A 57,671-nucleotide genomic window follows, 5' to 3' on the forward strand; every position below is an offset into this window, starting at 1 on the left:
ATAGGGTTGCTCAGCATATGATTCACTAATATAAATTATTAACTACAACGACTCCATGTAAATCTGAAACCAAGGCGATACCAAATCGAGGTTCAGCACAAATATCCATAGCTCTATCAAGATACTCAATACAGCCAAATACACTTTCCTTGAAGACTAGATTTGTATTCTTATCTTTGTAATAGTAGAACTGACCTTGCGTGCTACAGAGGTCATCTTCCTGCCAATAGGTAAATAACTTTTCACAGGTATCCAACAATATGTTTCCAAAGGTTGTTCTACTAGAATCATATTTATTCCATGATTTTTGAGTGTCAACGACTGCATGCCTTGTCATTGGAATTTCTGAATAATCGGTACTTTGTAGCTCATCAATCCAAAAATTGAAATTATTTGTCTCCAATAAAGAAGATACGTTTTTGAGAATAATAATAAACTCACCAATCAATATTGATTTGTCACTACTGAGAGCGCTAATAACAGCCAATTTATTTCTTTCTAAATGTGTATTGAAATTCATAAGACTATAGACTCATTGTTAATTATTTGAATCGCGACAGTTTAGGAAAGCTCGTTATCTATAGCTGCTGTGCTAAGTTAGGCTCACTCTCTTTTATGATGCATAAGCATTAGCCATACGGCACCAATTTTTCCATACCAACATTCTACTAATATTTCTTGATGAGATTTCATGATGTTACTCAGAATAATGATGCTCTAGTCTAGGTAATACTATGCTCATAAGTAATTTGAGCCTATAAATATTCTAAAACAATCATACTAAACTAGAAATATGTTTAATCAATCAATTATACTTAAGGATTAATAGAGACATAAAGGATCGTCATGACCATCACCACCATCCAGCTATTTACTTTCATCATTGCTGTATTCATATTTATCATGACGCCGGGTCCTGGTGTATTTGCCACGATTGCCAAAGCCATGACACAAGGCTCTTGGGCGGCGCTGCCCTTAATTATTGGCCTTGCCGCAGGGGATACTATTTATATGGTATTCTCAGCTTATGGACTGAGCGCATTGGCAAGCAATTTCAATACCTTGTTTACTATCGTTAAGTTTGTAGGGGCAGGTTATTTATTTTACTTGGCGTACAAGATGTGGACGACGGTACCAAGTGAAATTATCACTGGAAATATCACGTTAAAGAATAAGAATGAAGGATTAAAAAGTGTGATGTCAGGCTTTTTGGTGTCCATTAGCAATCCAAAGGTTATTTTATTCTACATCAGCTTGTTACCGAGCTTTTTTCCAGTAACTAGCCTGACAGGGGTAGATATTACGATTCTATGTCTGGTGATTTTTGGCTGCGCCATTATTGCCATGATGATGTATGCGTTTATGGCGAGTTACGCGCAAAAACGTCTAAAAAGCCCTAAAGCCCGTCAGAAATTTAACCGAGTAGGGTCTTCATTTATGGGATTGGCTGGTACATGGTTGATAGCGAAGGGTTAAGTTTATAATACAAGGGTGGATAAATAGCTCATTAGCCAGTCGTTTGCCCAAATTGATAAAAGCTGCTAAAACTCGTGAGCAAGTTTTGAAAGCAATTGCGGTTTTGAAAGTTAGTTACAGTGAGGTGTAGAGTGGTGTTGAGGTGCGATACTTAGTGAGATAATCGTACATAATATTGAATTATTGGATTTTCTTTATCATCCTAGCCTGCGGCCTAAAATTGATAAACTTATCTCCTCGTTAATTGAGAGAGTTGACCATGCCTCTTATCTTTTTTGAGTTTGGACTCGAAATGGTAATACCAGTTCCACATAAATTTGGGTAAAAATCCGCTTTCATCTCTAACCTTATTCATCATAATAAATATTCTAACTTTGGCTTCATCACAAATATACAGCGGTGATCTGGTTCTTATAGCAACTAAGTCTCTTAAAATGACTGTGTAATCGGTTCCAAATGATTGAAAGTAAAATGATAATATCTCATTATCTTGATCAGACAAATGTCCTTTATAAAAAGTATACTTTCCAGCGTAAAGGAGGTCTTCGTTTGCAACATATAAACCCGCAAGCTTCTCACAGATGAAAGGATGACCGTAATATAGTCCCATATATCCTTGAAGCCTATTAATGGCTGTATCAATATTATTGTCACAAATAATTTTGCTAATACGATCTCTCATTGCGATTTCATTCATCCCGTGTGTCCTTTACCGTAAGATATTTAGATTTCTTACTTCTACCAAGCTAATTTTTAAGCACATATAGGAGCTAGAATAGCACTATGAGCGAAAAAAGATTTAAGGAAAACGAAGAAAATAGGCTGTCTATTAGTACGCCTACCAATGGTGATTCCACACTGGTGTATTGTCCGAAATGTCGATCTAAAGCTGTTATTACCTTACACAATGATGAGGCTCGGTTGAGTTGCAGTGTAGTCAAATCTATATTGTTAATTTTGATTAACAAAATTTTTTACTAAAATATAGAAATGGTTATAAGAATTATTAAAGGCAATGGATGTATTTAGTTGTTACTATGCGAGATGTACTCTACATTTACATATTATTTGATGTGAATAAGTCAAAGATTCCGGAGGTTGTCGGTATCATTCAGCCATATTTTTATGGGGGCTACTAAATGAGATGAGCTTTCCTCTATACTTTCTTGTAATATTTCTACTACCAATTGCCTTATTTCATCTTTTCTCTCAGCAAGTAGTGGGTGAGATATAATAGATTTGATGAAAGGTTTACGATACCTATGATTATTATCGATATTTAACCAAATAACTTTTTCTAATATGGATTTATCAATTGATAGTAGAGTTGTTTTATCATCATCATTCCAACCGCCACGTTCATAATGTCGTAAAAATATTTCAGCAATAGTATCAAAGCTAACATTATTAGTACGATGATTGTTTATGGCTTCGGCAGTAAAATCATAAAAGCGATCGTAAGGCTCTTTACCAAATGAATACCAGTCATCAATAGATAGCTGTGATTTAGAAGCACTTATTTTGCCCTGAATAAATAGTTTAATATGGCTTTCCAGTCGATCAGATAGATCAGATTTATTAGAAGCTTTAAGTACATCACAGTAGAAACTCAAATTGTTTAAATCTTCTACTTCAAATCTACTACAAGCCATGTAATAAAGCTCCTCTGGGAATTTAGGGTTTATTCTAAAGTCGGGATAATCATCCATTAACTGCTTATGTAGTGTATTAATTTTTGAATTATTATTTTCAATATCATCTTTTTTTGCAACTTTTGCAGTGAGCTCTGAATTAAACTCTAGGTCTCTTAATAATGAAGTTATGATCCTCTCTCTTTCTGAAATAATGAAGTTATTATAGAAAGGCTTCAGCGTTTCTTTAATTGATTGAGACTTTCTTGCTTGATTTAAAGATAATTGGTCAATACTATCTGACAAATCCTCATGCGACATTTCTGCAACAGCGAACTCATCAGAATGAATAATATTATTTTCATCAAAAATTTTGACAAAAATGTCAAAGCTTGTATAACCATTCTTATCCAAGAAATAGGGCATATCATGTGCAAGCATAATAATAAGAAGTGACTCAAGCACCTTTTCTTTGGTTGCAAAGGATAAATTATGTTCTGGTCTAGTAGTAATAATTAAGAACATTTTTTGAACACGTTTATAGAATCGTATGTTTTTAACTTGTAGTTCTTGATAAAACTTCTTATATATTGGGAAAAGCTGCTCATCATCAATGAGTTTTTGAATGATATTCAAAGACTCATTTAAAATTAATACTTCATCAAAAACTTTTTCTTTGTGTTTGTCAAAATAATTTCTATCTTCTGATTCTTCATCATGTAATATTACCACAACTTGGCACTTACGCTCATTTTTAAGGTAATTTACTAAGCCCATAACTTCTGACATAGGTAAGCTGTCAGATTTTCTCTCAATATCATCTAAGCAAACCAAAGTATTTTTAAGATGAGACATTATTATGTTAGTAACAAGCTTATTACTAATATTCATTCCAAAACGCATATCGCCATTGGAACCACTCGTACTGCCCCCACCTATGAAACCAAGAAATTTTTTAGCATATTTTGAAACGTCGACATTTAGAGCTGAGTTATCAATAGCAGATGTTTGTACTTCCATAGCTATCGCTAACTTCAAACTGTCCAAAGAGTCTAGACCAAATAACGATATATAAGCATATCTCTTAGCGATAAAATCTTCTTCAATATTTTCGAAATTTTTTTTCTTCTGATTTATAAAATTATTTTTATTGTCTTCGTAAAATTCTTCCCAAAGACGTGTTTTACCAACTCCCCATTCACCAGATAATACTAGTGCAAGAGGGATATTATTTCTAATTGTCTCTAAAAGCTTTTCTTTAATATTTGCTACATTTGCCATCGTTCATCGCCTTACAGATGTTCTTAGAGTAAAAATTATATTAACACTAAAATCAAACCCCTAAATAACAAAAAAAGGCCACTCCCGAAAGAGTAGCCTTTTATCAATTACTAACCAACTTGTCTTAGCTGACGTCCTTCAACCCTTGCTCCAGCATTGGCTTTAAGAACTCACCCGTATATGAGCCTTTCACTTCTGCCACTTCCTCAGGTGTGCCTTCAGCGATGATGAGTCCGCCACCTTTACCGCCTTCAGGGCCAAGATCAATCACCCAATCTGCCGTTTTGATGACATCGAGGTTATGCTCGATGACCACGATGGTATTGCCCTTATCGCGTAGGGTATGCAGGATATGCAGCAGCTTATAGATATCATGGAAGTGCAAGCCGGTGGTTGGCTCATCTAAGATATAGAGCGTCTGTCCCGTATCGCGCTTGGCAAGCTCACGTGCCAGTTTGACCCGCTGCGCTTCACCGCCAGAGAGCGTGGGTGCTGACTGACCCAAACGAATATAACCAAGACCGACATCCATCAACGCCTGCAGACGACGATAGATCGCAGGTATCGCTGAGAAGAACTCGACCGCATCTTCCACGGTCATCTCTAACACTTCTGCGATGCTTTTGCCCTTATAGTGGATCTCAAGCGTCTCACGGTTATAGCGTTTGCCTTCACAGGTATCGCATGGCACATACATATCTGGTAAGAAATGCATTTCAACCTTGATCAGACCATCACCTTGGCACATCTCACAGCGACCGCCTTTGACATTGAAGCTAAAGCGACCGGGCTTGTAGCCACGAGCGCGCGCTTCTTGCGTCTGGGCAAACATCTCACGCACAGGGGTAAATACGCCTGTATACGTCGCTGGGTTTGAGCGCGGCGTACGACCGATGGGGCTTTGATCGATATCGACCATTTTGTCCAAATGCTCAAGACCGCTGATGCTTTCATGCTTGTCTGCGATAAGCGTCGACGCATTGTTTAACTGCGTCGCTGCCAATGGCATAAGCGTACGGTTAATCAGGGTCGATTTACCTGAACCGGAGACACCCGTCACACAAGTCATGACACCAACGGGGATGGTCAAATCGACATCATGCAAGTTATTGCCTGATGCGCCTTTTAGCTCGATGGTCATTGGTATTTTTTTGGCTTTGGCCTTACCTTTGACTTCGACGTCCATCGTTTTGGCTTTATGACGAACAGCTGGAATCTCGATGCGCTTTTTGCCAGACATGTATTGTCCAGTGAGCGATTCTTTATTTGCCATGATGTCATCGACCGTACCTTGAGCGATCACATGACCACCGTGTACGCCTGCGCCGATACCGATGTCGATCACGTGATCGGCTTGGCGAATAGCATCTTCGTCATGCTCAACAACCAGTACGGTATTGCCCAGATCACGTAAGCGTGTGAGGGTCTTTAGCAGGCGATCATTGTCACGTTGATGTAGACCGATGGATGGTTCATCAAGTACATACATGACACCCATGAGACCTGCACCGATTTGGCTCGCAAGTCTAATACGCTGTGCTTCACCGCCCGATAGCGTTTCGGCAGAGCGTGCTAAGGTGAGATAATCCAGACCAACGCTCACGAGGAAGTTTAAACGCTCGTTAATCTCTTTAAAGATTTTTTCTGCGACTTCGCCTTTGTGACCACCAATTTTTAGCGTTTTATAATAGTCCGCAGAGTCGCCAATAGAGAGCTTAACGATATCAGCGATGGTTTGGTCATCGACACGCACATTGCGTGAAATCTCGTTTAAACGCGCACCATCACAGACATTACAGGTGGTATCAGCCAGATACTTGGCCAGTTCATCACGCACAAGGTTACTTTGCGTTTTAGCATAACGACGCTCTAGATAAGGAAGCACGCCTTCGAACGGCACGGTCTTATTCGTCTTACGACCGCGCTCATCGGTAAAGTTAAAGGTCAGCTTTTCTTTGCCAGAGCCATGCATGATGATGTCTTGATGCTTTTTGCTGAGGTCTTGCCATGGCATATCCATATCGATTTTGAAATGCTGACAGACCGTGCTCAGCAAACCAAAATAATAGGCATGACGCTTGTCCCAACCATTGATTGCACCTTGGTTAAGTGACTTTTCATGGTGAGTGATGAGCTTTTCAGCCGCGAAGTATTGACGTTTACCAAGACCATCACAGCTTGGACACGCACCGTATGGGTTGTTAAAACTGAACATACGTGGTTCAAGCTCAGGTACCGCACGATCACAGATAGGGCATGAATGCTTGGCTGACATGACTTGATTGTCGTCACCGCCTTCTTTTGGATTACCATCCATAAAGTGTAGCGTGACCAGTCCTTGACCCAAACGCAGCGCCGTCTCTAAGCTCTCCGCGACACGGTTGCCCAAGTCATCACGGACTTTAAAGCGATCGACCACCACTTCGATGGTGTGTTTTTTCTTTTTATCAAGGGTCGGTAGCTCATCGGTGTCATAGACATCACCATCGACGCGCACACGCACAAAGCCTTGTCCAATCAGCTGTTCAAGTAACACGGTATGCTCACCTTTACGCTCGCGAATCACGGGTGCCAAGATCATAATCTTGGTGTCATCTGGTAGCGCCATGACTTGATCGACCATCTCGGTGACCGACTGCGCGACCATCGGCTCGCCGTGCTCAGGGCAGTAGGGCGTACCAATACGGGCGTATAGTAGACGCAGATAGTCGTAAATCTCGGTAATTGTACCGACGGTCGAGCGTGGGTTATGGTTGGTCGATTTTTGCTCAATAGCGATTGCAGGAGATAACCCTTCGATACTATCGACCTCAGGCTTTTCCATTTGCGAGAGGAATTGGCGCGCATAAGCGGACAAACTCTCGACATAACGACGTTGCCCTTCAGCATAAAGCGTATCAAATGCTAGTGAAGATTTGCCTGAACCAGATAGGCCAGTGATTACTACAAATTTGTCGCGAGGAATGTCTAAGTCGATATTTTTTAGATTGTGGGTGCGTGCACCACGTATTGCGATATGGTCATGTGCCATCGTTTATAGGTTTCCTATTTGCTAAAATGGTATGTAAAAAGCTGTCGAAAATATAAAAGGGTCAATGAAGATACATTCATTGATGAATCAAAAGCATGAATGGTTGTTTTTATTTTAATTTTACTAAGCGAATTTAAATCAAATACGGGTTAAGTAACAGGAGGTGTTTGTTATAGATTTAAACAAACATTGTCATTTTATCGGGGTATTTGTCATGGGCAGTATTTGGCAATAATGCTTACGACGCCTTACTTTATGGTCATGATGGGTGCATTATTCAAGGTGTGATGACGCACCAAAGGTACTTGGTAACAAAATTATTCTGTTACGTTTATGGTTTGGCATAAGGCTAACCGCGGGGGTGGCATTGTGCATGGTACAAAGACAAAAGTCTCGGCAACATGACGTTGAATACCTTATACTAGGGAGCTTGATTTTTAGGGTAATGCCTTGATAAAGCAGCAGTGCCAGTGTTAAACCAGCAATGTTAAGCCCGCAGTGTTAAACCAGCAATGATCAATCAGTGAGGCAAGTATGAATAGCGTAGAAAAGCGAGCAATCCTCGGGGTCGGCGGTATTTTTGCCTTGCGGATGATTGGCTTGTTTATGATTGTGCCCGTGTTTTCTGTTTATGGTAATAATTATGCGCACGCCACACCGTTTTTGATTGGCTTAGCAGTTGGTATTTATGGTCTAGGACAAGCGATTTTTCAGATACCAATGAGTCTGGCCGCTGACAAATTTCCGCGTAAACCTATTATATTTTTGGGATTAATCTTGTTCGCTGTCGGCGGCATGATTGCGGCAAACGCGACGGATATCTATGAAGTGATTATCGGTCGAGCGCTGGCAGGTAGTGGCGCGGTCTCTGCTGTGTTAATGGCGCTATTGGCAGATGTGACACGTGAAGAGATGCGTACCAAAGCAATGGCGACAATGGGTTTGACCATTGGAACGTCCATCATGCTTGCTTTTGCTTTTGGCCCTTTATTGGTCGGTACGCTTGGTATCTCAGGATTGTTTTGGCTGACGGCAGGTTTTGCTGTTTTAGCTATGCTGCTATTGCTGATGGTGCCCACACCTTTACGTGTACTCAAGCATAATCTGGACAACAAATCGATTCGCGAGCAGTTAGCGACCGTCCTGAAAGTAGGGGATTTGAATCGCTTACACATTGGTGTCTTTGCACTACATCTAACGATGACCGCCATATTCGTCATACTACCGCACCAGCTCAAAGATGTTATGGGTTTGTCGGTGAGTCAGCAAGGCATGGTTTATTTGCCGCTCTTGTTTGTTGGTTTTGCAGTTGCGATTCCCTTTATCATCATTGCCGAAAAGAAACGTAAAATGCGCCAAGTCTTTTTGAGCGCCATTGCCGTAATGACCGCCGCCTTGGCATTTCTTGCCTTTGGTAGTCAGGTTGGTGTTGGTATTATTTTTGGATTGCTACTGTATTTTATGGGGTTTAATCTGCTTGAGGCCACGATTCCTTCGTGGATCTCTAAGCGTGCACCAGTCGCCAATAAAGCCACCGCGATGGGGCTTAACTCATCGAGTCAGTTTTTAGGTGCGTTCGTTGGCGGTGCGATGGGCGGGCTGCTATTGAATCAGTCTAATTTGCTGGCATGGGGGCTGTTGGCACTTGTCATGGGCATCGCATTGCTGCTGATTATACCCATTGCTCAGCCACCTTATTTATCAAGTACGACAGTCACAATTCCCAAAAATATCAATATCCAAGATTGGTCACGTCAAATGCTGGCAGTAGAGGGCGTGGATGAGCTGGTCGTGATGGCAAAAGAACAGGTCGCTTATCTAAAGTTAGATAAGACCCAAATAACAGATGAGTCACGACAGGCGCTATCGCATTTGGCACAAAGTCCGCTAGATATTTAATATGCTATATAGGCAATTTATCTTATGGGCAATACATTACATTGGGACTATATATTAAATCTGCCAGTAATAAAGATGTCATGCTCAATCGCTCAGTCATGAAAAAATTTGGCATAGAGTTGGCAGTGTGACTCTAAGTATGCATCGCAAGAATCCTGACACAAAATAACGTAGCCATTGAGATTCTACTTAAAAATGATAAAGGTTGATGGTGTTCATTAATCGCTTAAAATGGCAAAATAGTGACACTCCTATTTTTTAGCCTTTAAATATAATGATACTTGTGTCTAAGCGACATAGAATGTCGTCTTCAGCTGACAGACTGTAGATATTTGAACAAAAATTGGTTAAAGTAATGTCATATCATTAATAGGGTTTGCGGATTCTATTAAATAATATTTGAGTAAATTATTCATAAATAAAAGGACGGTATCATGCGCGGAGTTAATAAAGTTATCATCATCGGTAACCTTGGAGCAGATCCTGAGGCACGTCAATTTAATAATGGCGGTAGCGTGACCAATATCTCGGTTGCAACGTCAGAGCAATGGACAGACAAACAAAGTGGCGAAAAAAGAGAAGCGACAGAATGGCATCGCATCTCACTGTTTAATCGTTTAGGCGAAATCGCCGCACAGTATTTGCGTAAAGGCAGTAAAGTCTATATCGAAGGCAGTTTGCGTACCCGTAAATACCAAGATCAAAACGGCCAAGATCGTTATATTACCGAAATTCGTGCTGAGCAAATGCAGATGTTAGACGGTCAAAGTGGCGGTCAAGACAATAGCAATTTCGGTGGTCAGAGCTCAAATGGCTATGGAAACCAAGGCGGTCAAAGCAACCAAAACAGCTTTGGTCAACAAGCCAATAATCAGCAAGGCGGCTACAATCAAGCGGTTGGTATGGGTCAAGGTGGACAAAATAACTTTAATAACCAAAATGCGCCAGCTCAGCAAAACCAGTTTAACCAACCAGCTCAGCAGCGTCCTGCACAGTCGAAGCCTACAGCGATGCCAGATGGTCCTGTAGATGACGATATTCCGTTCTGATGATGATAAGAGATAGAATGTAAAATATATGTTCTAGAAAACCCGCCACTAGCGGGTTTTCTTTTATCTATTTAGAGAGAATAAGACTCTGCTATTGCAGAGTTTTTTAATGCCTAATAATAAACAATACAAAAAGACTTATCTTTAAAAGAACATTAAAAGAAGTAAATTTATGTATTTATTAAAGCGACTAATTTTTAAGACATTTGTTTAATTTAATATGATTGACTATCGTTTACATAATATACGTAATTAATATTCATAAAATGTATGACAGTATCAAAAGATAGAAAAGTATTTTATATTATAAAAATGATAAATATTGCATCATTATTTTTAATAAATTTTGTCTTGAAATTTGTTAAAGATACCTTTCATACGCTATATCAACCGTCTATTCCATTGGTTTTGATTAATACTAGTAGTTTATTAAAAGTGGTTGTTATAATCCTTATAAATGAAGATATTAGAAAACATACAGACAGTTATTTTTCTAAAAATATTTTTTAGGATTAATTAGAATACACGGCTTTACTGTTTACTGCTAGAAACGTAAAAATTATTGGGCGAGAGGTTTACGATAAAGCGATACTCTCTTTATCGTTATAGGTAGGGATGAGGTATGAATAGTCATGATGTGTTTGTGAAGACGGACTTGGGAAGAGATGAAATAAAATCTCAAGGTATGGGAACAGTACCGCGAGAAGCAAGAACATTACTCATTATGATTGATGGTAAACGAGATTATCAAAGCTACCTCGATGCACTTGATCAACGCAAGATGTTTGCAGACTTTGGAGGTATAACTTCGTTACTTGAGCTGCTATTAACGCTTGAATATATTGAGATAGTCAGTGCCAATAGCATATCAATAACTACTCAAGCTCAATCAACAAACCTATCTTCTGATATGAAAACCGAGTCTGCCATTGACCGTACTTTCAACCATAAACCTCCCAAACGAATGAAAGCCATTGGCAGTATTTTTAAAACCAAATTATCTGCCGCCAGATATGAAAACATAAAATCAGATTTGGCGGTTTATATAGAAAAAAATGCTTCTGCAGCAGAGGCTTGGGGCTATCTACTCTTGCTAGAGCAATGTGTCAATAACTCGCAACTGCTGATTTTAGCACGAGAAATACAACGTAAAAACCATGGCGATCTATCGCTTGGCATGACCGATTTTATAGAGCGTATTGAGCAATGATATAAGATTTGTTTCAATCTCAGCGCCACAGTATATTTAGCAAATTTCATGATAACCATAAGCGGCCAAAAGGCACTTTATAATCAAAAATGAGAGTTGCTATCCTTGGTTTAATTAAGGTTTTTTTTACAGATTTATGTTTATTTATAAGAAAATATTATTTATACGTAGAGAAATATTTTGATTACCAACTATCATTTATAAAGTATATTTAATTGACTTATGTTCGCTTTTTTTTATTTTTTATAATATGACAATGATAGCTGTCTATTGATTTATCATAATATTTTGTTTATATTGACGAGCATTATAAAAATGATAACTAATAATTTTTTTATATATTTAATATTGTAGTGGTTTATTCATTCTTTTATAAATGAGTGAATAATTATTTTTCAGCGCTTAATGGGTATTAATATATCTATTAAGTTGATCTTTATTTTATCTTACAATTGGATTTATTATGAGCAAGAATAACGTAATCGATTTAGACAACCTAAACGTAGATGAACTACGCGCCATCACTGAAAACGCTCAGCAACTTATTGCTAAGAAGCAACACCAGCGTTTGTATGATGCTTATATGCAGTTCGAGAAAATTTCAGAAGACAGTAATGCGACTATCGAAGAGATTTTGAAAGCTGGCGAAAAACTAGAGAAAAAACGCAGTATCAAATATCGTAACGCAGATAATAACGAAGAAACGTGGACAGGACGTGGCCGTAAGCCAACTTGGTTGGTTGAAGCGTTAACAGCAGGTCGTGACCTTGAAGATTTTGCAGTGTAATAGACAGTATTTATGTTATCCCTTAGATGACCATCTGTTTAATCCTAAATAAAAAATGTATAGCAATGATAGTGTACTGCCAACCATATATGTTCGTAGGCTCTGTCTGTTAGTGCACGGCAAGCTAGAAAATATGATGTCGGCAGCCCTGTATTGCTTTTATATTGGATTAACTATAGATGACGCTCTTTATGAAATTGATTGACTCAATATATGAGTGACCAATAAACGTTATAGTACTAAGTGATAGTGTTTATAGCAGACGAAGCCAGTATTTTTATTGCCAGTATTTTGGCAAAAAAGATACTGGCTTTTTTTCTGTCATCTGTATGCCATTGTTTGTTATGATAATGACGTTTTCGTCTCATAGAAGAGTTATGCCACTGTGCCCCAAGTTTCTGCATCGTCTCATAAGCGTCCTCGCAAGCTATGGTGGCTGGTTGGGTTTATACTGTTTGCGCTGTTTGCCATATTGCAGATGCCAGCATCGTGGCTACTAGAAAAGTATGCGCCTGATACGCCTTATGTACAGCACGTATCTGGTAACTTATGGCAAGGCTCAGCCATTTGGCAAATACCTGTGTCAGCGATACCGCTCACAGGGACGGCAGAGTGGTCATGGCAGCCATGGTATCTATTATTAGGTAAGCTTGGGGCTGATGTTGATATTCAAGCAGACCAAACCCGCTTAAACGGACAAGTAAAAATAGGGCTCAACTCGTGGCAAGTTGACAATATGAGCGGTAAAATCGCACCTGAAACACTAGCCAGTGTAGTGGATTGGCAGCTGCCTAATACACCCATTCAGGTCAATAACGTATCATTGCAACGTCAGTCTGGCTCAAGTGCAGCAGACAATGAGTCTAATAAGACACAAGCTGGATTTACTCAAGCAGATGGTCAGCTAACATGGGTTGGCGGTGAAGTTGGCTATCCGAGCGGTGGTAAGGTTTTTTATATTACCATGCCAGTGATGCGAGCTGAGCTGAGTGCAGAGCAAAAAAACAATCAAAACCTGCTGCATATCAATTTGCTCAACAATCAAGATAAGCGTTTGGGTGACTTGTATATTGATGGCGATATGATGTTAGATGTGAGTTTGACCCAGCGTCTGTTAGAAAACATGCCTGAATATAAAGGGCAAGCACCGCAAGATGCATCAGTCGTTAGCGTACGCCAGCCATTGTCGGCTGGATTGGGGATGCCCTAAATGATGAATGTGTCTGCGAACCTCAAACCTATTATTAAAACCCTCAATCGCTTCTCAGGTTGGCTGCTATTATTGACCATCATCTGGTTGTGCTGGACAGCAGCGCGATTATTGTGGTTGTTATTAGCGCCGCCATTGGCGCCCGCACTGCCGTTAGCGACCTTACAAAACACATCTAGCGCCAACACCGATTCTGGTAGCGTATTTGCTATTTTTGCTGAGCCTGATCCCATTGCTGCTGCCGTACAACCACCACCCAATATCGGTTTGAAAGGGGTATTGCTGGCCATACCAGAGAGTTTGTCTTCAGCGATGCTGGATGTCAATGGTGAAGTAAAGAACTATCGCATTGGTGATCGCTTAAAAGACAGTGACTATACCTTGATTGCAGTTGACTGGAATGAGATTGTCATTGCCGATGCTAATGAAAAACAAACCGTCATTCAGATGCCAGAAGCCATGCCATTAGACCAAAGCGATATGATAGCAGGCGGTATTAGCAATCAGCGTTTGCCAAATAACATGTTGCCTACCACGCCTCAGCCTACAGAAACTATGCCGCCGCAAACTCCCGAAACAGGTGAGACAACCAGTCCGCAATCTGCGATAGAAGAAGCTGTTACGGCATTACAGGATAATCCTGCCAGTTATCTGAGCAGAATGGGTGTCATGGCCTCGGGTGAAAGCTATCAAGTGACGGCAGCGATGCCTGCTAAATTGCGTAATCGCCTAGGGCTTGAGCCGGGCGATCAGGTATTAACGGTCAATGGTCAAAACGTGGGCAACAATCCTACGCAGGATGCTGGTGTGCTCCAACAGATACAGCAATCGGGTGAGGCGCAGATAGAAGTGCGACGGGGCGAGCAAGTAATTACGATTCGTCAGCAGTTTTAGAAAAATGCAATGAGATTAAGTGTCCTATTTAAAAGAAACAAGACGTTGATTAATGCTATTGTAAGCCACCTGCCAATGGATTATTTTTAGTACACAATAAGGTTAGTAACTCCTAAGCGACATCATTTTAGGTAAACATAAATATGGTAAGTTCTCGTAATTTTTCAGTCACGCCTTTGCACCATATCTTACAGCGTTTGATGCGCCTGTGTCGTCCACTTTGCATCGCAGTGCCACTCTGGGCTGCTGGTACTGGCCTTGCAAGTGCTGAAAGCTGGAAGGTCAACTTACAAGATGCCGATATCAAAGCTTTTATCAATGAAGTTGCGACCATCACCGACCAGAACTTTGTGCTTGATCCACGTATCAATGGTAATGTGACAGTGATCTCTAACAAAGCCTTATCACGTGATGAGATTTATCAGCTGTTTTTGAGTGTGATGCAAGTAAATGGAGTGGCCGCAATTGATTCGGGTACGACCATCAAGCTGGTACCAGACAATGTCGCCAAACAATCTGGCGTGGCTGTGGATTTGCGTGGCAATAGTGTGGGTGAGACGCTAGCAACACGCGTTATTTATTTGACCAACACACAAGCAGCAGAAGTGCTGGGTGTTATTCGACCATTAATGCCACAGTCTGCCCATGCAGCTGCCGTACCTGGCGTCAATGCTTTGGTCTTGTCCGATCGTGCTGACAGTCTCAACCAATTGACAGCGCTTATTCGCGATTTAGACAGCAACGTCAATGACAGTTTGCGCGTGATACCACTGCGCCATGTCGATGCCGAGCGCATGATGGACTTAATCAGCTCGCTGGTGATGACGACGGGTGGTGGACAAGCACAGGGCGGTAGCAACCAGCTTAAAGTCATTGCTGATGCGTCAAGTGACCGACTGTTGGTTAAAGGCAGTCCTGAGATGATTGCTAAAGTACAAGAAATGGTCAATCAGTTGGATACCACACCCTCAAGGCGCTTGAGTGGTTTACGAGTTTTCCGATTAAAGTACGCCAGTGCGTCTCATATTGCAGACATGCTACGCGGGTTACTTGCTAACCAATCCATCAATAGTGCTGGTGCAACTTCTTCATTAGAATCAGCATCCTTGAATGATACGCCTAGCACAGGCGCTGCATTAGCTGGCGAGACGAGTGGTATCAATACCAGTGCGGCCGCCTCAATCGCTGCTAGTCCAAGCTCAAGTGGCGGCAGTGGGTCAGATGTGGGTGGTCGCCCCTTTAGCATCATCGCGGATGAAACTCAAAACGCGGTCATCGTTAATGCAGCACCTGAGCTGATGTTTGAAATTGAAGACGCTGTCAACCAGCTAGACAATCGCCGTGCCCAAGTGTTGATTCAAGCTGCTATCGTAGAAGTGTCTGGTGATGATGCGACTCAGCTTGGAGTACAGTGGGCGCTTGGCAACGCTAATAGTGGTTATGGTGTGGTTAACTTCAACAATGTGGGCGCAAGTGCTGCTTCACTAGCTGCTGCAGCCTTAGGTGGCAGTACAGCGGGTATTAGTGCAGCCGCAAGCTCTATAGCGGGTGCTTTGATTGGGATTGGCGATAGCAGAAAAGACAGCAGTGGCAATACCCAATTTTATGGGGCTATCTTACAAGCGCTGGATTCCTCAACCAGTGCTAACCTGTTGTCTATGCCCTCAATTTTGACATTGGACAATGAAAAGGCGAGTATCTTAGTTGGTCAAAACGTGCCGTTTGTAACAGGTTCTTTTACTACCAGCGGCAATAACTCAAACAATCCTTTCCAGACCATTGATCGCCAAGACATTGGTATCAACCTCAACGTTATTCCACACATTGGTGACAATGGTACGGTACGCTTGGAAGTCTCTCAAGAGGTTTCGTCAGTGGTACCAGGCAGCACAGGCAACGCCAGTGGTTTGATTACCAACAAGAGCCTCATCAATACAACCATCTTAGCCGATGATCAACAGACCATTGCGCTGGGAGGACTGATGCGTGATAACACCACCACACGTCAGCAAAAAGTACCAGGCTTGGGTAATGTACCAGTCATCGGTCGATTGTTTCGATCAGACAATGATTCCACCCAAAAGAGCAATTTGATCATATTTTTACAGCCAACCATTCTTCGTGATGGCGGTGCGGTCGCTAGCGTTACCGAACGTAAGTTCAATCAGATGCGCGTCTTACAACTAGTCATTGATAAGAACGGTACCATCAAGCAATTACCGTTGAGCGGTACGGAAGGATGGAATGGTGATGTCAGTGCAGATTATGAGTTAATGCCACTGAATCCGCTTATTCCCAAGCGAGACCAAACACCGCGAGCAGCGCCTCAAGGGTTCACTAAGGTAGATGCGCCAAGCACGGGCATAACGACCTATCCTCTAAATAGATAAACATGCACCATACGGTTTTTCATGACACGTATATAAAATAACAATGTCTTCATTTTATCTCTCAAATGTACGGCTTATTTGACCCATGTCATTCCGTACATTAGCTTGCGTATTCATAACATAGAAAAACATAGTGAATCTTATATCTTAGTATACTAAATATTATTTAAATACTTAGTATAAATAGCTATGGATAAAGTTTATGGCTTATGATAAATATATAAAGGCTTAGATAATGAAGAATAGAAAGGTAAAAAAGTGGGTGTTGCTAATGAGTACTGCGGCAGCGTTATTGTTTATCCCAAGACGCAGTAGTCAGAAGGCTAGTACAAAGCCTTATAGTAAAACTACTGAAAGGAAAAACGATAAAAAAATTGCCGAACATGATTAAATACTTACGATATACTAATAAAAATGAGTGATTGCTCATTTTTAACTGTACAAATATATTGTTTTTATAATTAAGTAGATGGTTGTATGTAATTCTTTTGTTTGATGTTTTAAAAAATAAATAATTAGATGTTGGATTAAAAAATAAAAATTTGGAGTCTATGAATGACGTCTGTAGATTTTTCTACTATGTCTAAAGTGAACCAATCTAGTATCTATCCATTAATCGATACGCATACACACTTTGATGCGCCAGTATTTGATGACGATAGGGCGGTACTCATACAAAAAGCTTATGAAAATGGCGTCCAGCATTTGGTATTAGTTGGTTACTTGCATCGGCATTTTGGACGTATGTACAAGATTAGACAACGCTATAGTAAGCAGTCGAACAATAAAGCGCATTTCAAAGTGCCATCACTGCCTTCTGTGGAGCAAGACGTTAATCAAGAAGAAGCAAATACCAATATTTATGTTGCTTTGGGCTTGCATCCTTTTTATATTGAGCAGCATAGCGATGCCCACCTTGAAGATATGGCAAAAATAATTGCCAACAATCGCCCAATCGCGATTGGAGAAATTGGGCTAGACACATTTACCGCTGCCATGAAAGTACCAGAAGTGTTTGCTAAACAAGAACGGTTTTTTAAGACGCAATTAGACATTGCAGTAGTACATCAGTTACCAGTCATGCTGCATATTCGTAAGGCCCACGCAGAAGCATTGGCGATATTGAAGGCGCATGATTATGACGCGCACAAGCTTGGCGGCATTGCTCACAGTTTTAGTGGCGGTGTACAAGAGGCAATAGCATTTGTAAAGCTTGGCTTTAAGCTTGGTGTGACAGGTCAGATTACCAACCCCAATGCTAAAAAACTGCGCTTAGCGATTCAAGCCGCCGTTAAAGAATATGGCATTGAGTGTCTGGTGATTGAGACAGATTGTCCAGATATGATACCAGTTATGTGCCGGACGACGCCAGAAGACTCATCAGTGCTTGGGCAAGATATAGAGCAAAAAGACAGTATGGCACCTGTACATAATAGAAATGTACCAAGCAATCTACCATGGGTATTAAACAGCCTGAGCGAGTTGTTGGAAGTTTCCTCTGATGTACTCGCTGAGCAGTTATGGTATAACAGTTGCGCGGCTTTACAAACCACATGGAATTATCCAAAATGAGTAGTAGTCCCATTGGTGGTTGTCATCAATTGTTAAAGTAATTGTAAAGAACAGCTACGCTAATATAAGAGAGTATATAATTGGTATGAATGAAACACGACAATTTGAGCCATCACTGACAGAGTCTGTCGTTAGTGAAAATACTATTATAGAAGAAGTTGGTGAAGCCAATCATGATCAATATGATCGTCGTTTTCAGGGAACAAAAACGCTTTATGGACAGTCATCAGTTGATGTCTTTGCCGCCTCCCACGTTTATATTATTGGTGTAGGTGGCGTTGGTACTTGGGCGGCAGAAGCCTTGGCGCGAACGGCAGTGGGTACGATTACTCTCATTGATTTGGATGTATTGGTCGCCTCAAACGTTAATCGACAGCTGCCAGCCTTGGACAGTACTTTTGGTCAAAGTAAAATTGCAGCAATGGCGTCGCGTATGCGTGAGATCAATCCTAAAGTCACGTTGAATTTAATAGATGATTTTTTGACAGCAGATAATGTAGAGGCGTTATTGCCAAGCCGTCAAGATGCAAAATTAGCTGCTGCTCAGGGTAAGCCTATTGTGGTACTGGACTGTGTAGACGATATGAATGCTAAGCTTGCTATCGCTCTTCATTGCCGTTTTAATAAGCTCAAACTGGTTTGTGCAGGCGGGGCAGGTGGCAAGATTGACCCTAGTCAAATCAGAGTTAGCGATTTGCGTGAGAGTTACCAAGATCCATTACTGGCCAAACTACGCAATAAGCTCCGTCACGAAAAAGGTATCAATAGTACGCTCAAAGAAAAATTCGGTATCAAATGTGTTTATTCCACAGAGCCTCCTCGTGTGGATAAAAGCTGTCAAACAGGTGGGCTGCACTGCGGTGGTTACGGTTCAGCCGTCGTTGTGACATCGGTGGTGGCCATGATAATGGTAAGCGAAGCATTACAGTTGCTGATAACGCAGGCAAACATAAAAATGGGTGTCTGATATTACTTAAGGGAGTCTATCTTGTCTATAATTAACTCACCTAAATACAGTTACCCAGTGGCGGTAGATGAGGCAGAGCGTATCAACAAGCTGAAAAAATACCAAGTGCTCAATGACAATGATGAGCCGGCATTTAGGCGCCTTATTGATCTTGCAGGGCTGTTTTTTGATATGCCCATCATTACTATCGCCTTTATGGATGAGGAAACGCAGTATCTAAAATCAGCTAAAGGGCTTGGGAATCTTTGCCGAACACCGCGTGAATTATCTATTTGTAACTATACGGTGTTGTCTGATGAGGTTTTTATTGTGCCAGACTTGGCTGAAGACAGTCGTTTTACCCAAAACCCATTGGTGACAGAACCGCCTTATTTACGGTTTTATGCTGGCGCACCCATTATTTTGCATGAAGATGATATTATCTATCGTTTGGGCTCTTTATGTGTGATGGATACGAAGCCTAATTATAGCTTTAACGAACAACAGGCAAAGATATTGGCTCAATTTGCAATGATAGCTGCAGATGCCTTGCAACTACAGGACAAGCAACGTGATGCCAAACGTGCCAATGAGATGAAATCAGATTTCTTGGCCAATATGAGCCATGAAATCCGTACACCGATGAACGGTATTATCGGTATGGTAGAAATGCTAGGGGACACGGATCTTAGCAGTGAACAGCAGGAATATATCAATAATATCAAAGTGTCTAATGAACACTTGATGTCCATTATTAACGGCATCCTAGACTTATCAAAGGTCGAGTCTGGAAAAATGACCATTGATTCTATTCCCATCAATTTATCAGCTTTATGCAATGAAGTTGTCAGTCTCTTTGCGATCAAAGCACGTCAACGCGGATTGGTGTTAGATTATCATTACACCGAGTCGTTATCGCCTTATATAAAAGGCGATCCTGTTCGTCTGAAACAAATTTTGGCGAATCTGGTTAATAACGCGATCAAGTTTACGCGTGAAGGCGGGCGAGTGAGTATCGACGTTAAGCATTTGCCAAACTGCCATTACAAAGATACAGATACGAGTTCTGGCGACGTCATGACACTGTGTATTGAAGTCAGAGACACAGGCGTCGGTATTAAAGCGGATTCGTTAGAGGCGATATTTGATGCCTATGATCAAGCAAATAAGTTCACACATCGTCTTTATGGTGGAACAGGTCTCGGACTCTCTGTCTGTAAGTCTTTAGTCGGCTTGATGGGTGGTTACATCGACGTAGATAGTGAAGTTGGTGTGGGTACTACGTTTAGTGTCTTTCTTCCTTTAACGACCATAAGTGCAAACCAATATGAGACGTGGCAAGCGTCAAATGATTTCACTCTGATTGAGCCCAGTCATGAGCGGGCTGGTCATATTTTATTGGTCGAAGATGATACGGTGAATGCTATTATCGCCAAAAAAGCTTTGACCAATAGCGGGCATACGGTCACACATGTCACGGATGGGCAGCAAGCCATTGATATGTTTTCTCTATTCCCTAACCGTTACGATGTGATTTTGATGGATCACCATATGCCTATCTTGGATGGTGTACAGGCCACCATCAAACTGCATGAGCTGTATGATCCTAAATCCTTGCCGCCTATCATTGCATTGACGGCCAATGCGATGGATGGTGAACGCGAAAAGTACTTAAAGGTCGGTATGCAAGATTACTGTACCAAACCTTTTAAACAGGAACAGCTTAATGCGCTGGTCCAGTATTGGCTCATCCAAAAACAGCTAGACGAAGACGAAGAATAACGCGTTTTAACATTGGCTAATAATGAGAGCTGCAACCATATATCATGAAATGACTTTGGTGAGTTTTATTTTAGTGCCTTCTAGGAAGTATTTATAGACACAGCAGTGATAGTCATAATGACAAAGACAAAAAAGCTGAACCGCTTTATATGGGGTTCAGCTTTTTTATGGAAGAATAGATAATGGTAGTTGTGCAGAAAGTCATGGTTTTGGAGCAGTGCTCTTGAAACGTACTTTTAAAATAACACTCTCAAAACCATGTTTTGGCCACTATCTGTTCTTTTGTAGATATTAAGCTTTATAGAAGATGGGCTTTATAAATACTTAGTTAACGCGAGTTTGGTAGTCGCCAGTACGGGTATCAACACGCACCACTTCGCCTTGTTGCACAAACAATGGTACACGTACCACAGCACCAGTTTCTAACTTAGCAGGTTTACCGCCACCGCCTGAGGTATCACCGCGTACACCAGGATCGGTTTCAGTGATTTGTAGCTCAACAAAGTTAGGCGGTGTGACTGACAAAGGCGCGCCATTAAACAACGTAATGGTGCATAAAGCATTACTGTTCTCTTTTAGCCATTGCGGGGCATCGCCGATTGCGCTTTTATCCGCTTGGATTTGCTCAAAGCTTTCAGGGTGCATAAAATGCCAAAACTCACCATCGTTATATAGATAGTTCATTTCCGTATCCATCACATCAGCAGCTTCTAAGCTGTCACCTGATTTAAACGTTTGCTCCAACACTTTACCACTACGAAGATTACGCAACTTGACGCGGTTAAAGGCTTGGCCTTTACCAGGTTTGACAAACTCGTTTTCAAGAATGGCGCACGGATTGCCATCGAGCATAACTTTTAGACCAGCTTTAAATTCATTAGTAGAAAAACTTGCCACAAGAGACTCCTAGGGGTTGTAAATATGATGATAAGTAGCGCTTACTGTACAAAAAGCTGCTGTTACGCCAAGTGCTTAAAGGGTAACGGGTATACTTTGATAGGGTACACCTTAAGGGCGTATAATACCGCCTTTTAGGCACAGATAGTAGGCTGTCATGATAAACCATTTAATCACACAAAAAAACTGGCAAACGCAATTATCCGAAGCCATTACTTCCATAGACGAGCTATTGCATATTTTAAAGCTCGAGTCATTACGTGCAGATGTCTATGTGCCTAAGCATTTTGAGCTGCGCGTGCCACGTGATTTTGTCGCAAAAATGACTGTGGGTGATCGCAATGACCCTTTATTAAAACAAGTATTGCCAGACAAGCAGGAGCAAATCCAAGTAACAGGCTATGTGGCTGACCCATTAAGTGAAAATACACAAAACCCAGTCAAAGGTATGCTCCACAAATACCAGTCTAGGGTGTTATTGACCATTACGGGTGCTTGTGCCATTCATTGCCGCTATTGCTTTCGCCAACATTTTGACTATAGTGCCAATATGCCCACAGCGGATGCAAAAGAAAACATCGTTAACTATATCACGGCGCATCCTGACATTAATGAGGTAATCTTGAGTGGTGGAGATCCATTAAACGTCACAAACAGGCGTTTGTTCGCTTGGTTAGATACGCTAGAGTCCATACCGCAATTGACTACCATTCGGCTACATACTCGCTTACCGTTGGTGATTCCAGCTCGCCTAGATGAAGCATTACTAGAGAGACTGTCTCAAAGTCGCTGCCATATTGTGATGGTGATTCATTGTAACCATGCCAATGAAATTGATGCATTCACCTCAGCGCAGCTACAACGTGCTCGTAGCGCGGGAATCACGTTATTGAATCAAGCTGTCTTGCTGGCAGGGATTAATGATAGTCTCGACGTACAAAAAAAATTAAGTCAACGTTTGTTTTCTGCAGGTGTTTTGCCTTATTATCTGCATGTATTAGACAAAGTTGCTGGCGCGGCTCATTTTGATAGTGATGAGCAGACGGCAGTTGAGCTTTACTGGTCGCTATTAGCAGCGCTGCCAGGTTATCTGGTACCAAAACTGGTCAGAGAGCTACCAAATAGACGTTTTAAGGTGCCAATTGATATTTACAGTAAATCGTAATATAAACACGGTAGTTTATGAAAAAACGCATAAAAAAATAATGATTGTGGTAGCGTAGGAGAGTCGTTGTTTTCTAATGCATTTTCTATATTAACTATCAGTTTTATGAAGGTTGGCTGGCAAATATTTTTGATGGTTTTAACATAGGATGTTTGGGGACTGGTCAGATATAGATACTCATTTTAGCCAGCCAAAATCAGCTTGGTTTTTGAACAGTAAAATAGTGTTAGGCATTGGATGACATGCAGATGTTGTCTGCGCTCCTATTGAGGTTTGATTAAAATCTGTCTTATTTTGTGGAAAAAATAAGGCCATACCCTAGTTCTTAGGAATACCGATGATAACTTTGTCAACGTTTCAAGAATATCTGTCTTCTAAAAAGTCCCTTTCTCAAGCGCAGCCACCTTCTATGAGTCGATCGGCCAATGGTCAAGAGCACTATTTGCTCAAACTATTGGCAACCTTGCCTTCTCAAACGCCTGAACAGCAAGCAGAACAGCTAGAAAAGATACTCACCGTATTACGTGAGGTCAATATCAAGGAGCAGCAACGTCTCAAACTGTTAGCGCAAGTGATAGATGCCTCAGATCAACTCGTTGCCACGTTAAGACAACACTATATTTATGAGACTGGCGCGCTAAATGACGTGCAGTTGTCTCATATGGCTCAGGTAAAGTCGTTATATTATCTCATTATTATGGCTTACGACAGAGTGATACATTATAAGCAGACATTGCTACAAAGCCGGAAAAAGCCTCCGAGCAAAGTCTGGAAACGCTATTTCAAAGTGAGTAATGATTCGTCGGTACTACTGGCTACGGCAATTTATCAGACGTTGTTAATGTACCAAAAATTACTGAGCGAAGAGGTCACTTGTTATCAAAAACCATCGCCTTACTTGTGGTACAAAATCAATCGGTTATATGCTCTTGCTCATCAGCGGCACGTGTTGACTGTCAATCATATTGAAACTACAAGTAGCCTACGAGCCAGTAATATACACCAATTGTATTGTCAAATTTGTCTTCACAGTTTATTGAATCTGCGTGCCATGCAACGCCAGACCGTTTTACTTGTCCAGCGCCTATTGCCTGAATGGAGCAAATATATTGTTGCCACGATAGAGCCAAAAACTGAGACACGAGTATTCGTTGATTTAGATAGTGACAAACCGCCCGCTTATTTGACGGCCAACTCTGATATCAACCCGTATGAAGATCATCATCATTGCTTGTTTATAGAGCTTGGCCCATTGCTCGCGTATTTTGAAGCACGTGTACAGTCTTTAATTGTAGAGGATAGTGAAGGCGCTGAATGCTATTTGTTAAACAAACTATCGATGACAATGAGGTATCGATATCTGCAAACACCGCTCACACCAGCGACCAAACATGCTATCAAACAAGAGGTGGTACTAATCACAGGCTTTAATAATATTCATTATCGCGTGAGTGGTTCACAAAGTTTTGCCAACTTGATTGCTGTGAATGATTTGCCAGAGGAGCAGCGACCCCGCTATGAGACAGGCAAGCACAAGCGGGGCGGCGATGAAACTGTTATCCATGAGATTTTAAGTAATAGTGACACGGCTTTATTTCGCAGATTGCAATTGGTATCCCCATCAGATCATTCGCAGGCGACGAATACAGAAACCATATTAAATAAAGACACCATATCAAACGATAGTAAAGCTGTGATGGATAGTGACATTGCTCTGACCAAAGCATTACTCAATCAAGAAGGCCCTGATCTAAGCGTTGTTCACCAGAAATTGACGACAACAGCCCCTTTATTAGTATCTACTCTGAGTCTTTTTTTAATCTGCCGTCCTGACATAAGCGAGTCGACTGATTGGTCGATAGGAGTGGCACAATGGTTGCATCTTGAGGATAAAAACCCAGAGGTTGAGTGGCAAGTGCTTGGGCATGCAGTGGTAGCTTGCGGTGTACGTTTGGAAGGTCGAGACAATCGCAGTCAACACTTTGTACCAGCGTTTATCCTTGGTGGGGATGAACGGCTGCAAACGGCAGCTACGCTAATAGTGCCAACTGCCTATTTCCAGTCAAATGATAGAGTAACGATGCGTATCAACAATAAACAAACGCCTCTACGCTTGGAAAAAAGAGTATTATTCACGGATGAATTTAGCCAGTATGAGATAGTAAAAATATGACTGGCTTCTTTTACTATAAAAATAGAGACCCGGATATGTATAGAAACTATGACCTATATTTTTTAAATAGTTTGACTAAACAATGCAGCGGGTAAGTTAACCTGCAACCCATTAGATTATTGTCTATAATGACGATAATGATCACCCTAATCTATGCGATACCTTTGGCTCATGAGCCTGACATTTTGACTTGAACAAAAAAAATATCAGAATCACAAAAGCCGCTAAGCCCATTCTTGATAGTACGCTCTATATGATTGTATTTTTGGAAAAGGTGTATGGTATCTAATGTCCGATATGAAAATAACATCACAAGATTCAAAAGGCTTCTTTATGCGCACTCAATCCATCTTAAATCTATTAGTCATCGATGATGACCAGCTTTATGCTGAACGCCTCGTCAGTTTACTGGAGGGGTATTATGACACCGTAAATTTGGGGTTTTTGGATGACAAAGAGGAGTTTTTGAAGGCGTTGCGGCAGCCTTGGGACACTTTGGTATTCGGTAAGGCTTACGATATGAGCTTTACCGATGCGGTAGGCATCATTCAAGAGCAAGGCGTGGATCTGCCCATGATTTGTCTACTGACCGAAGAGATGTCAGCGACAGCCAATAACGAGCAAGGTTTGCCTAGTATTATCAGTGGCATCATGGTGAAGGCGCTGCGAGCTGATCAAGAAATGGCCGTAGTGATGTCTATTTGTTTGCAGCACGACAATTTACGCAGTCGCCGCGAACTCAAAAATTTACGGCATGTCATCTCTGAAGCGGAGCAACGCGCCAATGTATTGATTAAAAACTCTAAAAGTGCGGTTGCTTATATCGATCAAGGGGTTCATATTTTCGCTAACGACCCTTATCTTCAGCTTTTCGGCTTTAACTCAATGAGCGAGGCCATCGGTGTGCCCATTATTGATTTGATTGCAGGCGGCAATAACGTTAAAGGTTTTAAGCAATTCTTACGTCAATTTGATAAAGGCAGTCGACAAGAAGTAGAGTTTAATTTTGAAAGTATACGTACAGATGGTAGCACCTTTGAAGCAAAGTTGCAGCTCGCGGCAGCGACTTTGGAGGGAGAGCCTGTGACTCAGGTTATCATCCAACAAAACCACAGTAATAGTGCAGAAGTGGCTAAGCGTTTAGCGGCAGCTGAACGTCAGGACAGCTTGACTGGGATTGATAACCGTCGCGGTTTTGAAGAGCAAATAGAAATCGTATACCAGCAGGCGCAGCAAGGATTACTGACCGCAGCGCTATTATATGTGCAGCTGGATAATGTCGGTAAAATTAGTAGCAGTTTGGGTCTGCAAGGTATCGATGCAACCGTCAAACAGGTGGCTTATACCTTAGATGAGATGGTATCAGATGGATATGTGAGTCGTTTTAGCGATACCGCTTTTACTATATTGGTAGAGAATAAAACAACGTCAGAGTTAGAAAAGCTGGCAGAAAATATCGGTTCTCGAATTGGTGGTATGTTGATTGAAGTAGATAAGCGTACGATCAGTACTACCGTCAGTATTGGTATTACCAAAATAGAAAGAAATACCGCAGAACCTGCTGTCTTACTAGAACGCGCGATACATGCCATTAGCCAAATCATGATAGAAACCTCCAATCATGGTGGTAAGTATCATCTGTACGATCCAAGTGAGCATGCCAACAGTGATGATCATGCCCTTGCCGAATCGTTGATTGATGCCATTGCCAACAATCGCTTTGAGCTGTCGTTCCAGCCGATATACGACATTAATCATGATCGCAGCGACTTTTTTGAAGTATACCTACGTCTGCCATTAGCAGATGCAGACAATACAGTATTGACCCCTGATCAATTTATGGCTGTTGCCAAATCGCACAACTTGCTCGAAAAAATAGATCGATGGGTATTGATCAATGCTTGCAAAAAAATCAATGATATTCGTAAAGTCAGTCCTCAAGCCAGATTGCTTATACAATTGACCAATGCCTCTTTAGTCGATAAAAAGTTACCGGATATTGTAAGTCAACTTATAAAAGCAGTAGGTGGTGCCTCTGGCATGCTGACCATACAGTTTGGTGAAAACGATATTTCAGACCATTTGACCTTAGCAAAACATCAATTTATCGCTCTAAATCAAATGGGTTGTCAGATTGGCATCAATAATTTTGGTTCTTCTGCCAAATCGGTAGAAATTATCAGCTTTGTGCAGCCTGATATGGTACGTTTGGCTCATAACTATGTAGAGGGTATTGAATCAGCAGAAAACCTAGAAGCGGTCAAATCTCTTATCAGTCGTACCAATGAAGCTAAGGTCGATGTACTCATGCCTTATATTGAAGACGCAGCGACGATGTCTGTCGCATGGAGTGTCGGTGCACGCTATCTACAAGGCTACTACTTAGAAGAGCCAAGCACCACGATCAAGCTTGCGAGCTAATAGTTTTTATGGCCGTATGGTCTTAGATTAGCGTTGTCTATAGACATTTTTTATTGATATGAATGCCTAGAGACAGTGCTATTTGTTTATAGGCTGCTATGGTCGACTTGATGCTTTATATTTATTCTAACGTTGCAGCTGATAGTATCTAGTATCTATCGTAGCTGACACTCATCACCCAAAGATTGTTAAAAATGCCTATCTCTAGTAAATGTTACATAAGCGGTCTTTTTTCTGCCATTTTATTACTGACTGCCTGTGATCATACCCCGCCTGACCATCGCGCCCCTGTCACGTTATCTGTGTATACCAAAGGCGATGCTCATAAAGGGGCCACCATTTATAAAGAAGCTTGTGGCCAATGTCATCAGCTCAATGCGGGTCTCAACAAAAAAGGTCCGCAGCTGATGAATATATACGGCGCGCCAGCTGCTCAACTAAAAGACTATACTTACAGCGAAGGGTTGGCGCAGTCAGGTTGGGTATGGAATGCAGAAACACTAGATCCCTATATTGCCGACGCCCAAAAAGCAATGCCAAATTCAAAAATGCTCTCAGATCCTATGCCAGATATCAAAGAGCGTACTGATTTGATCGCGTATTTATCGACGCTTCGTGCCGCAGAACCAGTAGAAGACAGTAAAAACAATCCCTGATTTACCATACTATCCCTATAAAAATGAGCCAGTACATTACTATGACCCATTCAGAGACCGACTATCTTCACAACCAGCAGAAAATTGCACAGATGATGATACAGTTAAACCAAATTGTATTGGATAAGCCGCAAGCGGTCAAACTGGCGCTCAGCGGCATATTGGCAGGTGGGCACATACTATTGCAAGACTTGCCAGGTATGGGAAAGACGACTCTGGCGCAAGGGTTGGCGCAACTGTTGGGATTGAGTTTTAGTCGAGTGCAGTTCACCAACGATATGTTGCCAGCAGATATTTTAGGGATGAGTATCTACGATCAAAGTAAGCAAAAATTCGAGTTTCGACCAGGGCCTATTTTTACGCAACTGTTGCTTGCGGATGAAGTCAATCGCTCTAGTCCAAAAACACAAAGCGCACTGTTAGAGGCAATGGAGGAGCGGCAAGTCACGCAAGACGGGCAAACTTATTTCTTACCGCAGCCATTTTTTGTGATTGCAACGCAAAACCCTTTACAGCAAGCAGGCGTGTACCCTTTACCAGAGTCGCAGCTTGATCGGTTTTTGTTGTGCTTATCACTGGGGTATCCTTCTCCTACAGCAGAGCGCGAGCTATTAAAAGGTCAGGATCGCCGTGAGCTGTTAAAAGATTTGGCTGCTATGCTTGATACAGAGACTGTAATATTGGCTCAGCAAGGGGTCAAACAAGTTTATGTTGCTGATGTGGTTTTAGACTATCTACAGCGTTTGGTGGCAAAAACTCGAGCAAGCCAAGAGTATCATGGGTTATCCCCACGCGGAGTCTTGTCGTTACAGCGCGCCGCTCAAGCCCATGCGTATGTCTCTGGTCATATGGAGATAACACCTGAAGACATTCAAGCAGTATTCGCCGCAGTCACTGATCATCGTTTGGGTCAGCGTTTTATACCAGCTCATGTCACAGGTGGTGGACAAGCGCCCTTGACTATCGCTCAACGCATCTTGGCAGAAGTGCCTGTTGTTGTCTAAAACGCTATTTAGCAAAAATGCTTATTTAAAATGCTTGCTACATGCTCGTAACTCTTTTAATTCTATGATGAGGATAGGGCAACTATGCGTCTTTTGCCAAAAGCCTTAACGGCTCCTATCAGGTCGATATTACGCCGTTGGTTTGACGCGCGGGCACCCAAAAGTGACAGCGCAACGCTCAACTTGCGTAATATCTATATCTTTTTCAGCCGTGAAGGGTTGTTGTTTGCAGTCTTATTGATCATCACCTTTATTGCTGGTATCAACTATGGCAATAATTTGGTACTAGGACTCTGCTTTTATCTTGTCAGCATTTGGCTGATCAGTTTTCATGTGACGTTTGCTCATATCTCAGGATTAAAAGTGGTGCTGTCAGAAGTGACGATGACCCAAGCGGGTACGCCTGCTTGGGTCACATTGCAACTGCGTAGTGATAGTAGGCAACCAAGAAGACAGCTCTTATTTGGTTTTGAGCAATCCGATAAAAAAACCATAAAATCTTTGGATAAAAAAAGCCAAAATAACCACGAGGACCAGCATTCTGTACTAGTCACTCAGCTTCAAGGCGAGCAAACCATTCGTCTGCCTGTTCAGACCGATGCTCGCGGTATGCTTGAACTGCCACGATTGACCATCAAAACCGTATATCCACTAGGTATCATGCGCGCATGGTCTTATGTGTATTTTGCCCGCACCGCTTGGGTGTATCCGAAGCCAGAGGTGTTTGATTGGCAAACGTACTATTCAGAGGCAAGCCTAGAAGACTTGCCAACAGGTGGGCAATATCGACAAGGTCAAGATGAGTTTGAGCGTCTCGATAACTACCGAGAAGGCGAGTCGCTTGCGCGCGTGTCTTGGGGGCATGTTGCGCGCGGTCAAGGTATGTTTACCAAGCACTTTTCTGATCCTGTCGGTCATGAGCAAACCTTGGACTATATGGATATGCCAGCTGCACACCATGAACAAAAGCTGTCACAGCTGGCCTATGGCGCGATGGCACTGGGTCAATTGGGCGTGCCATTTAGAATGCGCTTACCCCATGATGCGCCCTCGGTAACTCCGCTTGGTGAAGGCAATAATTTTGCGCAAACGTGCTTACTCAGATTGGCGAAAGCACCATGACAAATTCTCAGCCCCTAACTAAGCGCTCCGTGGTTCACCCATCTACTGATAGCGCAAACGCTGCCAGTTTTGAGCATTTGGCCGTAGGTCGGCATATCGTTACTCAAAGTAATCTTGTCGATAGCAATAGATGGTACCGCAAACTATTGGCGTTACCAGCCTATTATTGGGTACTACTGGCTCAGATAATCGTGGTGTTGCCTCATGCCGCACACTTGCCGTTGTGGCTAATAGGCTTTGCCATCGTTAGTATTGTGGCTCAGTTGCCAAGAGTGAAGGGACGATTTAAGGAGAGACGCCATCTAAAGCGGATCTACCAAGGCATGCAAATGCTGGGTTTCTTGCTGGGATTGGCAGGGTTGTGGCTGACTTACAATACTGCATTTGGACTGGATATGGGGGTGGCATTTTTAGTGCTGTGCCTAGTCAGTAAGCTTTGGGAGTTATATAAGCGCCGCGATGCCTATGTATTATTGAACCTGTCCTTGTTTGTCCTTGCTGCGCTGTTTTTGATGGATCAAGGGTTGGTAACAACGCTAGAAGTGGTTATTGGCGTGATTGTCGTGTTATTGGCATTCATTGCGCTCAATGATGATGGTAATACTCGCGGTGACGGTCGTCTGCGTACGCTTGGCGTCTTGGGTATTGGGGCATTGCCATTGTTGGTTGTGCTGTTTTTATTTTTTCCGCGGCTGCCACCTTTGTGGTCAGTGCAGCTATCAAGTGGACAGGCGACCACTGGCGTGTCTGACAGTATGTCGCCGGGTGATTTTGCCAGTTTAGGACAATCCACTGAACTCGCTTTTCGAGTAGAGTTTGCGGATAGTCGTCCACCGCAGCAAGCGCTGTATTGGCGAGGATTGGTGTTTAGTGATTTTGATGGGGTTACGTGGCGTCCAAGCTTAGAGCAAAGGCAATGGCGAGCGTCACCGCAAATGCCAACTTGGATTGAAAATGCCTTTGCCACTGTGCCCGAAACCGCAAAACAGTCACCGATAAATTATACGGTGGTTTTAGAGCCTACTCAGCAAAACTGGCTATTCGGGCTTGATTATCCCTTTACTCAGCGGCAAGACGTCAGTGTGACATCAAATTTTACCTTACGAAAGGATGAGCCCGTCACTCAGCAGCTACGTTATGAGGCTTTACAGTTCACGCCAATGCAGATCGATCCTATTTTGCCTGATGAGCTGCGGCAACTCAATCTTGCCTTGCCAGCTGAGGGGAATCCCAAAGCGCGTGCATTGGCTAAGCAGTTGCTTGCACAGTCGGGGTCAGATCCTATTCGTTATATGAATGCTATCGAGCGCTGGATCAATCAAACCGAATTTCGCTATACGCTATCACCGCCCCGATTGAATAATGATCGCATTGATGAGTTTTTATTTGACACTAAAGCAGGGTTTTGTGAGCATTATTCCTCAAGTTTTACCTTCATGTTGCGAGCAGCAGGTATCCCAGCGCGTGTGGTGGCGGGCTATCAGGGTGGCGAGCTGAGCCGCGGTGGTAATGTCTGGGAAGTACGCCAAAAAGATGCTCACGCGTGGACTGAAGTCTGGCTTGAAGACCAAGGTTGGGTAAGGGTTGATCCGACAAGCTTTGTCGCGCCTGAACGCGTAGAGCAGGGGATGAATGCGATCACAGAGTCACGCGGCGCGGCAATGTTTGGTGATGGCGCTGGTGCTCAAATCAGTTATCAGCAATATCAGATGTTACAAGCCTTACGGCGTTTATCGGATCAGGCCAGTTACTATTGGCAAAAAGACGTGGTGGGTTATGATCAAGATAAGCAAGCCAATTCGCTATTAAAATGGTTCAATATTCGCTCAGTCATGGGGCAGATTATTTGGTTGGCAACCAGCGCTATTATAGTGATGGTGGTTTTGATACTACTGATTTGGCAGCGCCGCCGTAGACGCTGGCATCCAGCAGACAGGCCATTGGCACAGCTCTCCAAGCGTTTGAGCAAACGCGATCAGTTGCTGGCACGAGCAGAGGATGAAGGGATGCTGTCTTGGCTTGATCGTGTAGCGGTAACGATGGATGGTCAACAGAAGCAGACACATTCTCAGAGTGACACTGAGCGCCATCATCAGCCGACAAATAAAGCGCATACAGACACGCTACAAACCAAAATCACGTCCATTAAACAGGATTATCGACAGCTGCGCTATGGGCGATTGAGTACAGTGGATCATCGTGATGCTGAATACCAACACACACTGGCGCAGTTAAAAAAGAACGTGCGAGAATTGCTTTAACGGTTTGACAATAAAAGAGGTGTGACATGACAATATATGTGGACTTTGTATGTATAGAGTTTAGAGGCCATAAATGGTGTCATATGCTGGCCGATTCTTTACAAGAATTGCATGAGTTTGCAGCATTGATTGACGTGGATAAGCGTCTGTTTCATCGTAACGCCAGCTATCCTCATTATGATGTGACGGTACAAATGCGAGAAACCGCCATCGAGTACGGCGCGCAGCCTGCCGATAGAAGAAAAATCATTGAATGCGCAAAGAAGCTAAAAATAGAATTACATAGTCATGCAACTTAATGGCGTTTTAAGCCAAATGTACTGCTAAATAATCTACGAGCAGTCTGATTTTTGGTGATAGATGACGGTTGTGCGGATAAATGGCCCAGATATTTTCTTCAGGCTCTCTATAACCGTCCAATATACTGACCAGCTCGCCTGATGCTAAGTATTTTTGTACATAATAGTCAGGCAATTGCACAAGACCTAAATTTTTTAACGCTGCATCTACCAAGCCATGACCGCTGTTGTAGTGCACAGTTCCTGTCACCTGTAGATTTTTTTCTTGGCCTTTTTCAACAAAATGCCAATGGTCGCGTGTACCCAAGAGACAATTATGCTGACCCAGATCCTTTAATGCGCGTGGCACACCATATTGGTTAAGATAAGCAGGGGTGGCGCAAACAAAGTTGGTACGACGACTGAGTTTTTTTGCCATCATCATCGAATCGCTTAATTTGCCAATCCGAATAGCCAAATCATAACCGCCCTCAACCAAGTCTATTTTTTGATTGCTCAAAAAAGCCGTCACTTCGATATCAGGATACTGCACCATAAAATCATTGAGTAGCGGGACTATTTGTTGTTCGCCATAAGTCATAGGGGCAGTCAGTTTGACTCGGCCTTGAGGTTTGGATTGTAAGCTACTGACCGCTTGCTCCGCCGCATCTAAGCCATCGAGTACACCGCGGCAATGCTGATAAAACACACGCCCTTCTTCTGAGAGAGAAACCTTGCGCGTCGTGCGATACAGCAGTTTGATATTTAGTCGCTTCTCCAAAGCACTGATCTGTCGGCTGACTTGCGCGGTGGATATTCCAAGCTCTTTTGCCGCGCGCGTAAAGCTTTCGTACTCTGCAACATAAACAAATTCGCTAATACCATCCCAGCGCATGATTATTACCCGTGTGTAAAAGATATTTGCAAATATAGCATATTGTTATCATTACAGAAAAAACTATAATGGTCATCACTATGGTAAAGAAAACAAATCCATCGTCTCGCGGCTTGCCTACACTGGGTGAGCAAGATAAGCTAGTGGAATGGTCATTTGAACATAAAATCGATACATTGATAGTTAAAAGCGATGATAATCACAGGTGACTGATACAAATGTTACGTGCTTGCTGCTCATCTAGAGGCAGCGCAACATGCATTCCAATCGCCCTTAAAGTAAATCGGCTATTCCCCATAACAACAATCCATTAAAAAGAGAATATGCATATGTCAGATAAATTTATCAAATCTAAAGCCGCCATTGCATGGGGGCCAAAGCAGCCATTGTCTATTGAAGAAGTGGATGTCATGCTACCCAAAAAAGGCGAAGTGTTGGTCAAAATTGTGGCGAGTGGCGTTTGCCATACCGACGCTTTTACCTTATCTGGTGAAGATCCAGAAGGCGTTTTTCCAGCAATTTTAGGTCACGAAGGTGGCGGCATTGTTGAGCAAATCGGCGAAGGCGTGACCAGCGTTCAAGTGGGCGACCACGTTATTCCTTTATACACAGCAGAATGCGGCGTTTGTAAAATGTGTCGTTCAGGTAAAACCAACCTGTGCTCCGCAGTGCGCGAAACCCAAGGCAAAGGTCTCATGCCAGACGGTACCACGCGTTTTTATAAAGATGGTGAGCCAATTTACCATTACATGGGCTGCTCAACTTTCTCTGAATATACCGTTTTACCAGAGATTTCTTTGGCCAAAGTCAACAAAGAAGCCCCGCTAGAAGAGGTTTGCTTGCTTGGTTGCGGTGTGACCACAGGTATGGGTGCGGTCATGAATACGGCCAAAGTCGAAGAGGGTGCAACGGTGGCTATCTTCGGTCTGGGCGGTATTGGACTGTCAGCCATCATTGGTGCTGAGATGGCAAAAGCCAGCCGTATCATTGCTATTGATATTAATGAAAGCAAGTTTGAGCTGGCCAAAAAACTGGGCGCAACAGACTGCATCAATCCCAAGGACTACGACAAGCCAATTCAAGAAGTCATCGTTGAATTAACCGATGGCGGTGTTGATTATTCTTTCGAATGTATCGGTAACGTCGATGTCATGCGCTCAGCGCTTGAGTGCTGTCACAAAGGATGGGGTGAGTCGGTCATTATCGGTGTGGCAGGTGCGGGACAAGAAATCTCTACTCGTCCGTTCCAGTTGGTTACCGGTCGCGTCTGGAGAGGCTCTGCATTTGGCGGCGTGAAAGGTCGTTCAGAATTGCCCGGCTATGTTGAGCGTTATTTGGCAGGTGAAATCCCACTGCAAGATTTTATCACGCATACCATGCCATTAGAAGGTATCAATGATGCGTTTGACTTGATGCACAAAGGCGAAAGCATTCGTTCTGTGGTTCATTTTTCAGAGTGAAATATAGCTGACATATTAGAACCATACATTAAAAATGCTACGCCAATAGTGGGGTAGCATTTTTTTTGAACGGTATTTTTTTGAAAGATATTTTGAACGACTTTTTTAACACTTAGAAAATTGCTAGGCTAAAATAACGTTAATATAGCCAGTCCCATATAATATAGATACGTCGATTGACACGCATTACTGGAACAAGTTTTCCTTGCTTGCTGTGCCTTCGCAGACAGAGGCGACGAAAAATTTATCTCAGTAGCGCTGTATTTATTTTATAGTGGATTGACTATAACAATCAAATAAGTAGACCAATTAATCATGCTTTGCACTAATAATTTTGTCAGTTAACGTTATCAGATCTGATGCCACAAAATTAGGCTCTGGCACATTGGCTGCTGGCAGCATGGCATTATGTGGTCTGGTAACAAAGGCGGAATGACAACCTGCTGCTTGCGCGCCGATGGTATCCCAAAGATGACAGGCGACCAGACACAAATCGGATAAGTCCACTGCCAACGTATCGGCAACCAATTGATAGGTTTCAGGTGCAGGCTTGAACTTGCTGACGGCTTCAACACTAAAATGATGCTCAAAAAAATCGCTCAACCCTGCTTTTTCTAGTGGCGTGGGTGACGCGCTGCTCGGAGAGTTGGTTAAAGTCACCAATCGAAATCCAGCCTCACGTAAGCGAGTGAGTGCTGGTATCGCATCAGCATGAGCAGGCATGTTGCTCATACGCTCTTTGAATTCAGCAATATCGCTTTCTGTCAGCGTTATCTGATAAATACCAGCAATCATACGTAATGCGCCAACCCCAAGCTCGTTAAAAGGCGTGTAAAGACCAGACAACGTCATGGTTTGTGAATACAGCACCAATTGTGCGAACCATTCTCTAAAAATAGCTTGATCATCAAAAAGACGAGTGAATAAAGGGGTCAGAGTAGTGATGTCGAGCAGTGTCTCGTTAACATCGAATACAAGAATATTTGGACTGTGAGTCGAAGACATAAACAAGCCTTTTTATTTGAAACAATGGATTAGTCAGACATAGTAGCCAATTGCTCTAAAATACTGACGTAATTATTAACGCCTTGAGCACCGCTAACCAGATGACGCTCATTAAAGATAATCGCTGGCACGCTTTGAATGCCTTGCTGTTGCCAATGCTGCTCTTCTGCGCGCACTTCTTTGGCAAAAAACTGACCTTCTAACACTGCCAGTGCCTCACTACGATCAAGTCCTGTTTCTGCTGCAATGTCAGCAAGTACATTGATATCAGAGATATTTCTATTATGAGTAAAATGCGCCTCAAACAGTGCCTGTTTTAACTCGTGCATACGTCCTTGCTGATCGGCCCAATGCAAAAGCTGATGCAGGTTAAATGTATTGTGCATGCGCGTGTCGTCATTGAAATCAAACTCAAAGCCAACTTCTCTTCCAGCTGCTGTCATTCTCTCGCGGCTGGCGTCAGACTCTTCTTTAGTAGAGCCATACTTTTCAATAATATGCTCACGTAGATTTTGCCCCTCGCTTGGCATGTTTGAATTAAGCTCAAACGGATGCCAGTGAATGCTATAAGCGGTATTTGTTTGTTTTAGGGCTTCTGCCAGCTGGCGATAGCCAATGACGCACCAAGGGCAGACAACATCTGAGACGATGTCTATACGTAAGGGTTTTTCTGACGGTTTCATAATGCCTCACAGGATTTGTTTTTTATTCTATTTTAGATGGGTATTTTATCGTTACTTTAAACAGTCATCGTTTGATGCTTGAAGTGAGATAAAAACTATAACTCATACTAGGAGAATGTGAGAGCGATTGCAATGTAGGCTAAGTGACGACTTCAGTTACCTACTGTAACTTTGGTAACGAGTCCAATGGTAAGACCACTTAGTTAAGTATGAGTAGTGATTGCATTCAAATTTTAAGAGTCACGCATTTTGGTTATTTGGTTATAAGGTACCGTGAATCAAATAATGTATGGTCAAATTAAAAACGAAGATGTAAGCCTCTGAAGGTGATTCTGGATTAAAAACTACACTCTAATGACTACAAAGTCAGAACAAAATAACTCGTCTGTTCAGTCATAATAAATTCATTAATACGGTTGTGAAAAGCGTTTATAGCCATTCTTTTATGTTTACCTGCCAGCGAGAAGCCAGCATGACTACCTTAACACTAACAATAAATAAGCGAGATTATCAATTCGATAATCTCGACACACGAACAACATTGCTCGATGTCTGTCGCCAACATTTACAAATTACCGGACCAAAAAAAGGCTGTGATCACGGTCAATGTGGTGCTTGTACTATGCTCATCAATGGACAACGAGTCAATTCTTGCTTGACGCTTGCAGTGATGCATGAAGGTGATGAGATCACGACGATTGAAGGTATCGGGATGCCCGAATCTTTGTCGGCATTACAACAAGCTTTTACTGACAATGACGCCTTTCAGTGCGGCTATTGCACACCAGGGCAGATTTGTTCAGCAACGGCCTTGATAGAAGAAGTGAAGCAAAATTGGCCAAGCTATGTGACAGCCGATTTAAAAAATCCTGACGGGCTGCTCGTACAAGAGATCGCAGAGCGCATGAGTGGCAATATTTGTCGCTGTTCTGCTTATCCCAATATTATTAAAGCCATCTCACAAGTGCTTGAGAGCGAAGTTGCAGAAAAGTCTGTCACAGACGTATCTACAACGGATACAAAAAAGGGATCACAAGTCACGGGTATTTGGTCACCACCACCGAGCCAGACGCAGCTTGGTAATGCCTCAAACCCTCAGCAAGCAGCCAACACACAAGGAGGTCGCTCATGAGACGTTTTGAATATAGCCGTGCAAATGCACCTGAGCAAGCTGCTATGTCAGCGAGTGCCAAAGACGCTTCGTTTATCGCAGGTGGCACCAATTTATTAGATTTGATGAAGCTTGAAATTGAGACACCTACCAAACTTGTAGATGTGACACGCCTAACGTTAAAGCAAGTAGAAACTACCGAGGAAGGTGGACTACGCATTGGTACGCTAGTGACCAATAGTGATTTGGCAGGTCATCCTGACGTGATTGCCAATTATCCTGTCTTGTCACGAGCTATTTTGGCTGGCGCCACAGGACAGTTACGCAACAAGGCGACCACAGGCGGTAATTTCTTACAGCGCACGCGCTGTTATTATTTTTATCAGACAGACAGCCCTTGTAATAAGCGTGAACCCGGCACAGGTTGCCCAGCCATCAACGGCGAGAACCGTGCCCTTGCTATCTTAGGTACTAGTGACGCTTGTATCGCTCAGCACCCATCTGACATGGCAGTGGCTATGCGTCTACTTGATGCAAAGATTGAGACAGTCAAAGCAGATGGCAGCACACGCATCATTCCTGTTAGCGAGTTTTACTGTCTACCAAAAGACACACCGCATATCGAAAATGTCTTAGAGAGTGGCGAGCTTATCACGCATGTCGTATTGCCAGCACCTATCAAGGGTATGCATACCTATGACAAGGTACGTGATCGTGCCTCTTATGCATTTGCGTTAGTATCATGCGCTGCTGTCATAGACGTTGGTGACAATGGTCATTTAAATACTGTACGTTTGGCTTTCGGTGGCATCGGTACTAAACCATGGCGCAACGAAGCTGTTGAGGCCTTATTGATAGATACAGATGGTAATGATGAGATCATAAAACAGGCCGCCGACTTGCTATTGCAAGAAGCGAGAGGCAATGGGCAAAACGATTTTAAAATACCACTGACACGTCGTTTATTAAAGCAAGTCATTCAGCGTGCACTAGCTGGCGAAGGAGCATAATCATGTCATTACTAGACTCAGTACTTCCATCAGAACCTACTAAAAAAATGACGATGAATGAGCCAGTTGACTCTTCGTTTGCTAATACAACAAACAACGTGGTGGGCAAGCCAATCAATCGGGTTGATGGCCCATTAAAAGTGAGCGGTCAAGCACCTTATTCAGCAGAAATTTATCGTGACAATCAAGCTTATGGTGTTTTGGTGAGTGCCAAAATCGCTAAAGGTCAGGTTGAAAGTATCGATAGCAGTGCTTTAGACGACATCCCTGGTATTATTAAAGTAGTCACTGATCCTAAGCATTTTTTGCGCAATCCGCAGCAAGGGACAGCAACCAAAGCCCCAACTAAAGGTGCTATTGAGATTTTTTATCATGGTCAGCCAATCGCCGTTGTGGTTGCTGAGACGTTTGAGGCCGCAACAGAAGGCGCTCAAGCCATCCGTGTGACTTACAAAGATGAGACTGAACAGGCGGCTTTAGATTTTGCTAAGGAGTTATCCAATGCTCATGAAGTAAATGAAAAAGAAGGGTCAGACAAAAATGCCGTGAATGGGGACCCACAGCAAGGTTTGGCAGATTCGCCCGTGACCATCGAGCGTTTTTATCATACCCCAAACCAAACCAGCTCTGCGATGGAGCCTCATGCGACATTAGCGTATTGGGAAGAGGACAAACTGATTCTTTATACGTCTAATCAGATGGTTGCCTCTTGTAAGCAACAAATCATGGATGCCTTAGATTTGAATAAAGATCAGGTGCAAATGATTGCTCATTACGTTGGTGGCGGTTTTGGTAGTAAGTTAGGTATTGCTCCTGAGTCCATTGCTGCTGCTATTGCCGCCAAAGAATTGGATCGTCCAGTATTGGTTTGTATGACTCGTCCGCAAGTCATGGAAGCAACGGTCAAGCGTTCAAACACCCGTCAGCGCATTGCCATTGGCTGTGATGAGCAAGGGGTTATCAATACATTGATTCATGACTCAATCAGTAGCAACTTACCTGATGAAGGGTTTTTTGAGCCTTCTGCTTTATCGACCCATTATTTGTACCGCGGCGAAAACCGCCAAGTCAATTATCAACAAGTCGATATGAACCAACTGCTTTCAGGCTCTATGCGTGCGCCTGGTGAGGCCGTCGGAATGATTGCGCTTGAATGTGCCATGGATGAGCTTGCCACGCAGTTGGATATTGACCCAATTGAGCTACGCCGCCGCAATGAGCCCGAAAAAGACCCCAGTCAAGATATTCCGTTTTCGACACGTCAACTGATCGCTTGTATGGAGCAAGGCGCTGAACAATTTGGCTGGAGCGAGCGTAATGCTAAGCCTGCCAGTCAGTTAGAGGGTGATTGGTGGATAGGTACAGGCATGGCCGCATCTTCTCGCGGCAACTCGCTACAGCAATCAGAAGCGCGCGCAACGCTACAAGTGGATGAATCAAAAGAGCTTGGTGTTAAAGCTGTGATTGAAACAGACATGACGGATATTGGTACAGGTTCTTACACGGTGTTCTCGCAAGTAGCCGCCGACTTATTGGGACTGCCTATTGACCACATCGAAATGAAATTGGGTGATAGTGAGCTGCCACCAGCGTCTGGGTCGGGCGGTAGTTTCGGTGCAGCAAGTTCTGGTAGTAGTATTTATCTTGCCTGTGAGCAGCTTCGCGACATGATAGCCGCAAAAGTTGGTCTTTATGCGGATACGATTCAGCTTGATAACGGTCAGATCAAGCAGGTCGGCACGCATAAGCCGAGCAAGACAGACACCGCGATTGAGACAGTCAAAGGACAAGCAGAAAGTATAAAAGACAAAATCTCTGAAAAGACAGGGTTTGCGCTACCAAAGTCAGATACCAGTAAGTATGATTTTGACGGCTCGAAATCTTATGCTTTAGCAAAAGTAATCGCTGACTATGATGAACAAAAGCTGAGCGCAAAAGGCCAAATCAAACCGGGTAAAAACGGCAAAAGTCATCGTCAGGCGTCTTTTGGTGCTAACTTTGCAGAAGTGGCCGTACACAAGGTCACAGGTGAGATTCGCGTTAAGCGCATGACAGGCGCCTTTGCCGCAGGTCGTATTCTTAACCACAATACCGCCACATCACAATGTTATGGCGGTATGGTATTTGGTATTGGTTCAGCTTTGATGGAAGAGGTTATCCATGACAAGCGCGATGGTCGTTTGTGTAATCATGACCTCGCCGAGTACCACGTACCAGTCAATGCGGATGTACCGCAATTGGACGTCATCTTAGTGGAAGAAGACGATCCATATACCAACCCAATGCACATTAAGGGTATCGGTGAGACCGCTATTTCAGGTGCGGCTGCTGCGATTGCTAATGCTGTCTACAATGCAGTTGGCGTTAGAGTATATGACTTTCCGATTACGCTCGATAAGTTACTTTATGAGATGCCAGAGTAGTTTTTTATACGTTTAAACAAAAACCCGCTTTATTGGCGGGTTTTTACAACTTAAATATTGATCAAAGAAGATCAGATAAGAGGCATTATGAATCAAATTGCTGACATTCTTAAGCTGGCAGGTGAGGCTCAGCAGCAAAATATCGATGCGGTATTGGCAACGGTAGTACACACCGAAGGCTCGGCGTATCGCCGTGCTGGTGCGATGATGCTGATTTGTGAGGATGGACGTTCTGTTGGGATGATCAGCGGTGGTTGTTTGGAGCCACATATTATCAAACGGGCATTTTGGCTCACACGCCATGGTGCCAACGTCCAAGTTTATCAAACAGGCGAAGACATTGATTATACAGACAATGGCGAAGCCAAAGAAGCAACACAAAACGCTCACGTAGCAAACGATAAGTTTTTAGGCGACAACCCCGATAGCGCATCTGATGATTGGGAAGATGATATCAACGAGCTAGATGAGATGAATTTTGGACTAGGCTGTAATGGTCGGGTTCATGTCTTGTTCGAGCGCTTAGCAAGTGCAAAATCATTGTTAGAAATGATTGCTCAGGTTCGACGTACTCAAGAGCCTGTCACTATTGCGACTTTGATTCGCTCAGATGCGCGTGAGTCACAAAATTCTGGACTCACCATCGGTATGCGCATCCATTTAGACACACATCAATATTCTAAAGATGAGACGATGCATAGTTTTGGCGGGCATTCAGCCATTACTGGCCTTGATGCATCAGGTCTATCGCCCACTATGGCTGAGGCACTCGCAGCGTCTAATCTGCTTGGCAAAAAAGCAGAAAAAGTAACTTTAAGCGACAATGACGTGACAACAGAGTGGCTCGTACAACGGTTGGCGCCACAAATACGTTTGCTCGTTTGCGGAGCGGGTAATGATGTGATGCCGCTAGTGACCATGGCAAAGCTGCAAGATTGGCATGTCACGATTATAGACAGTCGTGCGCAATATGCGACCCGTATGCGCTTTCCTCAGGCAGATGTTGTCATGCATTTACCATTAGAAAAAACGGCTAAACTACTTGCACTGAGTAAGAATGCGGCCGTTGCTCTGATGTCGCATAGCCTGAGCCAAGACCGCGCCCGCTTAGACGTATTGCTAGAGCATTCCGAGCAATATAAGTATTTGGGACAGTTGGGGCCGAGCTATCGTACCGAGCGCCTAATTAACGAGATTAGCGCGACCAAAGCGGATCCTCAAACGTTGGTCAATGGGATTCGCAAGATACATTATCCCATTGGCTATAAATTAGGAGGAGATGGCCCTGAAGCATTGGCGCTTGGTATTTTGGCACAGATCAATGCTGTGATGCATGAGCAACTGCCGCCGCAAGGTTTTTCAGATTTCAATCTTGCTGGCGATAATCGTTTGAATACTGACTTTTCAAACACGCTTGTCAAAAGCGCTGAGACTGTGATGAGTCCGGTATGAGCAGTTGCATAAATGATGCGGCACCGCATATACAAAAGACTTCAGCTCACGCCATTATTGTGTTGGCAAGTGGGCTCAGTCAGCGCTTAGGTCAAGCGAAACAATTGCTGAATAAAAATGGCGACGCGCTTATTGAGGTTATGCTCAAACTGGCAGTGACCACACAGCCACGAGTTATTATCGTCATTGTTCCTGATTATAATGCGATAACGGATGCCGTTGCTGATTTGGCTGCACAATACCCTATTATTCAAATGGTTGTGAATCCACAGCCCGAGACGGGAATGGCGCACAGTTTGTATCTGGGTATTGAGGCATTAACTGACGTAAGCTTGCCAGATGAGCGAGTATTAATCATGGGCGTCGATCAGATATTGCTCGATGAGTCGCATCTGACGGCACTGCTGGCAGGTTCTCAAGTAGTGGTGGCAAGCGAGTATCATAGCTGGACGTATGCAGATAAAATGTATTTGGACGATCATTCTGTAGCCAATTCATCAGCAAAACGTATCATCGGATTGCCATTAATCATAAATGATGGTCTGCTTAGACAATGGCAATCAGCCTTGACAGGTGACAAAGGGCTACGCCATTTAATCAGAGCGCTGCCACCGAGTAAGATAAGTACAGTGACCAATGACCAGCTCAGTTATGATATTGATACGCCTGAGCAACTGGCGTATGCTCAGCAAAAAGGCTGGTTAGATAAACAACTTTAACCGAATCAAAATAGTACCAATCTTAAGAGATAAAAATGTCTCGTACGATAGAAACAGATCGTCTATATCTTAGACAGTGGCAAGCAAGTGATTTTGCAATATTTGCTAAAATAAATGCTGATTCTGAGGTGATGCAATACTTTCCCAAGGTGTTATCAACGACTACAAGCAATACCATTGCCAAAAAATGTCAACAACTGATTGAAGACAAAGGCTGGGGATTGTGGGCGGTCAGTTTAAAAAACGGTATAGGAAAAGGTGATGATTTTATTGGTATGGTTGGTCTAAATGAGGTACATGCTGAGATGTCGTTTGCGCCTGCTGTCGAAATCGCTTGGCGCCTTCACAAAGACTATTGGGGTCAAGGCTACGCGACTGAAGCCGCGCGTGCAGCATTAGATTTTGCTTTTACTGAGCTGGCACTTGATAACGTTGTCTCGTTTACCGCTGTTATTAATAAGCGCTCGCAACTCATTATGCAGCGTATTGGCATGATCAACATGCAGGACAATTTTTACCATCCTATGCTTGATGCTAAGCATCGACTTGCTGAGCATGTGCTATACAAAATAACTCGGCAGCAGTGGCAAAATATGGTTAATCTTTGATGCTATTTATTGAAAGTTTTTACTCTAATTAACCTGTATTGTCCCGCGAAAATGTCAAAATATGCCCTTTAAATGGCAACTCAAGATACGTCGTATTTTCAGGTTTGACATGGTGATTACTAAAACCAAACTCGGTCATTTTATGGGTCAGCTTGTTTTTACGGCCACGACCGGGGTCAACGACGATGACTTCACATTTTGGCAGCGCATGACGTTCGATAAACTCAGCCAAGATATCAATATGTTGATCTTCATACAGTAAGTCGCTACCGATAATGATATCGAACTTGCCAAGATGACTATTGTCTTCTGCCCAATCCAAGCGCTCAAAGTTGATTTCTTTATTACTATTTAGTGCGGTGTTGCGATCAAGGAAGTACTCAACCGTTGGATGATAATCGGTCGCTGTGATGTCCGCATGTCGATGATTGAGGAGGAGACTGGATAACGCCATGCCGCAGCCTACCTCTAATATACGTTTGCCCGCAATATCATAATCGAGCATATGATTGGCAAGTACCAAACTAGATGGCCAAATGACCCCAAACATCGGCCAAGAGGCAGAGCAGATACCTAAGTTTAATGCCTCATCATCAGGATCACTAAATTGTTGATTATCACGCAATGTACAAATATGAATGTCGGTGTTGCCAATTTCAATCGTTTGATAACGCACGCGCACAGTGGTCAGCGAAGTCATAAACTGTCCTAAAACATAAGCAAGAATGCAAGGTTTGGCAAAGGTTGCCACTTTCGATGAGGGTGGTCGGTAGGAATGTGGTTTGAATCGTTGAAATGTTGGATAGAAAAAAATAAGTTTAAATAGTCGATACAGTATGACTTAACCTTTGCTAAGCGTTTGTTAATTTTCAGCGTCTTCTTATTACTAAGCAAACTGCTTTACTAAGCAGAAGGCTTTACTAAGAAAACTGCTATGCAAAGATTGATTATCACAGTCAAAGCACGAGTAACGCAGGATATCTTTCAATGGACCGCGGGTAGGTTGAAAGAGAAGAGTGTATCTATTTAATGACGGAACGCATTCATAACCCAAGAGAAATCCCTAAACGACGAATGGCCAGAGCCAACATCCAAATCCTATAATAGAGTTAATTAACAAACCTTAAGCCAGATGTTTTTAATGCCCATACCAATTCTACGAAGGCGCGACTGTTGGTTAAAGGTTCGCCATCAATAATAAGTACGTAGCCTGCGCCATCAATCCATAAAAACACAAAGCTGGTTTCAGGAATAAGTAAATCAACTTGCTGAAAAAACGAAATGGCTTGGCTTTCTACTGCCCAGCCGCGTTGTTTTTGCCGCAGTATGAAGCCTGAAAAGTCAGCAGCGGCCACGCTTAGCATGTCCGCTTCTTCTTGACTATAACCAATGCGTGCCAAGCAAAATCCTTCGTCAGACCCGATGGCAGCACGACGTTTGCCTGATAAGCTGGCAACCACATAGGGCAAAAATTGATCCAGTGGCAAATTGGGGGCAGGTAAAAGAAGGGATAACTTTTCAATCAAACCTTGCTCTATAAACCGCTGTAACCACGTATCAGAATAGCGCTCAAGCCAATCTGCGGCAAGTAAGGTCTGGGGAGAAGACAGCAGGTTTTGTAATGACAGCTGCTCATCAGTGGGGTCACGTTGTGAAAATGCCTCAAAAATACCCGCTGGTGTCAGAGTCAGATAAGTTTTATCAGCATTTAAGTAAGAAGACATAGTGGCTACCATTGTGATAAAAGTGAGAGATAACAAATAAATTAGGGTTTAACCGTTTGATCAAGGTGCTGCTGACAGTGGTTCCAGCGCTCATCAAATTGCCAGTCGCTTTTTCCCAAACGAAACCAAACCAGAGAGAAAGCCAAGCGATCATGGCGTGCGATGCAATGAGCAAAGAATTCATTTTCGATTTGTTCTATCGTGCCCCAATCTTTTTGGTCTCGCGCTTGCATGAGCTCGCTTGTGATATCTTTGGATATTTCTTTGGCGTCGTCGCTGCTGATGCGTAATCGCTGTTTTTGGTCATTAAGCGAAGGCGAGACCAAAACACTCCAGCGGGTCGCTAGCATGCTATTGCGTTGAATATATCTTTTTTTATCAATACAATCGCGAAACCCTTGCTTGGCCTCAGGGATTAAACGATCTTTGATACGGGTAAAAAGATTATTTACGTCATAAGGAATGTCATACCAGCAGCCATAAAAAAAGTCAGCAACCGCCCCTTGTAGCGGTTCTTTTTCGGTCAAGAGTAGTGCGGCATTGATACGTTGTTCATGAAAATGACGGTTATTGGGTGCCAAAAATACTTTACGCGAGTACAAGCGAAACACGCGGTGTATTTCTTTCTCATTTTCTTTGATCAGATCGATATCAGACATCTTAGAACCCTCTAAATCATAGCTACTGTGACCATTTGGGTGGGGGTGAGTACAGTAGACTATGATTCAACGTAGAAAAAACTTATCCATGAATGGCTAGTCGAGCAAGGTTTGCATCAAGTCGATCATAAATTCGCCATCTTCTTCGCTCATGGCCTCAAACCCTTCAGGCATACCAAGCTCAGACAAAGCTCCTTTGCCATCATCATCGTTGTGCAAATTAAGAATGGCATCAATAAAAATCTGTGTATCGGGAAACCCTTCTTTGATGAGCAGCACATGGCTGATATCAGCCAGATCACTTTCAATCAGTACTGATAGCTGAGCTTTGGTTAAGCGTGAAAAGCTATGAAAAACCTCTGCCAAGAAAAAAGCGGCTTGAGCCTCTCCTTTAATCACCTTACGTGCAGCTGCTTGATAGGTTTCGGTAATGTCCCAACTCAGATCAGCCTCTTCAAGATCCACGGCCTCTAATAATCGTAAGCCGATTAATTTGACATCGCGATTGTCTGCCATGGCGATAGTAGTGCCCGCCTGAATGTCTTCTAAGCGACTGATATCACTATTGGCAGCCGAGGCAATGACCATCTCATCAGATTTGCCGATGGGTCGAGCGATGGCGCGATACCCTTGCTCACGAATCAAAGTGGCTGCGTCAAAAGGATTGGCATAAATAATCTGAATGTCACCTGCCTCGATGATTTGTGTTTGTTCAGCGTGTGACGCTGGTATATTCAGATGCATATTGAGATTGGCACGTTTTTGTATCAAGGTGTTGAACATGTGCCAGCCTGCAAAACGTTCAGGCGAGAAATCAGGGGCGATTAACATATTGTGTGTCGTCATGATTTAACCTTCCTCGTTTTGTTTCATTTGGGCATACTGAGTCATCGCCGCGTCAATTTTGCTGCGTGATGGCTTGCGGCGTACTGAGGTGTAGCCGACGGTTTCACCGCGACGAATGTTCGGCACGACCGTTGCATAGACCCAATAGTGACTGCCATCTTTACATAAGTTTTTGACATAGCCATGCCATTTTTGTCCAGAAGCCGCAGTCTGCCATAGGTCTGTATAAGCCGCTTTTGGCATGTCAGGATGACGCAAAATGTAGTGCTGCTGACCGATTAATTCATCAATATCGTAACCGCTAATTTCAACAAAGGCATCGTTGACGTGCGTGATGACACCGTTTAAATCCGTACGCGATACAATCAGCTTGCCATCAGGATAGGCACGTTCGACGCCAGTGTCATAGACCGTGCGCGAGTGGCCATCATAATAAGTCAAGGTAACCTGCTCAGCAGGCATGTCAGGCTTGTGTGCATCAGGGATGGGAGCGCCCATAGTATATCCTTCAGTTATCGTTATGTTCATCATGATTAAAAAACCAATCTGCTAAGGTATTTATCAATAAAAGTCTAAAAACACTTGTCAGATAAGTTTTGCCAGAGCCTCAGAGGCGCGCTTGATGTCCAAGAATATCAAGCCGAGCTTCGCATTTGGTTTTGCCATGATGGTGAGTACCGCCTCCTCTCCCGATGATGTCATGATCACGTAACCCTTTTCCCCTTGGATCATAATACGGTCAATACTGCCGCGTGCCAACTCTCGACCAGCACGATCACCCAGTGACAGTAAAGCCGCTGACATAGCGCCAACGCGGTCTTCGTCAACGCCAGTTGGCAGTGCTGAGGCAATCATAAGGCCATCGTTAGAAATTAGGGCAGATGCTTCAACATCCGCTGATGAACTGTTTAAATCTTCCAAAATTTGCTGAAACGAATCTGTACGCATATCGCTTTCTCTGTACCGGTTGTCTGTTTGTATTTATAAAATAATAGCGTTAGCCAAAAATACCCTTGTTTTAATAAAGGTATTGTAATTCCTTACTGTTTATATTGATATAGTGATTTTCAATTTAATTTAAAATTTTTGATATTTTTTACCGCTTATCTTTGATTTTTACCTTTTGGTCTATTGTTTATAAGAGAAAACGGAGACAAGACTGAGAAAAAATGAGTGATATTAGGCGGGTTTAGATTGTTGTAGGACACGTACTTACTTTGCTTACTAACGACTCTTTGGCAATGGCGCTTGCTCAGAATAAAATCGATGCGTGAGTCATGATACGTTACTGGTCTAAATTCGGCGTTAGTTTTGAAGCAAATCAGCTATGACTTAAAAAATGCACGGTTTTGTACCAATAAAAAGCCCCAATCATGGAGTGATCGGGGCTTTTGAGTGATGATGGTCAATTCAATTCAATTCAATTCAATTCAAAAGACAGACAGGGCTACCAACGTCATATTTTCTTGCTTACTATGCGGTCGCAGACAGAGGCTAAAAAATATTGTGTATAACACAATATTAATTATAGGTTTTCGCGCCATTCACCTTGAGACATGATGCCTGCAATAGGGTTGAGTCCTATTTGATACGCCAAATCAGCAGGGCGGGTGATGTCCCATAGTACCAAATCGGCATCACAGCCAACCTCTATCCGACCTTTTTTATCTAATCCTAATGCCCGTGCTGCATGAGTGGTGGCACCTGCCAAGACTTCTTCAGGGGTGAGATAAAACAGGGTACAGCCCATATTCATCGCCAATAACAATGATGTCAATGGTGAAGTGCCAGGATTGCAGTCAGTTGAAATGGCCATAGGTACGTGGTGTTTTCGCAAGGCAGCAATCGGTGGCAGCTTGGTGTCGCGTAGGGTATAAAACGCCCCTGGTAACAGTACGGCTACCGTATTACTGGCCGCCATTTTTTTGATATCGTCTTCTGACAGATGCTCTAAATGGTCACTGGATAATCCCTGATACTCCGCTACCAATGCGCTACCACCTATGTCTGACAGCTGCTCAGAGTGGAGTTTGACGGGCAAATCTAACGAGCGTGCAACTTCAAACACTTGCTTGATCTGATCGCTACTAAAAGCAATATTTTCACAGAACCCATCAACTGCATCGACCAATCCTTCTGCATGCAAGATTGGCAGCCATTCGCAGACTTGCTCAATATAGTCGTCTGCACGGTCTTTATACTCAGGCGGTAAGGCATGAGCGGCCAGATAAGTCGTACTCACATGAATACCGTGCTTTTCACCAAGCTGGCGCGCCACCGTCAGCATTTTGCGTTCAGTATCCAAATCCAAGCCATAGCCGGACTTGATTTCGATACTGGTGACGCCTTCTTTAATGAGCGCCAGCAGACGTTTTTCACTTTGAGCAAATAGTGCTTCAATACTGGCATCGCGGGTGGCGCTCACGGTCGCGACAATACCGCCACCTTGTGCAGCGATGTCTTGATAACTGGCACCGTGCAGACGGGCTTCAAACTCATTGCTGCGGTTGCCACCATAGACAATGTGAGTGTGGCAGTCGATAAGCCCTGGGGTTAGCCATTTGCCGTTGGCGTCTGTGATTTGGTTCTCTTGATAATGAAGCAGATGAGTGGCGATTTGCTCATGCGACCCAATCCAAGCAATTTTGCCACTTTTTATACCAATAGCTGCGTTCTCTAACTGACCGTATGGGAAGCTATCAGTATCCTCGTTTTTATCAAGATTAAAACCATAGTGCGCTGAAAACGTCGCAAGATTGGCGTTGGTAATAAGGTGATCAAACGAGGTCATAGTAGATTCGTCGAGTGTCTTCTCTTTAAAGTTTTCTGATCCATTCATAATATGCTCCTGATAATTGGGAGGCGAGTGACCTTTGTAAGACCTAGCTGATGAGTAAATGCTGTTCAATAATGGTCGCCAGCAATCGAGCAGCGACCTTACAGCTACGATTATCGATATCAAAGGTGGGGTTGATTTCAGCAAGGTCTGCTACTTTTACTTTGCCCGATGCCATAATACGTTTGACAGCGCGCTCAACAAAGCTGAGCTCAATACCATAAGCGGCTGGTGCACTGACGCCAGGGACAACGCTTGATGGCAGACAGTCCATATCAATAGTCATATAGACCACATCGACTTTACTCATAAACGTATCAATTTGCTGGGCGAGGCTATCCCATGTCTGCTGATGACAGTCTTCATCACTGATAATATGCACGCCTAATTGTTCAGCGCGATCAAAGAGGGCAGCGGTATTCGAAAATCGGCTGACACCGATACAGCAATAGTGAAAGGCTTGATCGTGAGCGTCAAGATGCTCGGCAATTTGACGAAAGGGCGTGCCAGACGTTGCCACATCAGACTGGCGAATATCAAGGTGCGCATCAAAGTTGATAATACCGATAGTCGGCGTTGCAGTCGTATCAGCCTCATTATTTGTAGCGCTATTATTACGGTTATGCGTATTTGCTAATGCCTGCCACAATCCCAAAAAGCTGCCATAAGCAATGGCATGACCACCGCCAAGCCCAATCGGCAAGCCGCCTTGCTCAATAATGTGACTGACGTTATCGGCATATTTGATTTGGGCTTGCTCAAGCGTACTCTCGGCAAAGCCATCGTTATCATGACAATGAATGTTACCCGCATCACCCAGTAAGGATGGCAGTTGATCCTTAAAACGTTGCTGCAAGGCAGAGATGACAGGCAGCGCAGCAAATGCCTGGCGAATCAAAGGCGGCGCAGCTCGTGCACCCACACGCCCTTGATTGCGTCTGACACCTTGGTCGCACGCAAAGCCAACCAGCCCAATATATTGAGCCTCATAAGGCTGGGCGAGCTGATACCAATAACGGGCGCGGTCAGTCTCAAACGGCTCTGCGCGTCCTGTCCATCGGTTCATATCGGCGATAGTGTGGCTAACCGCTGCAATGGTCATCAAAGACCTCCTTTTTCAATATAAACTTAACGACGCTTTATTTTGATTCGTACCAATTGCTGCGCAGTGCTTGCCAATGCTCAGCAAGTGTACCGTTCAGTACTAACTCTTTTGCCGCTTCGATATCAGGCGCAAGATAGCGATCTTTATCATAGAATGTCACTTGTTCGCGTAGCTTTTGATGCGCCGTTGTCAACATCTCTGAGGTCTCAAGTCCACGATGGAAGTCGATACCTTGACCAGCAGCCAATAGCTCAATACCAATGATGGTTGCGGTGTTATGAGCCATCTCATACAGGCGGCGTGCGCAATAAGTCGCCATCGAGACATGATCTTCTTGATTGGCAGAGGTCGGGATACTATCAACACTGCCTGGATGAGCAATAGATTTATTCTCTGAGGCAAGCGCCGCTGCGGTAACGTGCGCAATCATAAAGCCAGAATTCACCCCAGCGTTATCTACCAAGAATGGTGGCAAGCCACCTGATAAAGTCGCGTCAATCAGCAAGGCAACACGGCGTTCAGACATCGAGCCAATCTCGGCAATTGCCAAGGCCAGAATATCAGCAGCAAAGGCGACGGGTTCAGCATGGAAGTTACCACCAGAGATAGCGACCGGACCGTCTTCGTTATTAAAAATAAGTGGATTGTCGGTTACCGCATTAGATTCAATTAATAAGGTTTTACCCGCTTGATTGATGATATCAAGACACGCGCCCATGACTTGCGGCTGACAGCGTAAGCAGTAAGGGTCTTGTACTCTATCGTCCTGCTCGCCATCATGCGAGGCACGAATTGCACTGCCTTTGATAAGCTCGCGGTGTGCTTTAGCGATTTCGATTTGACCGTGATGACCACGTACGTCATGGATACGAGCATCAAACGGCGCATCCGAGCCTTTTGCCGCATCGATAGACAGTGATCCGACGATAGTCGCTGTTTCAAGCAAATCACGCGCTAAGAAATAACCACGTAATGCCAGCGCCGTGGACACTTGCGTACCATTGATTAGAGCAAGGCCTTCCTTGGCAGCCAATGTGATTGGCTCAAGTCCATTCTGAGCCAATGCGTCAGCAGCAAGAACCTTTTTACCATCAACATAGACATGACCTTCACCCATCATCGCAAGCGTCATATGTGACAAGGGAGCCAAATCACCAGACGCGCCAACGGAACCTTTGGCAGGGATGTTCGGCGTGATTTGATGATTGATTAAGGCAAGTAAGCTATCAACCACCTCGCGACGTACGCCAGACACGCCTTGTGCTAAGCTGGCAACTTTCATTACCATGATGAGACGAACCACGTTGTCTGGCAACGCGTCACCTGTACCTACTGAGTGAGAGATGATTAGGTTACGCTGAAGCAGCTCAAGTTGATCGTCACTGATACGTGTCTTCGCTAGTAGACCAAAACCCGTGTTGATGCCGTAAGCGCTTTTGTCACGGGCAATGATGGTACGAACGTCTTCGTGTGACGCATCTATCGCTGCATAAGCGCTGTCGGGTAAAGTCAAAACAACAGGACGATCGTAGATATCGCGTAGCATCTCAAAGCTAAGCTGGCGAGGGTGTAGGGTTAGTTGTTTGATAGCAGTCATGAGGATAATCCTAATTTTATAAGGGATATTAATAATATTTTTTATTGATAAAAAGTTTATAGCAAATACAGTTTGGAAAAATATCAGTGTCACTGGGATAAACGTTATAAAGCTTCTGACGTGCAAAGCGCACAGCCAGCGAAGAAAACTGGCCTAGTACAACGCTATTTTTAACCAATCCAGTTCATATACATGGCCAGCTGTCCAAAGGCCGCAGCCAATAGAATGCTAAGAACCACGCGTTCAAACCAAATGATGACCATCTTGCCCACAGAGAGGGGAATCTCGGTCGCCAGCACACACGGAATCATAGCGGAAAAAAACAGCACACTACTAATGGAGATAACGCCAGCCACATAACGAGTCAGCATGTCAGCCTCACTCAGCAATAGAGCAGGCAAGAACATTTCCGCCAATCCCGCTGACATACCTTTGGCAGCGACAAGCGGCTCTGGTAAGCCGCAAAGCCATGTAAATGGATAGAGTAACAACCCTAGGGCATCAAACACTGGCGTATACTTTGCCAATAATAGACCCGTCAAACCGACCGCAATAATAGAAGGCACGATGGCTGCTGCCATGATCAATCCATCACGAAAGTTGGACCATAAGATATGCTTAAGGTCGGTTGCGCGACGAGACGTGGATAGACCCAAATCAAACGCTGCTGCTAAACGTTTGCCTCGTTCGTGATTGTGGTCTGGACGGTCAACGGTGTCATCAAAAAGACTGATGGGTGGAATACGAGCGGTAATGGCCGTGACGATAAACGTAATCACTAGGGTTGACCAAAAAAACAGATTCCAAAATTCCATCAGACCGAGTGTTTTTGCCACAATCACCATAAACGCGGCGGATACCGTAGAAAAACCCGTCGCAATAATAATGGCTTCACGTGCGGAATACTGCTTTTGTAGATACACGCGATTGGTGATCAGTAGACCAATCGAATAGCTGCCCACAAAAGACGCCACCGCATCAATGGCAGATGCGCCAGGCGTTTTCCAGATAGGCTTCATAATAGGTTGCATCAATACACCCACCATCTCAAGCAAACCAAAACCGACCAAGAATGCCAAAATTAAGGCGCCAAGTGGCACAATCATACCGACAGGTAAGGCCAGTTTTTCAAATAAAAACGGCAACATATCGGCTTCCATCATAAAGGCAGGTGCTGTACCTGTGATGTACATCACTGCCAAAATCAGACCTATAATCTTAAATAGCGTCAAAATTTTATGCGTAATATTTTTACGCCATGAGCCATCTATAAAGGGTTTACTAACGCCAAAAACCATCAGTAAGAACAGCAAGGTGACAGATAAGGTATGCTGCTGAGTGACAAGGTAAGTCGCGCCATGATCAAACAAAATCGTGCTTTTTTCGCCAATGGTAAAGGGCACAAAAAACATCACAAGCCCAATGGTACTAAATACAATAAGCTGTATCAGTGCCAATGACTTGGACAACAGTTTTTCAGGTGGAGCCGTCGTCCCATCATTGAGGTGGGCAGCCGTATTTTGTTCAATCATGTTATCCTCCTTGATAAAATGTGTTGGATGCTTTATTTGATCATCATTTGATCATTGGTAGGTTGAGACCATAATCTTTTGCCGTTTTAATCGCCAACTCATAGCCTGCATCGGCATGACGCATGACACCTGAGCCGCAGTCATTGACCAGTACACGTGACAAGCGTTTGGCAGCGGCATCTGTACCATCAGCGACGATGACCATACCTGAATGCTGCGAGTAACCCATGCCGACGCCGCCGCCATGATGCAGTGATACCCATGTGGCACCGCCTGCGACATTAAGCATGCCATTTAGAAGTGCCCAGTCAGAGACCGCGTCTGAGCCATCTTTCATGCTTTCGGTTTCGCGGTTTGGACTGGCAACAGAACCCGTGTCCAAATGGTCACGACCAATGACGATAGGGCCTTTTAGCTCACCGTTTTTGACCATCTCATTAAATGCCAAACCTGCTTTGTCACGCTCGCCCAGACCCAACCAGCAGATACGGGCAGGCAAGCCTTGGAACTGAATACGCTCTTTTGCCATATCAAGCCAGCGATGGATATGCTGGTTTTCAGGGAACAATTCTTTAATTTTTTGATCCGTTTTATAGATGTCTTCTGGGTCACCAGATAGTGCCACCCAGCGGAATGGGCCTTTGCCTTGGCAAAACAGCGGACGAATATAAGCGGGAACAAAACCGGGAAAATCAAAGGCGTTTTGAACCCCTTCATCAAACGCTACCTGACGGATGTTGTTACCGTAATCGGTCGCTGGGATATCCATCGCTTGCAAGTCTAAAATCGCTTGGACGTGTACCGCACAAGATTCAGCTGCCGCTTTGGTCAGTGCTGCATGTTGCTCTGGATCTTCTTGAGCTGCCTTCCATTCTTCGACCGTCCAGCCACTTGGTAGGTAGCCATTGATTAGATCATGCGCTGAAGTTTGGTCTGTCACTAAGTCAGGTTTGATTTCACCAGCACGAGCGCGCTTAACCATTTCAGGCAAGATGTCTGCGGCATTACCGAGTAGGGCGATTGAGACGGCTTCTCCCGCCGCCGTATGCTGTTTGATTAATTCATAAGCATGGTCAAGATCGTCTGCTTGCTTGTCGACATAACCCGTACGCAAGCGGAAATCGATACTTGACTGCTGACATTCGATGTTTAATGACGTTGCGCCTGCAAAGGTTGCCGCTAATGGCTGTGCGCCACCCATACCACCAAGTCCCGCAGTCAAAATCCAACGTCCTTTCCAGCTCCCATCATAGTGCTGACGACCTGCTTCGACAAAGGTCTCATATGTTCCTTGGACGATGCCTTGTGTACCAATATAAATCCAGCTGCCTGCTGTCATCTGACCGTACATAAATAAGTCTTTGCGATCAAGCTCATTGAAGTGCTCCCACGTCGCCCAGCGCGGTACAAGGTTAGAGTTCGCAATCAAGACACGTGGTGCATTTTCATGAGTCTGAAAAACGCCGACGGGTTTGCCAGATTGCACTAGCAACGTCTCATCATCTTCTAACGCTTTCAGTGATTCTAAGATTTGATCATAGCTTTCCCAATTACGAGCAGCACGTCCAATACCACCGTATACCACAAGGCTTTTTGGGTTTTCAGCGACATCAGGATGCAAGTTGTTTTGTAGCATGCGATACGGCGCTTCGGTCAGCCAGCTTTTACAATGAAGAGTACTGCCAGTAGGGGCGGCAATATCACGATTTTCATCACGGCGGGTAAATTCGTTGTTTTTTACTTGTGCGTTTTCGCTGATTCCATTATCGGTTGTCATGATCATTCCTTGTGTTATCAATACAGTTTTATTAATGCAGGTTTTGAGTGCGATTATTTTAGGTTACTCATAAGTTGTATATACAAATTATCAAAGATGCTTTTTTCATGCAAGCAGTTTTTTACAAAAATCGGAATTAATGAAAAAAAGCGCATAACTGATAGAGTGATATGAATAAGAGCTTGGATGATTGTCATGATATTATGGTGCTACTCTTATTAGCGGAACTGACGGTTAAAGACAGATATGACAAAAACGATTCCGGCGTATCAGCGGATTAAAAATGCGATATTAGACAATATTCACTCTGGCAAATGGCAAGCAGGCAATGCAATCTCTACAGAAATGGCACTGGCTGAGGAGTTTGGTGTCTCACGGATGACGGTCAACCGTGCGCTCAAAGAACTGAGCGAAGAGCGGGTGTTGGAGCGCAGGCAAGGCTCAGGGACGTTTGTCGCCCAGCAGCAGTTCAATCATACCTTTGTAGAAGTACGCAATATCGCTCAGGATTTAAAATCCGCCAATCGCGATTATGAAGCGAAAGTGGTGAGCAAGCGGCCCATTACCGCCAATATGTTAGATGATGAGCTGCGCCGTAAGTTTGGAATTGAAACAGCAGAAACGTCTGCTCACAGCGAAAATAACGACGTGACGAATAGCGCTAATGCAATTGTATTGTATGAGGTAAAGATTATTCACTTTGCCGATGGTCAGCCCATACAATTTGAGGAGCGCTGGGTCGATGCCAAAAAAGTCCCTGAGTTTATTGAGCAGGATTTTAGTGTGGTCAATACCAGTGATTATCTGATTGCCAAAAGCCCACTAGAGCGCGGTAGCTATACCATCCGCGCATTGGCAGCACCAGAAGAGATTGCAAATTTTTTAAAAATCGCACCGCAGTCACCAACGCTGGTATTGCGCCGCCAGACCTACTCAGCGGGTCAAGTCGTCACTTTCGTGAAGATGTGGCATGCTGGCGATCGTTACCAGTTTTCAGGCGAGCTTTGATAAATCGACGCCTACTCACTATTTTTGTACGTTTATTCTTACTCAAGTGCGCTACTATATGAGCAGATTGCGGTCTAAGCGGTCGT

General features: G+C 43.5%; 47 protein-coding genes (1 of these 47 running past the window's edge). 27 read left to right on the forward strand and 20 right to left on the reverse strand.

The features are described 5' to 3' along the window. Both CZ794_RS01265 and CZ794_RS01270 read right to left on the reverse strand, forming a co-directional pair. Positions 1 to 17, reverse strand: the 5' end (the start) of a protein-coding gene (locus CZ794_RS01265; protein ID WP_143515684.1) for a hypothetical protein. Its footprint begins 511 nt before the window's first position; only the first 17 of its 528 coding nucleotides appear in the window; its start codon is at positions 15 to 17; the stop codon falls past the left edge of the window. 8 nt (positions 18 to 25) lie between these two features. Continuing rightward, positions 26 to 520 carry a hypothetical protein gene (locus CZ794_RS01270; RefSeq protein WP_087039827.1) on the reverse strand — a complete coding sequence of 165 codons (495 nt, stop codon included), beginning with the start codon at positions 518 to 520 and terminating at the stop codon, positions 26 to 28. Positions 521 to 846: 326 nt separating this feature from the next. Between CZ794_RS01270 and CZ794_RS01275 the strand changes: the two genes are divergently transcribed. After that, positions 847 to 1,476, forward strand: a complete 630-nt coding sequence (locus tag CZ794_RS01275) for a LysE family translocator (RefSeq protein ID WP_087039828.1) — start codon at positions 847 to 849, stop codon at positions 1,474 to 1,476. Positions 1,477 to 1,705: 229 nt separating this feature from the next. Here the strand turns inward: CZ794_RS01275 and CZ794_RS01280 are convergent, their stop codons facing one another. From CZ794_RS01280 to uvrA, 3 genes are all read right to left on the reverse strand, one after another. Then, positions 1,706 to 2,173, reverse strand: coding sequence for a DUF6584 family protein (locus CZ794_RS01280; protein ID WP_087039829.1), 468 nt, complete (start codon positions 2,171 to 2,173; stop codon positions 1,706 to 1,708). Between the two features lie 385 nt (positions 2,174 to 2,558). Then, positions 2,559 to 4,388 (reverse strand): P-loop NTPase fold protein, encoded by a 1,830-nt coding sequence (locus CZ794_RS01285; RefSeq protein ID WP_087039830.1) that lies wholly within the window; start codon positions 4,386 to 4,388, stop codon positions 2,559 to 2,561. 124 nt (positions 4,389 to 4,512) lie between these two features. Continuing rightward, positions 4,513 to 7,419 carry an excinuclease ABC subunit UvrA gene (gene uvrA, locus CZ794_RS01290; RefSeq protein ID WP_087039831.1) on the reverse strand — a complete coding sequence of 969 codons (2,907 nt, stop codon included), beginning with the start codon at positions 7,417 to 7,419 and terminating at the stop codon, positions 4,513 to 4,515. A 534-nt stretch (positions 7,420 to 7,953) separates the two neighbouring features. Here uvrA and CZ794_RS01295 point away from each other — a divergent pair. The 10 genes from CZ794_RS01295 to CZ794_RS01340 all read left to right on the forward strand — a co-directional run bounded on the left by CZ794_RS01295 (position 7,954) and on the right by CZ794_RS01340 (position 21,158). Next, positions 7,954 to 9,318 (forward strand): MFS transporter, encoded by a 1,365-nt coding sequence (locus CZ794_RS01295; RefSeq protein ID WP_087039832.1) that lies wholly within the window; start codon positions 7,954 to 7,956, stop codon positions 9,316 to 9,318. Positions 9,319 to 9,752: 434 nt separating this feature from the next. Next, entirely contained in the window at positions 9,753 to 10,367 is a 615-nt protein-coding gene (gene ssb, locus CZ794_RS01300) for a single-stranded DNA-binding protein (protein WP_087039833.1), read from the forward strand. 622 nt (positions 10,368 to 10,989) lie between these two features. Then, positions 10,990 to 11,577, forward strand: coding sequence for a hypothetical protein (locus tag CZ794_RS01305; protein WP_087039834.1), 588 nt, complete (start codon positions 10,990 to 10,992; stop codon positions 11,575 to 11,577). 463 nt (positions 11,578 to 12,040) lie between these two features. Continuing rightward, positions 12,041 to 12,364: an H-NS family nucleoid-associated regulatory protein gene (locus CZ794_RS01310; RefSeq protein ID WP_062845289.1), complete on the forward strand. Its 324-nt coding sequence runs from the start codon at positions 12,041 to 12,043 to the stop codon at positions 12,362 to 12,364. A 385-nt stretch (positions 12,365 to 12,749) separates the two neighbouring features. After that, positions 12,750 to 13,574: a type II secretion system protein N gene (gene gspN, locus CZ794_RS01315; protein ID WP_087039835.1), complete on the forward strand. Its 825-nt coding sequence runs from the start codon at positions 12,750 to 12,752 to the stop codon at positions 13,572 to 13,574. After that, a complete protein-coding gene (locus CZ794_RS01320; protein ID WP_087039836.1) occupies positions 13,575 to 14,468 on the forward strand; it encodes a type II secretion system protein N in 894 nt (297 codons plus the stop codon). Between the two features lie 143 nt (positions 14,469 to 14,611). Next, positions 14,612 to 16,858, forward strand: coding sequence for a type II secretion system secretin GspD (gene gspD, locus CZ794_RS01325; protein ID WP_087039837.1), 2,247 nt, complete (start codon positions 14,612 to 14,614; stop codon positions 16,856 to 16,858). 555 nt (positions 16,859 to 17,413) lie between these two features. Then, positions 17,414 to 18,430: a TatD family hydrolase gene (locus CZ794_RS01330; RefSeq protein ID WP_179207213.1), complete on the forward strand. Its 1,017-nt coding sequence runs from the start codon at positions 17,414 to 17,416 to the stop codon at positions 18,428 to 18,430. An 85-nt stretch (positions 18,431 to 18,515) separates the two neighbouring features. Continuing rightward, positions 18,516 to 19,397, forward strand: a complete 882-nt coding sequence (locus CZ794_RS01335) for a ThiF family adenylyltransferase (protein WP_087039838.1) — start codon at positions 18,516 to 18,518, stop codon at positions 19,395 to 19,397. A gap of 21 nt (positions 19,398 to 19,418) precedes the next feature. Continuing rightward, a complete protein-coding gene (locus CZ794_RS01340; protein WP_256958817.1) occupies positions 19,419 to 21,158 on the forward strand; it encodes a GAF domain-containing hybrid sensor histidine kinase/response regulator in 1,740 nt (579 codons plus the stop codon). Positions 21,159 to 21,482: 324 nt separating this feature from the next. Here CZ794_RS01340 and efp read toward each other — a convergent pair whose 3' ends face one another. Next, a complete protein-coding gene (efp, locus tag CZ794_RS01345; protein WP_062845283.1) occupies positions 21,483 to 22,055 on the reverse strand; it encodes an elongation factor P in 573 nt (190 codons plus the stop codon). A 157-nt stretch (positions 22,056 to 22,212) separates the two neighbouring features. On the opposite strand from efp, the gene epmB reads away from it, so the two are divergent. The 8 genes from epmB to CZ794_RS01385 all read left to right on the forward strand — a co-directional run bounded on the left by epmB (position 22,213) and on the right by CZ794_RS01385 (position 33,156). Further along, positions 22,213 to 23,220 carry an EF-P beta-lysylation protein EpmB gene (epmB, locus tag CZ794_RS01350; protein ID WP_087039840.1) on the forward strand — a complete coding sequence of 336 codons (1,008 nt, stop codon included), beginning with the start codon at positions 22,213 to 22,215 and terminating at the stop codon, positions 23,218 to 23,220. A gap of 337 nt (positions 23,221 to 23,557) precedes the next feature. Beyond that, positions 23,558 to 25,393 (forward strand): hypothetical protein, encoded by a 1,836-nt coding sequence (locus CZ794_RS01355; RefSeq protein WP_087039841.1) that lies wholly within the window; start codon positions 23,558 to 23,560, stop codon positions 25,391 to 25,393. A 333-nt stretch (positions 25,394 to 25,726) separates the two neighbouring features. Further along, positions 25,727 to 27,814 (forward strand): EAL domain-containing protein, encoded by a 2,088-nt coding sequence (locus CZ794_RS01360; RefSeq protein WP_087039842.1) that lies wholly within the window; start codon positions 25,727 to 25,729, stop codon positions 27,812 to 27,814. Positions 27,815 to 28,008: 194 nt separating this feature from the next. After that, a complete protein-coding gene (locus CZ794_RS01365; RefSeq protein ID WP_087039843.1) occupies positions 28,009 to 28,470 on the forward strand; it encodes a cytochrome c family protein in 462 nt (153 codons plus the stop codon). A 41-nt stretch (positions 28,471 to 28,511) separates the two neighbouring features. After that, the gene (locus CZ794_RS01370; protein WP_143515685.1) at positions 28,512 to 29,474 is read left to right on the forward strand and encodes a MoxR family ATPase; all 963 of its coding nucleotides are present in this window, start codon (positions 28,512 to 28,514) and stop codon (positions 29,472 to 29,474) included. 84 nt (positions 29,475 to 29,558) lie between these two features. After that, positions 29,559 to 30,596 (forward strand): DUF58 domain-containing protein, encoded by a 1,038-nt coding sequence (locus tag CZ794_RS01375; protein ID WP_087039845.1) that lies wholly within the window; start codon positions 29,559 to 29,561, stop codon positions 30,594 to 30,596. Next, a complete protein-coding gene (locus CZ794_RS01380) occupies positions 30,593 to 32,857 on the forward strand; it encodes a DUF3488 and transglutaminase-like domain-containing protein (RefSeq protein ID WP_087039846.1) in 2,265 nt (754 codons plus the stop codon). The genes CZ794_RS01375 and CZ794_RS01380 overlap by 4 nt, the downstream gene beginning before the upstream one ends. 26 nt (positions 32,858 to 32,883) lie before the next feature. Next, on the forward strand, positions 32,884 to 33,156 hold the full coding sequence (locus tag CZ794_RS01385; protein ID WP_087039847.1) for a DUF4031 domain-containing protein: 273 nt from the start codon (positions 32,884 to 32,886) through the stop codon (positions 33,154 to 33,156). Positions 33,157 to 33,163: 7 nt separating this feature from the next. On the opposite strand, the gene CZ794_RS01390 is transcribed toward CZ794_RS01385, so the two are convergent. Beyond that, positions 33,164 to 34,030, reverse strand: coding sequence for a LysR family transcriptional regulator (locus tag CZ794_RS01390; RefSeq protein ID WP_087039848.1), 867 nt, complete (start codon positions 34,028 to 34,030; stop codon positions 33,164 to 33,166). A 329-nt stretch (positions 34,031 to 34,359) separates the two neighbouring features. Between CZ794_RS01390 and CZ794_RS01395 the strand changes: the two genes are divergently transcribed. Continuing rightward, positions 34,360 to 35,490: an S-(hydroxymethyl)glutathione dehydrogenase/class III alcohol dehydrogenase gene (locus CZ794_RS01395; protein ID WP_087039849.1), complete on the forward strand. Its 1,131-nt coding sequence runs from the start codon at positions 34,360 to 34,362 to the stop codon at positions 35,488 to 35,490. 309 nt (positions 35,491 to 35,799) lie between these two features. On the opposite strand, the gene CZ794_RS01400 is transcribed toward CZ794_RS01395, so the two are convergent. Together CZ794_RS01400 and CZ794_RS01405 are read right to left on the reverse strand one after the other, a co-directional pair. Then, positions 35,800 to 36,495, reverse strand: coding sequence for a haloacid dehalogenase type II (locus CZ794_RS01400; protein WP_087039850.1), 696 nt, complete (start codon positions 36,493 to 36,495; stop codon positions 35,800 to 35,802). Between the two features lie 29 nt (positions 36,496 to 36,524). Then, on the reverse strand, positions 36,525 to 37,178 hold the full coding sequence (locus CZ794_RS01405) for a DsbA family protein (RefSeq protein ID WP_087039851.1): 654 nt from the start codon (positions 37,176 to 37,178) through the stop codon (positions 36,525 to 36,527). Between the two features lie 472 nt (positions 37,179 to 37,650). On the opposite strand from CZ794_RS01405, the gene CZ794_RS01410 reads away from it, so the two are divergent. The 6 genes from CZ794_RS01410 to CZ794_RS01435 all read left to right on the forward strand — a co-directional run bounded on the left by CZ794_RS01410 (position 37,651) and on the right by CZ794_RS01435 (position 44,501). Next, positions 37,651 to 38,310 carry a 2Fe-2S iron-sulfur cluster-binding protein gene (locus tag CZ794_RS01410; protein ID WP_087039852.1) on the forward strand — a complete coding sequence of 220 codons (660 nt, stop codon included), beginning with the start codon at positions 37,651 to 37,653 and terminating at the stop codon, positions 38,308 to 38,310. Then, positions 38,307 to 39,299 carry a xanthine dehydrogenase family protein subunit M gene (locus CZ794_RS01415; RefSeq protein ID WP_087039853.1) on the forward strand — a complete coding sequence of 331 codons (993 nt, stop codon included), beginning with the start codon at positions 38,307 to 38,309 and terminating at the stop codon, positions 39,297 to 39,299. Before CZ794_RS01410 ends, CZ794_RS01415 begins: the two co-directional genes overlap by 4 nt. 2 nt (positions 39,300 to 39,301) lie before the next feature. Then, positions 39,302 to 41,722, forward strand: a complete 2,421-nt coding sequence (locus CZ794_RS01420; protein ID WP_087039854.1) for a xanthine dehydrogenase family protein molybdopterin-binding subunit — start codon at positions 39,302 to 39,304, stop codon at positions 41,720 to 41,722. 87 nt (positions 41,723 to 41,809) lie between these two features. Continuing rightward, a complete protein-coding gene (locus tag CZ794_RS01425) occupies positions 41,810 to 43,174 on the forward strand; it encodes an XdhC family protein (protein WP_087039855.1) in 1,365 nt (454 codons plus the stop codon). Continuing rightward, positions 43,171 to 43,893 (forward strand): NTP transferase domain-containing protein, encoded by a 723-nt coding sequence (locus CZ794_RS01430; RefSeq protein ID WP_087039856.1) that lies wholly within the window; start codon positions 43,171 to 43,173, stop codon positions 43,891 to 43,893. Before CZ794_RS01425 ends, CZ794_RS01430 begins: the two co-directional genes overlap by 4 nt. A 35-nt stretch (positions 43,894 to 43,928) precedes the next feature. After that, positions 43,929 to 44,501 (forward strand): GNAT family N-acetyltransferase, encoded by a 573-nt coding sequence (locus tag CZ794_RS01435; protein ID WP_087039857.1) that lies wholly within the window; start codon positions 43,929 to 43,931, stop codon positions 44,499 to 44,501. Positions 44,502 to 44,529: 28 nt separating this feature from the next. On the opposite strand, the gene CZ794_RS01440 is transcribed toward CZ794_RS01435, so the two are convergent. The 11 genes from CZ794_RS01440 to hutU form a co-directional block, all read right to left on the reverse strand. After that, positions 44,530 to 45,201: a methyltransferase gene (locus CZ794_RS01440; protein WP_087039858.1), complete on the reverse strand. Its 672-nt coding sequence runs from the start codon at positions 45,199 to 45,201 to the stop codon at positions 44,530 to 44,532. A gap of 409 nt (positions 45,202 to 45,610) precedes the next feature. After that, complete coding sequence (locus CZ794_RS01445; RefSeq protein ID WP_087039859.1) at positions 45,611 to 46,225, reverse strand: hypothetical protein; 615 nt, start codon at positions 46,223 to 46,225, stop codon at positions 45,611 to 45,613. Positions 46,226 to 46,266: 41 nt separating this feature from the next. Then, positions 46,267 to 46,884 (reverse strand): hypothetical protein, encoded by a 618-nt coding sequence (locus CZ794_RS01450; RefSeq protein WP_087039860.1) that lies wholly within the window; start codon positions 46,882 to 46,884, stop codon positions 46,267 to 46,269. Between the two features lie 96 nt (positions 46,885 to 46,980). Then, positions 46,981 to 47,730, reverse strand: a complete 750-nt coding sequence (locus tag CZ794_RS01455; RefSeq protein ID WP_087039861.1) for a PhnD/SsuA/transferrin family substrate-binding protein — start codon at positions 47,728 to 47,730, stop codon at positions 46,981 to 46,983. Between the two features lie 3 nt (positions 47,731 to 47,733). Further along, the gene (locus tag CZ794_RS01460) at positions 47,734 to 48,228 is read right to left on the reverse strand and encodes a PAS domain-containing protein (protein ID WP_087039862.1); all 495 of its coding nucleotides are present in this window, start codon (positions 48,226 to 48,228) and stop codon (positions 47,734 to 47,736) included. An 87-nt stretch (positions 48,229 to 48,315) separates the two neighbouring features. Further along, a complete protein-coding gene (locus CZ794_RS01465) occupies positions 48,316 to 48,678 on the reverse strand; it encodes a roadblock/LC7 domain-containing protein (RefSeq protein ID WP_040641606.1) in 363 nt (120 codons plus the stop codon). Between the two features lie 577 nt (positions 48,679 to 49,255). Continuing rightward, on the reverse strand, positions 49,256 to 50,569 hold the full coding sequence (hutI, locus tag CZ794_RS01470; protein WP_087039863.1) for an imidazolonepropionase: 1,314 nt from the start codon (positions 50,567 to 50,569) through the stop codon (positions 49,256 to 49,258). 43 nt (positions 50,570 to 50,612) lie between these two features. After that, positions 50,613 to 51,668, reverse strand: coding sequence for a formimidoylglutamase (hutG, locus tag CZ794_RS01475; RefSeq protein ID WP_087039864.1), 1,056 nt, complete (start codon positions 51,666 to 51,668; stop codon positions 50,613 to 50,615). Between the two features lie 37 nt (positions 51,669 to 51,705). Then, on the reverse strand, positions 51,706 to 53,268 hold the full coding sequence (gene hutH, locus CZ794_RS01480) for a histidine ammonia-lyase (protein ID WP_087039865.1): 1,563 nt from the start codon (positions 53,266 to 53,268) through the stop codon (positions 51,706 to 51,708). Positions 53,269 to 53,438: 170 nt separating this feature from the next. Then, the gene (locus CZ794_RS01485) at positions 53,439 to 54,800 is read right to left on the reverse strand and encodes a YjiH family protein (protein WP_087039866.1); all 1,362 of its coding nucleotides are present in this window, start codon (positions 54,798 to 54,800) and stop codon (positions 53,439 to 53,441) included. Positions 54,801 to 54,843: 43 nt separating this feature from the next. Further along, on the reverse strand, positions 54,844 to 56,577 hold the full coding sequence (gene hutU / locus CZ794_RS01490; protein ID WP_087039867.1) for a urocanate hydratase: 1,734 nt from the start codon (positions 56,575 to 56,577) through the stop codon (positions 54,844 to 54,846). Between the two features lie 246 nt (positions 56,578 to 56,823). On the opposite strand from hutU, the gene CZ794_RS01495 reads away from it, so the two are divergent. Beyond that, complete coding sequence (locus CZ794_RS01495; RefSeq protein ID WP_087039868.1) at positions 56,824 to 57,585, forward strand: UTRA domain-containing protein; 762 nt, start codon at positions 56,824 to 56,826, stop codon at positions 57,583 to 57,585. Positions 57,586 to 57,671: the final 86 nt, after the last annotated feature.

The organism is Psychrobacter sp. JB385, from assembly GCF_900163785.1.
Classification (GTDB): domain Bacteria; phylum Pseudomonadota; class Gammaproteobacteria; order Pseudomonadales; family Moraxellaceae; genus Psychrobacter.

What these genes read in the sequence shown, in the direction of transcription:
- CZ794_RS01270 (WP_087039827.1), bottom strand. Translation starts at nt 520, where the DNA reads ATGAATTTCAATACACATTTAGAAAGAAATAAATTGGCTGTTATTAGC.
- CZ794_RS01275 (WP_087039828.1), top strand. Translation starts at nt 847, where the DNA reads ATGACCATCACCACCATCCAGCTATTTACTTTCATCATTGCTGTATTC.
- CZ794_RS01280 (WP_087039829.1), bottom strand. Translation starts at nt 2,173, where the DNA reads ATGAATGAAATCGCAATGAGAGATCGTATTAGCAAAATTATTTGTGAC.
- CZ794_RS01285 (WP_087039830.1), bottom strand. Translation starts at nt 4,388, where the DNA reads ATGGCAAATGTAGCAAATATTAAAGAAAAGCTTTTAGAGACAATTAGA.
- uvrA (WP_087039831.1), bottom strand. Translation starts at nt 7,419, where the DNA reads ATGGCACATGACCATATCGCAATACGTGGTGCACGCACCCACAATCTA.
- CZ794_RS01295 (WP_087039832.1), top strand. Translation starts at nt 7,954, where the DNA reads ATGAATAGCGTAGAAAAGCGAGCAATCCTCGGGGTCGGCGGTATTTTT.
- ssb (WP_087039833.1), top strand. Translation starts at nt 9,753, where the DNA reads ATGCGCGGAGTTAATAAAGTTATCATCATCGGTAACCTTGGAGCAGAT.
- CZ794_RS01305 (WP_087039834.1), top strand. Translation starts at nt 10,990, where the DNA reads ATGAATAGTCATGATGTGTTTGTGAAGACGGACTTGGGAAGAGATGAA.
- CZ794_RS01310 (WP_062845289.1), top strand. Translation starts at nt 12,041, where the DNA reads ATGAGCAAGAATAACGTAATCGATTTAGACAACCTAAACGTAGATGAA.
- CZ794_RS01320 (WP_087039836.1), top strand. Translation starts at nt 13,575, where the DNA reads ATGATGAATGTGTCTGCGAACCTCAAACCTATTATTAAAACCCTCAAT.
- gspD (WP_087039837.1), top strand. Translation starts at nt 14,612, where the DNA reads ATGGTAAGTTCTCGTAATTTTTCAGTCACGCCTTTGCACCATATCTTA.
- CZ794_RS01330 (WP_179207213.1), top strand. Translation starts at nt 17,414, where the DNA reads ATGACGTCTGTAGATTTTTCTACTATGTCTAAAGTGAACCAATCTAGT.
- CZ794_RS01335 (WP_087039838.1), top strand. Translation starts at nt 18,516, where the DNA reads ATGAATGAAACACGACAATTTGAGCCATCACTGACAGAGTCTGTCGTT.
- epmB (WP_087039840.1), top strand. Translation starts at nt 22,213, where the DNA reads ATGATAAACCATTTAATCACACAAAAAAACTGGCAAACGCAATTATCC.
- CZ794_RS01355 (WP_087039841.1), top strand. Translation starts at nt 23,558, where the DNA reads ATGATAACTTTGTCAACGTTTCAAGAATATCTGTCTTCTAAAAAGTCC.
- CZ794_RS01360 (WP_087039842.1), top strand. Translation starts at nt 25,727, where the DNA reads ATGCGCACTCAATCCATCTTAAATCTATTAGTCATCGATGATGACCAG.
- CZ794_RS01365 (WP_087039843.1), top strand. Translation starts at nt 28,009, where the DNA reads ATGCCTATCTCTAGTAAATGTTACATAAGCGGTCTTTTTTCTGCCATT.
- CZ794_RS01370 (WP_143515685.1), top strand. Translation starts at nt 28,512, where the DNA reads ATGACCCATTCAGAGACCGACTATCTTCACAACCAGCAGAAAATTGCA.
- CZ794_RS01375 (WP_087039845.1), top strand. Translation starts at nt 29,559, where the DNA reads ATGCGTCTTTTGCCAAAAGCCTTAACGGCTCCTATCAGGTCGATATTA.
- CZ794_RS01380 (WP_087039846.1), top strand. Translation starts at nt 30,593, where the DNA reads ATGACAAATTCTCAGCCCCTAACTAAGCGCTCCGTGGTTCACCCATCT.
- CZ794_RS01385 (WP_087039847.1), top strand. Translation starts at nt 32,884, where the DNA reads ATGACAATATATGTGGACTTTGTATGTATAGAGTTTAGAGGCCATAAA.
- CZ794_RS01390 (WP_087039848.1), bottom strand. Translation starts at nt 34,030, where the DNA reads ATGCGCTGGGATGGTATTAGCGAATTTGTTTATGTTGCAGAGTACGAA.
- CZ794_RS01395 (WP_087039849.1), top strand. Translation starts at nt 34,360, where the DNA reads ATGTCAGATAAATTTATCAAATCTAAAGCCGCCATTGCATGGGGGCCA.
- CZ794_RS01400 (WP_087039850.1), bottom strand. Translation starts at nt 36,495, where the DNA reads ATGTCTTCGACTCACAGTCCAAATATTCTTGTATTCGATGTTAACGAG.
- CZ794_RS01405 (WP_087039851.1), bottom strand. Translation starts at nt 37,178, where the DNA reads ATGAAACCGTCAGAAAAACCCTTACGTATAGACATCGTCTCAGATGTT.
- CZ794_RS01410 (WP_087039852.1), top strand. Translation starts at nt 37,651, where the DNA reads ATGACTACCTTAACACTAACAATAAATAAGCGAGATTATCAATTCGAT.
- CZ794_RS01415 (WP_087039853.1), top strand. Translation starts at nt 38,307, where the DNA reads ATGAGACGTTTTGAATATAGCCGTGCAAATGCACCTGAGCAAGCTGCT.
- CZ794_RS01420 (WP_087039854.1), top strand. Translation starts at nt 39,302, where the DNA reads ATGTCATTACTAGACTCAGTACTTCCATCAGAACCTACTAAAAAAATG.
- CZ794_RS01425 (WP_087039855.1), top strand. Translation starts at nt 41,810, where the DNA reads ATGAATCAAATTGCTGACATTCTTAAGCTGGCAGGTGAGGCTCAGCAG.
- CZ794_RS01430 (WP_087039856.1), top strand. Translation starts at nt 43,171, where the DNA reads ATGAGCAGTTGCATAAATGATGCGGCACCGCATATACAAAAGACTTCA.
- CZ794_RS01435 (WP_087039857.1), top strand. Translation starts at nt 43,929, where the DNA reads ATGTCTCGTACGATAGAAACAGATCGTCTATATCTTAGACAGTGGCAA.
- CZ794_RS01440 (WP_087039858.1), bottom strand. Translation starts at nt 45,201, where the DNA reads ATGACTTCGCTGACCACTGTGCGCGTGCGTTATCAAACGATTGAAATT.
- CZ794_RS01445 (WP_087039859.1), bottom strand. Translation starts at nt 46,225, where the DNA reads ATGTCTTCTTACTTAAATGCTGATAAAACTTATCTGACTCTGACACCA.
- CZ794_RS01450 (WP_087039860.1), bottom strand. Translation starts at nt 46,884, where the DNA reads ATGTCTGATATCGATCTGATCAAAGAAAATGAGAAAGAAATACACCGC.
- CZ794_RS01455 (WP_087039861.1), bottom strand. Translation starts at nt 47,730, where the DNA reads ATGACGACACACAATATGTTAATCGCCCCTGATTTCTCGCCTGAACGT.
- CZ794_RS01460 (WP_087039862.1), bottom strand. Translation starts at nt 48,228, where the DNA reads ATGGGCGCTCCCATCCCTGATGCACACAAGCCTGACATGCCTGCTGAG.
- CZ794_RS01465 (WP_040641606.1), bottom strand. Translation starts at nt 48,678, where the DNA reads ATGCGTACAGATTCGTTTCAGCAAATTTTGGAAGATTTAAACAGTTCA.
- hutI (WP_087039863.1), bottom strand. Translation starts at nt 50,569, where the DNA reads ATGAATGGATCAGAAAACTTTAAAGAGAAGACACTCGACGAATCTACT.
- hutG (WP_087039864.1), bottom strand. Translation starts at nt 51,668, where the DNA reads ATGACCATTGCAGCGGTTAGCCACACTATCGCCGATATGAACCGATGG.
- hutH (WP_087039865.1), bottom strand. Translation starts at nt 53,268, where the DNA reads ATGACTGCTATCAAACAACTAACCCTACACCCTCGCCAGCTTAGCTTT.
- CZ794_RS01485 (WP_087039866.1), bottom strand. Translation starts at nt 54,800, where the DNA reads ATGATTGAACAAAATACGGCTGCCCACCTCAATGATGGGACGACGGCT.
- hutU (WP_087039867.1), bottom strand. Translation starts at nt 56,577, where the DNA reads ATGACAACCGATAATGGAATCAGCGAAAACGCACAAGTAAAAAACAAC.
- CZ794_RS01495 (WP_087039868.1), top strand. Translation starts at nt 56,824, where the DNA reads ATGACAAAAACGATTCCGGCGTATCAGCGGATTAAAAATGCGATATTA.